The organism is Pelagimonas sp. KU-00592-HH (assembly GCF_040369695.1).
Lineage (GTDB): Bacteria > Pseudomonadota > Alphaproteobacteria > Rhodobacterales > Rhodobacteraceae > Shimia.
Genome location: NZ_BAABWM010000001.1, coordinates 723,485 through 780,597, shown reverse-complemented (window position 1 = coordinate 780,597; position 57,113 = coordinate 723,485). Strand labels below are relative to the sequence as shown.

Sequence of the window (57,113 nt, the reverse complement as noted above, 5' to 3'; positions counted from 1 at the left end):
CGACGCTTTGGGTGCTGGCGATTGGCGCGCTTATGGCCATCGGTCTGGAAGGGGTTCTCAAGCTGGCGCGGGCCAAGATGAGCGATACCGCCGGACGCCGGATGGAGCTTTCCATCCAACACCGCCTGATGCAGCGCCTTTTGGGGATGCGGTCGGACAAACGCCCCCTGCCGCCCTCGGGCCTTTTTGCCGCCATGCGGGATTTTGGGGCGGTGCGCGATTTCTTTACCTCCTCCACGATTTCGGTTCTCGCCGATATTCCCTTCATCGCGATCTTCCTGCTTCTGGTCGCCACCATTGCGGGCAACGTGGTCTGGGTGCTGGTCTTGGGCGGGCTGTTGATGATCCTGCCCGCCTATGCGCTGCAAAAGCGGATGATCGCCCTGACGCGCAGCACGCAAGGGGCCTCGGCCAAGGCCGGCCGTCTCTTGCAGGAGGTGATCAGCGAGATCGACACCGTAAAAACCCAGCGCGGGGAAGAACGGGTCATGCGCCTTTGGGACGAGCTGAACCTGCTGTCCTCGCAAAGTTCGGCCGAGCAGCGCAAGCTCAGCAGTATGCTGACCTTCTGGTCGCAGGGGGTGCAGCAGGCGACTTATGTGGCGACCGTGGTGATCGGGGCTTACCTCGTGTTCCGGGGGGACTTTACTGTCGGTACAATCATCGCCACCGGCATCCTGACCTCTCGTACCCTTGCTCCGCTGACCCAGTTCGCGGGCATTCTGGCGCGTTGGAGCAATGTGAAGGGCGCGTTGGAAAGCCTCGACACCATCGCCACCGCGCCGCAGGAAAAGGAGGCCGGTCGCTCGTACCTGCGTCGACACTCCCTGCAAGGGCAGTTCGAACTGCGCGAGATGACCTTTGCCTATGATCCCGAAGCCGCGCCCACGCTGGATGTGCCGGGGGTGATTATCAAGCCGGGGCAACGGATCACCATCCTTGGCGCGAACGGATCGGGCAAATCGACCCTACTGAAGCTGCTGGCCGGTCTCTACAGCCCCGACAAGGGGCGCATCCTGTTGGATGGCACCGACATGTCGCAGATCGATCCCCGCGATCTGAGGCGTGCAATCGGTTACCTTGGACAGGACGTGCGCCTGTTTGCGGGAACCCTGCGGGATAACCTGAACCTGACCCAGCTTGAGCGCGATGACGACCGCCTGATGGAGGCGCTGGATTTCGCGGGGTTGGGGCCGTTCCTGCGCAACCACCCAAAAGGCCTTGATCTGGAAGTGCGCGATGGGGGTGAAGGTCTGTCCATTGGTCAGCGTCAGTCGATTGGCTGGGCGCGGCTTTGGCTGCAAGACCCCTCGATCGTGCTGCTGGACGAACCCACCGCCGCGCTGGACCAGACGCTTGAGCGCACGTTGGTGAGCCGCCTTGGCACCTGGCTTAACGGGCGTACCACCCTTATCGCGACGCACCGCACGCCGATCCTTGCGCTCAGCAACCGCACCCTCATTCTTCAATCGGGGCGTCTTGTGGTGGATGGTCCGCGCGAACAGGTTCTGGCCCACCTTGCCGCCGGAGAGCGCGGATGAGCGAGATGACCCACCCTTCCGCCGACCTGTTTGACGACCAGATGCGCGCGTCCCGCCTGACCATTCGAATTGTCGCGGTGGCGGTTGTACTTTTCCTGTTGTGGTCGGCCTTTGCCTGGATCGACGAGATCGTGCGCTCCGACGGGCAGGTTGTGTCCTCGTCGCGGTCTCAAAGCGTGCAGAACCTTGAAGGCGGCATCCTTGCGGAACTCTCTGTGCAGCAGGGCGATGTTGTCGAGGCAGGGCAGGTTCTGGCCACGCTACAGGACACCCGCTTTCGCACCACCTTTGACGACCTTCAGGACCAGCTTGACGGCCTTGAAATCCGCCGCCTGCGCCTTGAGGCCGAGAGGGCGGGGCGGTTTACGTTCGAGGTTCCGGACGACCTTGCGAAACGCTCGCCGAATATTTTGTCGTCAGAACGTGCCCTTCTCGAGGCCCGCCAGACCGATCTCGACAGCCGCCGTGAAGGGGCCTTTGTTCAACTGGAACAAGCCAAGGAAGAGCTTTCCAACATGGAGCGCCTTTATCGTAAGGAATTTGTTGCCCTTCTCGAGGTCAACAAGGCGCGCGACAAGATGTCGGAAACCGAGGTGCGCTACATGGATATCCTGACGCAGGCCGAGCTCAGGCTGGCCGAGGAGTATTCCGAAACCACGAAAGAGATCACCTCGCTGCGCCAGGAGATGCGCATCGCGCAGGATCAGCTTGACCGAACGGTGATCACGGCCCCGATGCGTGGCATCGTCAACAGCCTTGCGGTGACAACGATTGGCGGCGTGATCCGTCCGGGCGAGGAAATCGTCGAGATCATTCCGATGGGCGAGGACCTGTTCATCGAAGCGCGAGTGCGCCCGGAAAACATCGCCAGCGTGCAGCCGGGACAGGATGCGACGATCAAGCTGACGGCCTATGACTACACGATCTATGGAACGCTCAAGGGGAAGGTCGATTTCATCTCGGCGGATACTTTTGAGGACGAGCGTGATCCGCGTGCGCCGCCTTTTTACCGGGTGAGCGTGACCATCGACACCAAGGACATGACCGAGCGGCAGAAGGCCATCGAAATCCGTCCGGGGATGCGGGCACAGGTCGAATTGCACACAGGCTCAAAAACCGTTCTGCAATACCTGCTCAAGCCGCTTTACAAGTCGCGTGAAGCCCTGCGCGAACCCTGAGGCGGCTTATCCGCCCGGCATCAGGTCTTTTAGGATGCTCGCGCTGAGCGTGGTGCTGATCGACACCGGTTTGCCTCCCATGTCGGCGCGGGACGAGACCACCGAGACCACCGTGGGGCGGTTGTCCTTGTTGAGGGCCAGAACCGGCGCGCCGGAGGCCCCGAAATCAACCTCGCAGGACATCACCAGCGTCTCGCCGCGACGGGCCAGAACCTGGCAGGGGAACTCCATCGCCGGCTCACCCGCGTTGGAAATCGCGTAGGAGAGCACGCCGAGACGGTCGCCGCGTTTCAGGCCGGTCTGGTAGCGCAACGGCAGTACCGCATCCGAAGCGATCGGGCGTTCGAGGCGCAGCAGCGCGAGATCATAGCCCACCTTGCGGTTGGCGGCCGTGGTGCCATGACGATAGCGGGGGTGTTGCTTGGTATGCGACACCTGCCGCACGGCCTTGGCCTTGCCGCCCCGCAGGCCGGCCTGGTACTGGATCTTGTTCGGTGTGATTTTCTTGCCCGTATAGGGATCGTAAAGGCAGTGCGCGGCCGTCAGGACAAGGTCCGACGAGACAAGCGCCCCGGTACACATGGCCACCCCAGACACAAGCAGGCGCCCGACGGCCGCTTCTTTTACATTGGCGCTATAGGCACCAGTGGCCGTTTCGGCAGACATCTGGCCCGGAAGCAGCAACATTGCCGCGGTAAGTAAAGCAGACACTCGCATACAGGGTTCCTCTTACAGTCTCGAGAAGAAGACCTGCCATGTGGGGCGAATTTGGGGCGAAAGCTGTTCGTTTTGAGGCTCACGCCCCAAAGTCGGGAAACGCTTCGTTGCCGGTTTGGAACCAATGCGGCAAGATTGGCCTAGCCAGTGGCCTTGAACAGCTCGCGACCAATCAGGATCCTCCGGATTTCAGAAGTTCCGCCCCCGATCTCGAACAGCTTGGCATCCCGCAGCAGCCGTCCGGTCGGATAGTCGTTGATATAGCCGTTCCCGCCGAGCAGCTGAATCGCGTCGAGAGCAACGCGCGTGGCGGCTTCCGAGGCAAAGAGGGCGCATGCTGCCGCATCCTGACGGGTGATTTCTCCGCGGTCCGCAGCCATCGCCAGCATGTACGCATAAGAGCGTGACGCGTTCATGCTGGCATACATGTCGGCAATCTTGGCCTGCACCAGTTGGAATTCGCCGATGGGCTGTCCGAACTGTTCGCGCTGGTGCACATAGTCCAGCGCGATGTCCAGAGCGGCGCGCATGATGCCGATCGGGCCTGCGGTCAGGATGGTGCGTTCATAATCCAGACCGCTCATCAGGACTTTGACACCTTCGTTCTCTACGCCTAGAATGTTTTCTTCGGGCACTTCGCAGTCTTCGAAGATCAGCTCCCCGGTGTCCGACCCCCGCATACCCAGCTTGTCGAGCTTGGGCGCGACCGAAAATCCCTTGAAACCCTTCTCGACGATAAAGGCGGTGATGCCGTGCGGACCTGCCTCGGGGCGGGTTTTGGCATAGACAACCAGGGTGTCGGCCACCGGGCCATTGGTGATCCACATCTTGGTGCCGTTCAGAATGAACCGATCCCCGCGCCTTTCGGCGTGTAGTTTCATGGCAACCACGTCTGATCCTGCGCCGCTTTCGGACATCGCGAGGGCGCCGATATGTTCGCCGGAACATAGTTTCGGCAGGAACCGCGCCTTCACGTCCTGCGATCCGTTCAGCGTGATCTGGTTCACACAGAGGTTCGAATGCGCCCCGTAGGACAGGCCGACCGAGGCCGAACCGCGAGAGATTTCCTCGGACACGAGGACCTGCGCCATGTAGCCCTGACCCGATCCACCGAATTCCTCGGGTGCGGTGATCCCAAGAAGGCCCATTTGCCCCAGCTCTGGCCAAAGATCGGCGGGAAAGTCGTTGCTGCGGTCGATCTCCTCGGCTCGGGGGACGATCTTGTCATCGACCCAGCGGCCAACGGTGTCGCGGATTTCCTCAAGTTCCGGTGTCAGGCCGAACGACATGTCGGCGGGGGAATTGCGCAGCATGGGGGGCTCCTCAATAGGTCGGTTTTGTTTTCTCAAGGGGCTGTAAAACGCGTGCCCTTGGCGGGCGGTGTTTCAGGCGGGCCGGCAAAGCACTGGGCGATCTGCATCCATCCGCTTGCGATCTCGCCGGTGACCGTCAGGCTGGTGTCCGCGATGTTGCGGGTCTGGGTGACGACCTGCGCGAATTCGATAGCATCGCCGGTGATCGCATTGTCCTGCCCGTCGTCGCCAAACTGCCAGATCGCTCCGGAGGGGGCGGTTAACGAGATTGCAGGCAACTGATCGGGCACGTTCTGGCCATGCACCTTGTGTGACCATCCGAAGGTGTTGACGCCCAGAACAACGATGTTGCGGATGCGGTCGCTTTGCGGCTGCTGCGCGCCAAGCAGGTCGAAAATCTCCTGGCCATGCGCCCATGTCTCCATCTGTCGTGCCGTCATCATGGAGCGCGCGGACATTTCCGGACCCGCCCATTGCAAACGGGCCTTCGGGTCAAGTGCCTGCCACCTTGGAGGCATGTCGCGGTAAAGCACTTGCCACGCGTGGAAAAGATCCGGACCACGTTCCGCAATCTCGTCATTCTCGATGGCACGCATGCCGCGCGTCGGAATCTCGCGCATGAGAGACGTCACGTAGGCCCTGAACTCCTTTGGCGACCTCAGGGAAAGGTCGGCGGCCTTGTTCCAGAAATGCAGGTGCGTGATGACGTCATTGATCGTCCAGCCCTTGAACTGGGTGGTCTGATCCCATTGACCCGCGGGCAGGGCCTCCAGAAGCTTGGCGAGCGCCTCGCTTTCGTCATGGAAGTCTGTTGCCTGCTGGAGCGTGATTGCGTCGGTGCTCATGTCTCGGCCTCGATTTCTATAATGATCTGCCCGTTGCCAAGTTGCTGTCCTTCGGCAACATGAACTGCGGACACACGGCCCGCGATGTCTGCCATGATCTGGTGCTGCATCTTCATGGCCTCCAGAACCGCCAGCGTCTCTCCCTTGGCCACCTGCGCGCCCTCCTGAACCGTGAGGGACTGGACAAGCCCGGGGATCGGGGCGGTGATTTGCCCGTTGGCTGCGCGATCCTCGGGCCTTTGGCCGGGGCGTTGGCGGTCAACCGTGATCTGACGCCCGTCACGCCAGAGCGCCAGCTGGTCGCCTTTGAGGACATAGCGGGCGCAAAGGATCTGGCTCGCGATCTTGGCGTGCACGTTGGTAGAGGTGAGCTCTTCCATCGCAACGGTTATCTCGTCCTCATCCGCGTGGACGCGCCATCCGTTTGAACAAGCGGAGATTTCCAGCTGCATCCGGGTCTCGCCCGATGAAAGCAGCATATCTGCGGCAACGAGTGGCGCGCTGGACCAGTGCAGCTGGTCTGTCGTGACGTGACCGACCTTTTCAAGCGCCGCCTGTTTGTCTGCTTCCGACATCAGGGCCGCCGCCAAGGCGAAATCCTGTGTCTGAGTTCCTGCGTCCGACACGCCGTCGGGATAGGCAGTTTCCAGCAAGGCGGTGGTGGCCTGCCCGGCGACGAACTCGGGTGTTTTCAGAACGTCGATCAGGAAGGCGGCGTTTGTGGTGGTCCCGAGCAGCGCCGTCTCCTCAACCGCCCTGATCAACCGCTGCCGAGCCACCTCGCGGTTGGGGCCAAAGGCGATGATCTTGGCCAGCATCGGATCGTAGAAGGGCGAGACCTCCTGACCTTCGCGAATGCCTGCATCAATGCGCACCCCGTCGCCTGTTGCCGGTTGCCAAAGGTCGATCGGTCCGATCGTGGGCAGGAAATCATTGGCGGGGTCTTCGGCATAGAGGCGCACTTCGATGGCGTGGCCCTGCAAGATCACGTCGTCCTGCGAGAAGGGCAGGGGCGCGCCCTGCGCAACGGCGATCTGCAGGGCAACGAGATCCTGTCCCGTCACCAGTTCCGTCACCGGATGTTCGACCTGAAGACGGGTGTTCATCTCGAGGAAATAGAACTCTCCGGCGTCATCGAGCAGAAACTCAACGGTTCCGGCGCCGTAATAATCGACGGCCTTTGCCGCATTGACCGCCGCAGCGCCCATCCTGTCCCGCAGGTCCGGTGTCATGATCGGGCAGGGGGCTTCTTCGACAACTTTCTGATGGCGGCGCTGCACCGAGCAGTCGCGCTCTCCAAGGTGCAGGCAGGTGCCGTGCTGATCGGCAAAGACCTGAACCTCGACGTGACGCGGGGCGATGATGGCTTTCTCGAGGATCAACTCACCCGACCCAAAGGCGTTCTGGGCTTCCGACCGTGCAAGGGCAAGCGCATCTGGCAACTGGCCGGGTTCGGTTACAAGGCGCATACCGCGCCCGCCGCCTCCGGCAGAGGCCTTGACCATGATCGGAAAACCGATGTCCTGCGCGGCGGTGATCAGGGCCGCGTCTGACTGATCCGCACCCTCGTAGCCCGGAACACAAGGCACCCCCGCCGCGATCATCAGGCGCTTGGCCTCGGCCTTGTTGCCCATCGCGCGGATCGCAGTGGGCGAGGGGCCGATAAAGACCAGCCCGGCATCCGAAACAGCCTCGGCGAAGGCGGCATTTTCGGAAAGAAACCCGTATCCGGGATGGATCGCACCGGCACCGGTTTGTCTTGCTGCGGCTAGGATTTTATCCGCATCAAGATAGCTGTCCCCAACCGGACCATCGCCGATCAGAACGGCGTCGTCGGCAAGGGCGACATGGGGGGAAAGGGCATCGGCGGTGGTGTAAACGGCCACCGCTTTCAGGCCAAGATCCCGCGCCGTGCGGATCACGCGCACGGCAATCTCGCCGCGGTTGGCAATCAGGATCCTGTCAAAAGAGGTCTGTGCGTTTGTCATGATCAGAACCTCGCCACGCCATAGGAATTCGGTTTCAGGCTGCGCTGTCGCGCCTCGCGGCAGGTCGCAAGGCAGAAGCCCAGAATGCGCCGGGTGTCGCGCGGGTCGATCACGCCGTGATCAAGGCATTGCCCAGAGGTATAGAAGGCGTCCGACTGCCCGTCGAAATGGGCCTTGATGGCGTCGAACTGGGCCTTGAGACGGGTCTCGTCCACCTCGACCCCCTTGCGCCTTGCGCCCGCACGCGCCACCACGTCCATTGTCCGCGCCGCCTGTTCGCCGCCCATGACGCCGGTCAGGGCATTGGGCCATGAAAACAGGAAGTCCGGCTCGTAGGCATAGCCCGACATGCCATAGTTGCCTGCCCCGAAACTCGCACCGATGTAGAGCGCGATCTTGGGCACCTCGACGTTGGTCACTGCCTGGATCATCTTGGAGCCGTGCTTGATCATGCCGGCCTGTTCATACTGGGTGCCGACCATGAATCCGGTCGTATTGTTCAGGAATATCAACGGGGTATCGGACTGGTCGCACAGTTGGATGAACTGCGCCGCCTTGTTGGCACCTGCCGGATCAATCGGGCCGTTGTTGCCGATCAGGCCAACCGCCATGCCGTGAATGGCGGCCTGCATACAGACCGTTGCCGCGCCGAAATCCGGTTTGAAATCAAGGAAGTCAGAGCCATCGACGATACGGGCCACGACCTCGCGCACGTCATAGGGGATGCGATAGTCGGCCGGAACCACTCCGGCCAGTTCCTCGGGCGCATAAAGCGGGGCTTGGGCGTCAGCTGGCATCGGTTTGCTGTCGCGGTTCCAGTGCAACTGGCCGACAATGGCGCGGACCTGTTCAATCCCATGCGCATCATCCTCTGCCAGGTATTCGACAAGCCCCGAGGTGGCCGCGTGCATTTCCGAACCGCCAAGGTCGCGGTCATTTGCTGTCTCGCCCGTCGCCGCATTGACCAGCGCCGCGCCCGCCAGCGCCGCCATGCCGTTTTTCTTTACGCCCACCACATAGTCGGCAAGGCCCGGCATGTAGGCCCCACCCGCCGTGGACGGGCCATGCAACAGGGCGATGTTGGGGATGCCTGCCGCGCTCAGGCGCGCAAGGTTGCGGAACATTGCCCCCCCATGCGCCCAGAGCGAGACCTGATATTCCATCAGGTTGGCGCCTGCGCTTTCCACGAGGTGAATGAACGGCAGTTTCTGCTTGAGCGCCATCTCCTGAACGCTCAGCACCACATCGACGGTCTTCCGCCCCATCGCACCGGCCTTAATGCCCGAGTCATCGACAAGGATCATGCAACGGGTGCCGGAGACAAAGCCTATTCCGGCAATGAGCGACGAGCCGGGAACACTTTTTTCCTCGGTCTCTCCATCAGCCATGTATCCCGCAAGGCTGTGCAGCTGGACGAACGGCAGGCCGGGATCAAGCAAGGCAGACAGGCGCTTGCGCGGTGTCATCTGGCCGCGCTCTTTCATGCGCGCACGACGCTGTTCCGACAGCTGTGGGGCCCGCGCTTCAAGCGCGCGCAACCTGTCAATCAGCGCCAGCATCTCCTGTTTGCGGGTTTCAAAGTCGGGAGAGCCGACAATCACCTTGGTCTCAAAGCGCATCGGGCGCTCCTTTCATGTCATGCGTCAACCGGTCGCTCGGGATCGGGACCGACGTGTTCAACAGAACCTGTGCAAAGCTCTTGGCTTGCGGGTCATTGCGCAGGCTGGCAACGCCCCCTCCGCCAAGCGCCGCGTGCAGCAGGAGGTTCATCGAATGTGTTCCGGGTAGATAGAAGCGCTCAACCGGCCCTTGAATCAAGTTTCCGAACACGTCGGCAACCCTTTCCGGGGTCAGCGCCTGCCAGATCCACGGCATGAATTCCGGATCGCGGGCGATGACGCCGATGTTGGCCTTGTCCCCCTTGTCGCCCGACCGCGCCCAGGCCAGACGCTCAAGGGGGACTGCGGTGAGAGGGGCAGTGGTTGTCACGATTTCGGGTTCCGGCGCAGGTGGGGTGTGTGACTGCGAGGGGAGGGGTGTTGGCGCTTCGAAAGGTACGGCCACGTCCTCTAGCGTGACGGAGAGTTGCACGTCTTCGGCGGGCACCAGAAAGGAAAACAGTTCGACAACGGGCGAGGGGCGGGGCCGTCCGCCGCCGGTGAACATGTGCATCCCCGGCGGTGTCGCCAGCGCCGCGCCCATGGTCTCCTTGAGGAACAGGCCGACGGCGCGGGCATCCTCGTGACGTACCGCAGTCTTGAGGGTGATTTCCTCGTATCCATCCGGTCCGGCCACGCCGCCAAAGGTCTCGACACAGACGTCCGAGAACTCCGGCACCCCCAATTGCGCCATCTTTGCCCGCGCCCGTGCCAGCCCCATGTTGGCATAACTCTCGGCCTTGCGGCGCGCGTCACGCCCGTTGAAGAAAAACACGTGCCCGGCGCGGTAGCCGTTCATATGGGTGAGGGATACCTTCAACTGGCCTGTCGGGGATTGCCCCTTCGCGCCGGTGATGCGTACGCGGGTTGCGTCCTCTTGTTCCAACTTTACTTCCGAGAAATCACAGGTGACGTCTGGCAGAACATATGCCCGCGGGTCGCCGATTTCATAAAGCATCTGTTCCGCGACGCTGGCCGGAGTCACGCAACCGCCGGTTCCGGCCGGTTTGGTCATCGTGATCGCGCCGTCATCTTCGATTTCGATCACCGGATAGCCAATCGTGGCCAGATCACCGGACTCTTGCCAGTCGGTAAAGTTGCCACCCGTCGCTTGTGGTCCGCATTCCAGCAGGTGGCCCGCAAGCGACCCCGCTGCCAGCCTGTCAAAGTCGTCCATGCCCCAGCCGAAGTGATGCGCCGCCGCCGCAAGCGTGAGCGCACTGTCCACGCAGCGTCCGGTGATCACGATATCAGCCCCCGCATCCAGCGCGGCGATGATCGGGCCTGCACCGAAATAGGCATTCATCGAGGTGATCTTGTCGGCATCGGGAAAGGCGCTGCCGGAAAACATCTCGCGCCTGTCCGTGTACCGGTCGCGCCGTGGCATGAGGTCATCACCCTCGACCGTCGCCACCTTGAGATCCAGACCAAGGCGCGTGATTTCGGTTTGCAACGCCCTGGCGCAGGCCGCAGGATTGAGACCACCGGCATTCGAAAGCACCTTGATGTTCCGCTTGGCGATGTCGCACAGGTTGGGGGCCATGACATCGGCCACGAAGTCGCGCGCATAGCCGGCGGTTTCGTCCTTTGCCTTGGCGCGGGCGAGGATCGACATGGTGATTTCGGCCAGATAGTCGAAGACAAGCACATCCAGACTTTCATGCAAAAGCAATTGGGGCACCGACTGGGCCGTTTCCCCCCAGAAGCCCGAGGCACCGCCAATCGTCAGTTTTCCTGCCACGTCGATCTCCTCCATATCGGCGTATTCAGACTTTTTGTCCTGTAACAGAACGTACGTTCGGTTTGTTGCACGTTGAAACCAGACCTGTCAACGGCTAGACCAAGGAAAAGGATCGGAGGAACGTGGTGTCACGACCGACGCAGGAACAGGCGGAAACCCTTCAGGAGCGCCGCTCGCGTGAAACGCAGGTCATGGTGATCAAGGCAACGGTGAAGTGCCTTGATGAATTCGGCTATGCCGAAACCACGATTTCGAAAGTGCAGGACAGTGCCGGGGTGTCGCGCGGGGCGCTGACCCACCATTTCCCCAACAAGCAATCGCTGATTGTCGCGACAAGTGTCTGGCTTCTTGAAAACGCAACGCGGCCCCTGACCGAGTTGCAATCAGGTGGCGGCCCGATGCCCGACATCGAAGACCTTGTCTTTGAAATGTGGAGCAGGGTGGCGGACAACCAGGGTGGCCGCGCCTTCCTTGAGATCCTGCTTGCCTGTCGCACCGATACCGAGTTGCAGGAGATGCTTTCACCCATGCTGCAGGCGTGGGACCGTGACGTTGGTCTGGCCTTTCGCGACGTCCTGCGCGCCCACGGACGCAAGACCGATCAGGCCGAGATGCTCTGGGCACTGGTGCGCACCTTCTGCCGGGGGCTGATCCTGCATCAGAACTTCGTCGACTCGACCGACTATACCCGCGAAATGATTGCGCAGTTCGCCCGGATGCTCGAGACCGAGCTGGGAGCGTGATCTTATCGCGAGGCGGCGCTGACCCGTGGATTGGCTGTTTCGGCACCGAAGAAACGGGCCTTGCGCATGCGTGTCGGGGAGATGCCAAAGGCTTTCTTGAAGTTTTCGACAAAGGTCGCGTAGTTCTGGAAACCTGACGCAACCGCCACGTCCAAGACGGCCATGTCCGAGCGTGACAGCAGGTTTTGGGCGTATTGCAGGCGAATATCGCGGTACACGGCCTGAGGCGAGAGGTCGGTCTTGGCCTTGAACCGGCGTTGGACCTGACGCACCGAGGTGCCGACACGGCGGGCGATCTCGTCTATCGGAAGCGGGTCTTCGATATGCGAGTTCATCGCCTTGAGCGCGTTGCAGACAATCCGGTCGCCGTTCGAGCGCTGCACGTATTTCCACGCGGCGCTGTTTACGGGTTTTGTCGACGCTTCCTCTAGGCCGAGATGCACGCCAACGGCGCGGGCGGTGTGTTCGCCCTGATCCTTGCGCAGCAAGTCCATGAACAGTGACTGGGCCGCAAGCCCACTGATCGCGCTACAGATCCGCCCCTGAACCGAGGTCGGGGCCGACGCAACCTGCTGGTCCGGAAACTCTTCTGACATCGGCGCAAGAAAGTTCGGATGGATGGCAAGGCAGCTTCGGTCGTGCATTCCGACTTCGCGCAGGAGGTAGGCGGCGCTGCCCACCAGAACAATACGGTCCGCCCCGATGAAGATCTTGCGCAGCGTTTCGCGATTGTTGGCGTCCAGCCGCCAGCGGCTGTCGACGCCGCCAAGAAAGACAACTGTCTGGAACTTGCGAAAATCCGGTGTTGGCCGGGTGAACCTGTCGTGCAGTTCCACGTCGTAGAGCGGGGTTTCCGCGATCTGGTTCGCTGCGCGCAGGATCGAGGCCAGGAGATGTGCACTTGCCGTTTCGAGACTGCCTTGGGAATAAATGTGAAAGTGGCGCGTCTGCTTTGGCACGAGGGTGTCCCCGTCGGCACGGCCGATCTGCGTTACCTGGGATTGCTGGGTCATTAAGGCGCCTCCTTGGGTCTGATAAGACAAGGGAAGCTTCCGGCGACGGGTGCCGCCGGAAGCCAGTTTGGTTATGCGTCCTCTTCGTAGTCCGACATCGGCGGGCAGGTGCAGATCAGGTTGCGGTCGCCATAGGCGTTGTCCACGCGGTTGACCGGAGACCAGTACTTGTCCACGCCAAGGTTGCCCGGAGGGAAGCAGGCCTGTTCGCGCGAGTAGGGACGATCCCATTCCCCGACGAGGTCACGTACCGTGTGCGGCGCGTTCTTCAGCGGGTTGTTCTCGGCGTCGATCTTGCCGTCGATGATGTCCTGCGCTTCCTTGCGGATCGAGATCATCGCCTCGCAGAAACGGTCGATCTCTTCCTTGGGCTCGGATTCCGTCGGCTCGACCATCAGCGTGCCAGCCACGGGCCAGGACATGGTCGGCGCGTGGAAGCCCGAGTCGACAAGGCGCTTGGCCACGTCATCCACGGTCACACCGCCTTCGTCGTTGAGCGGACGGGTGTCGAGAATGCACTCGTGCGCCACGCGACCGGTGGTCGAGGTGTAGAGCACCGGGTAGTGATCCTTCAGGCGCGCCGCAATGTAGTTGGCGTTCAGGATCGCCACCTTGGTCGCCTGCGTCAGGCCAGCACCGCCCATCAGCAGGAGGTAAGCCCAGCTGACCGGCAGGATCGACGGCGAGCCGAAGGGTGCCGCCGAGACCGGGCCAACGGCGGTGCCGTACTCCGGGTGACCGGGAAGGTGCTCTTCCAGATGTGCCTTGACGCCGATCGGTCCCATGCCGGGGCCGCCACCGCCATGCGGAATGCAGAAGGTCTTGTGCAGGTTCAGGTGCGAAACGTCGCCGCCGATCTTGCCCGGCTGAGACAGACCCACCATCGCGTTCATGTTGGCGCCGTCGATATAGACCTGGCCGCCATGTTCGTGGGTGATGTCGCAGACCTCCTGAACGGTTTCTTCGAACACGCCATGGGTCGACGGGTAGGTGATCATGCAGGCAGCAAGATTGTCACCGTGCTGGATCGCCTTGGCGCGGAAGTCCGCGACGTCGATGTTGCCATCGTCGTCCGCCTTCACGGGAACCACTTTCCAGCCAACCATCTGTGCCGAGGCCGGGTTGGTGCCATGCGCCGAGGTCGGGATCAGGCAGACGTTGCGGTGCCCCTGACCATTGGCCATGTGGTAGTTGCGGATGGTCAGAAGACCCGCGTATTCACCTTGCGCACCCGAGTTCGGCTGCTGGCTGATCGCGTCATAGCCGGTGACCTGACACAGTTTCTCGTTCAGGTCGCGGATCATCTCGTGATAACCGGCGGCCTGATCTTCCGGGCAGAAGGGGTGCAGGTTGCCGAATTCCGGCCAGGTGACCGGGATCATCTCGATGGTCGCGTTCAGCTTCATGGTGCACGAGCCAAGCGGGATCATCGCACGGTCCAGCGCGAGGTCACGATCCGCCAGGCGACGCATGTAGCGGGTCATCTCTGCCTCGGCCCGGTTCTTGTGGAAGATCGGGTGGGTCAGATATTCGCTGTGACGCAGGTTTTCCTCGGGCAGGCGGTAGAAGCGGTTGGCTTCGCTGTCGTCCGTCTTCTGGATGCCAAAGGCCCCCCAGACCGCTTCGATGGTTTCCGAACGGGTCTGTTCGTCGAGCGAGATGCCGACCTTGGTCTCACCTACCTTGCGCAGGTTGATGCCACGGGCGACAGCCGCTTCCATCACGGTGTTCTGCAACGCGCCCACTTCGACGGTGATCGTGTCAAAGAACACGTCCGGTTCGATTGCGAAACCAGCCTCTTCGAGACCAGCGGCAAGGCGCGCGGTCTTGCGGTGCACGGATTGTGCAATCGCCTTGATGCCGTCGGGACCGTGATAGACCGCATACATCGACGCGATCACTGCCAGAAGCGCCTGGGCGGTACAGACGTTCGAGTTCGCCTTTTCGCGGCGGATGTGCTGTTCGCGGGTTTGCAAGGCCAGACGGTAGGCCTTGTTGCCACGGGCGTCGATCGACACACCGATGATACGGCCGGGCATGGCCCGCTTCAGCTTGTCCGTGGTCGCCATGTAAGCGGCGTGCGGGCCACCATAGCCCATCGGGACGCCAAAACGCTGGGTCGAGCCGATGGCAATGTCCGCGCCCATTTCACCGGGCGACTTCAGCAGCGCCAGCGCAAGGATATCGGCGGCGACAACAGCGATGCCCTTGTGCTCGTGAATGGCCGCGATTTCCTTGGAAAAATCACGTACGTGGCCGTGGGTCCCGGGATACTGGAAGATCGCGCCAAACACCGCGCCCGCGTCCAACTCGTCCGGATCGGCCACATGCACGTCGATGCCCAGAGGCTCGGCGCGGGTCTTGATCACGGCCACCGTTTGCGGGTGGCAGTTCTTGTCGACGAAGAAGGCCGCGTTGTTGGCCTTGGACCGCGAGCTGCGGTGTGCCATGGCCATGGCTTCGGCCGCGGCGGTGGCTTCGTCCAGAAGCGAGGCGTTCGCGATATCAAGGCCGGTCAGGTCGCTGACCATGGTCTGGAAGTTCAACAACGCCTCGAGACGACCCTGCGAGATTTCCGGCTGGTAGGGGGTATAGGCCGTGTACCAGGCGGGGTTCTCGAGGATGTTGCGCAGGATCGGGGCCGGCGTGGTGGTGCCATAGTAACCCTGGCCGATCAGCGAGGTCAGAACCTTGTTCTTGCTCGCGATCTCTTTCATGTGGAACAGCGCGTCGCGCTCCGACATCGCGTCCCCCCACTCCAGCGGTTCCTGCTGGCGGATGGCGGGGGGCACGGTCGCATCAATCAGTGCGTCCAGCGTGTCAAAACCGATCACCTTCAGCATCTCGTCCATTTCGCTGGGCGAGGGGCCGATGTGGCGACGGTTGGCAAAGTCATAGGCTTGGTAGGTCGTCAGTTCGAATGCCATTGTCCGATCCTTTGAAAACGAAAGAGGGCCCCGCGACCTGCGCCGCGAGGCTGTCAGATCAACCAATCAGGGCTTTGTAGCCGTCCAGATCCATCAGATCGTCGAGCTGTGCGGCGTCCGCCAGCTTGATCTTGTAGATCCAGGCATCGCCTTCCGGGGCGTCGTTCAGGGCGCCGGGATTGTCAGCCAGGGCTTCGTTGGCTTCGACAACTTCGCCGTCCACCGGCGCATAGATTTCCGAAGCCGCCTTGACGGATTCGATCACGCCGATCTCGTCGCCTTTTTCAAAGTCGTCACCGGCTTCTTTCTGTTCGACGAAAACGATCTCGCCCAGTTGGTCGGCGGCGTGTTGGGTGATGCCGACGGTGGCGATGTCGCCTTCAACGGTGACCCATTCATGTTCTTCCGAGTAATAGGTGGTCATGGATATTCTCCTGATGCCTTAGCGTTTGTAGTTTTGGGTAACAAAGGGCAGGGCGACGATTTCCGCCGTTTGTGCCTTGCCGCGAATGATGAGGTTCACTTTCTCGCCGGGCTCACCATGGCCTGCCGAAACATAGCCCATGGCGACAGGGGCGCCGACGGTCGGGCCAAAGCCGCCCGAGGTGATCGCGCCGATGGTGTTGCCCTCAAGGCATTGCACCTCGACACCCTGACGGGCCGGTGCGCGGCCTTCCGGCTTGATGCCAACCAGTTTCTTGGCAGCGCCTTCAGCCAGTTCTTTCTGAACCCGCGCTGCGCCCGGGAAACCGCCTTCTTCCTTGCGGCGTTTCTGGATCGCCCAGCCCAGCGAGGCTTCGATCGGCGAGGTCGACTGGTCGATATCGTTGCCATAAAGGCAGAGACCGGCTTCGAGGCGCAGGCTGTCGCGCGCACCAAGGCCTGCGGGTTCACAGTCGTCGTGGGCGAGGAAGGCGCGCGAGACTTCGATGGCCCTGTCTTCCGGGATCGAGATTTCGTAGCCGTCTTCGCCGGTATAGCCGAGACGCGAAATCCGGCACTCGACGCCGAGGATGTCTGCGACAGTGGTTTCCATGAACTTCAGCTCACGCGCTGCCGGGCAGAGGTCGCCCACCACGTCTTCGGCTTTCGGGCCTTGCACGGCCACCAGGGCACGGTCGAAGATCTCGGTGACCTCGACGCCGTCCAGGTTGGCCTGCATATGCGGAATGTCTTGATGGCGCAGGGCGGCGTTGACCACGACGAAGTAGTGATCGCCGGCGTTCGAGACGATCAGGTCATCCATGATGCCGCCGTCTTCGTTGGTGAAGAAACCGTAGCGCGCCTTGCCTTCCTTGAGGGTGGCATAGGCCTGCGGGCAAAGGGTTTCCAGCTTTTCGCCGACGTTCTCGCCGCGCAGGATCACCTGGCCCATATGGCTCACGTCAAACAGCGCGGCCTTTTCACGGCATTGCTTGTGTTCGCCCATGATGCCCATGGGATATTGGACCGGCATTTCCCAGCCGGCAAAGTCGACCATCTTGCCGCCGAGTTCGACGTGCAGGTCATAAAGCGGGGTGCGTTTGGGCGCGTCTGTCATGACGAGGCCTTTCCTGAGTTGGAGTATGAACGATCAGTCACGGACAACGGTGACCGTGCAGTGGGCATTGCGCACCACGCGGGCAAGGTTCGGGCCGATCTCGTAGTTCGGGAAATCACCTTTGGCCGAGGCCATGATGATCAGGTCATAGCCGTCCTTGTGGGCCAGCTTGAGGATTTCGCGGTACACGCTGCCTTCCTGAATATGCACGGGCACATGGGCCGCATCGTTGGCCGCGAGGATCGCTTCGATCTTGCCTCGCACGAAATCCTTGGCGCCCGCGCCATAACCTTCGGGCAGGTTCGGCAGCTGGATGATCTCGGGAATGACTTCTACCGCGTGCAGTTCGGCGCCGTAGAATTTGGCCTGCTCGAGGGCAAGCGGCAGTGCTTTTTTCCACGAACGGTCATCGGTGTGGTCAAGCGGAAGCAGGATTTTAGTCGCCATCTGTTGTCTCCTCGAAAGGGAATGTCTTTTGGATAGCGGGGGCCGCACGGGCGGCCCCCAGCGAAGATTATTTGGCCGCGGTCTCACCGCTTTCCGAAGCGCCGTTCGATGCGAAGAACGCCTTGGTCAGCTTGAAGACAACCGGGCTCAGAAGCGCGAGGGCGATCAGGTTCGGGATGGCCATCATGGCGTTCAGCGTATCTGCCAGCAGCCAGATAAAGCCGAGGTCCGCAGTTGCGCCGAAGTAGATCATCACGATCCATGCGATGCGGTAGACCATCAGGATCTTGTGCCCCATCAGAAAGCCCACGCATTTCTCGCCGTAGAACGACCAGCCGAGGATGGTGGTGAAGGCAAAGATCGACAGTGCGATGGCGATCAAGTAACCGCCGATGCCGGGCAGGGTGGTCTCGAATGCCAGCGAGGTCAGAGCCGCGCCGCTTTCACCCGAAGTCCAAGCGCCCGAGGCGATGATCGCCAGACCGGTGATCGAGCAGACGATGATGGTGTCGATGAAGGTGCCCAGCATCGCGATCAGGCCCTGGTTGACCGGACCTTTGGTCGAGGCTGCCGCGTGTGCGATCGGGGCCGAGCCCAGACCGGCTTCGTTCGAGAAGACACCGCGTGCCACACCAAAGCGGATCGCCATCCAGACCGCCGCACCGGCAAAGCCGCCTTCGGCAGCCGAAGGGGTGAAGGCGTGGGTGAACACGAGGTTCAGCGCGTAACCGATGTTGCCGATGTTGATCAGCAGAACCAGCAGGCCGGCGATGATGTAGGCAACGGCCATGAACGGCACGAGCTTACCTGCAACCGCACCGATGCGGGTGATGCCGCCAAGGATCACGGCTGCGGTCAGGATCATCAGGACAACGCCGGTGACCGAGGTGTTGAGGCCGAAGTTGGCTTCGAGAACCTGCGCCACACCGTTGGCCTGAACGCCATTGCCGATGCCGAAGGCCGCGATTGCGCCGAACAGGGCAAAAGCAACACCCAGCCAGGCCCACTTGGCGCCAAGACCGTTCTTGATGTAGTACATCGGGCCACCGACGTAGTTGCCCAACTCGTCCTGCTCGCGGTATTTCACGGCGAGAACGGCTTCGGCGTACTTGGTTGCCATGCCTACCAAGGCGGTCATCCACATCCAGAACAGGGCGCCTGGACCGCCCAAGAAGACAGCGGTGGCAACACCGGCAATGTTGCCGGTCCCGATGGTGGCCGAGAGCGAGGTCATCAGCGCGTTGAATGGGCTGATCTGCCCTTCGCCCTGACCTTCACGGCCCTTGAAAAGCAAGCTGAAGCCAGTGCCCAGCTTGAGGATTGGCATGAACTTCAGGCCGACTTGCAGAAAGAAGCCGACGCCGAGGATGAGAACCAGCATCAGCGGCCCCCATACGACGCCATTGATGGCCCCTACGATTGAATTCAACGCTTCCATGGATATTCCTCCCAATTGCGTCTTGGTTATGCCCCTTTGGCCAATGCCAGCTGGCGGGCCTGTTTGAGGGCGGCAAAATCTTCATCCGCGTGGAACGACGAGCGCGTCATCGGCGTGGCCGAGACGTGCAGAAAGCCCTTGGCGCGGGCCAGTTGTTCCAGTCGGGCAAAGTCCTCCGGTGTCCAGAAACGGTCGACCGGGTGGTGTTTCGGGGTGGGTTGCAGGTATTGTCCCACGGTCAGGAAATCGACGTTCGCCGCACGTAGGTCGTCCATCACCTGACGCACTTCCTCCATCGTTTCCCCAAGGCCGACCATCAGGCCGGACTTGGTGAACAGCTCGGGGTTGGCGCGTTTGGCATCGTCCAGCAGGCGCAACGATTGATAATAGCGCGCGCCGGGACGTACCGTCGGATAGAGGCGCGGTACGGTTTCAAGGTTGTGGTTGAACACGTCAGGCGCGGCCTCGAATACAACGTCTGCCGATGCGCCCTTGCCAAGAAAGTCCGGCGTCAGAACCTCGATCGTTGTGCCCGGGTTCTGGTGGCGCACGGCGCGGATGGTCTGGGCCATGTGATCGGCGCCACCGTCCGCCAGATCATCGCGGTCCACGCTGGTGATGACCACGTGGCGCAGGCCAAGCTTTTTGACGGCAGCAGCAACACGACCCGGTTCGAAAACGTCAAGCGCGTCCGGCCGGCCGGTGGCCACATTGCAGAACGAACATCCACGGGTGCAGATTTCGCCCATGATCATCATCGTGGCGTGGCGCTTGGACCAGCACTCGCCAATGTTGGGGCAGGCCGCCTCTTCGCAGACCGTCGCCAGCTCGTGATCCCGCATCAGGCGACGGGTTTCATAGTATTCGGCGCTCTCGATCTTTTTCTTGCGAATCCAGCGCGGTTTGCGGGCGATTGCCGTGTCGGCCTTGTGGGCTTTCTCGGGGTGGCGCAGACGAGGGACGTTCATCGCTTTGTCTCCCTTAGGCGTGGATCGCGCGGCCAAGCGCATCAAGGCAGGCTTCCTTGACGGCTTCGGCCATCGACGGGTGGGCATGGCAGCTGTGGATGACGTCGGTCAGGGTCGCCCCCTTGGTCATTGCGAGAACCAGTTCCGCAATCAGGTCTCCGCCATGCGCACCGCAGATATGGGCGCCAAGGATCGTGCCTTCGGGCGTCGCCAGAACCTTGACCGCGCCATCAGTTTCCCCGCTGGACCGCGCTCGCGAGTTGGCCATGAAAGCGAACTTGCCGCTGATGTAGTCGGTGCCGGCCTCTTTCAGGGCCTCTTCCGTCAGTCCAACCGAAGCCACTTCGGGATCGGTGTAGACCACGCCCGGAACCTTGCCGTAATCCACGTGGGCCGCGTGACCGGCCAGCATTTCGACGCAGGCAACGCCGTCTTCCTCGGCCTTGTGCGCGAGCATGGGGCCCGGAACACAATCGCCAATCGCATAGATGCCGGGAATGCTGGTCTGGAAGGTTTCGTCCACTTCGACAAACCCCCGGCCATTCACCGCGACACCAAGGTCTTCCAGCCCTAGGCCCCGTGTCACAGGGCGTCGGCCGATTGCGACCAGAACTTTGTCGGCCTCCAGCGTTTCCTGCGTGTCCTTGCCAACCCGATCCATGGTCAGGGTCAGGCCGCTGTCACCGGTTTCTACCGATGTCACCGCGCGTCCCAGTTGGAACTTCAGCCCACGTTTGGACAGGGCGCGCTGAGCCAGTTTGGCGATCTCACCGTCGATGCCCGGCAGGATGCGGTCGAGATACTCGACGACGGTGACCTTGGCGCCCAGACGCGCCCAGACCTGGCCCAGTTCGAGGCCGATCACACCGGCACCGATGACCACCAGACGCTCGGGCACCTCTTGCAATGCCAATGCACCGGTGCTGCTCAGGATGCTGTCTTCGTCAATCTCGATACCGGGCAGGGGGGTCGGCTCTGATCCGGTGGCGACAAGGATGTTCCTGGTCGCAAGGACTTCGCTGCCAACCTTGACCTTGCCTGCTTCCGGGATCGAGGCCCAGCCTTCGATGAGGTCGACATTGTTCTTCTGGAACAGGAAGGCGATGCCCTTGGTCAGGTCACCAACGATCTTGTCCTTGCGTGCCATCATGCCGGGGACGTCCAGGGACGCGCCTTCAACTGAAATGCCGTGACCTGCAAGGTGGCTCAGTTCTGCATATTTTCCGGATGAGGTCAGCAGCGCTTTCGAAGGGATGCAGCCGACGTTCAGGCAGGTGCCGCCGAGTGCACCGCGGCCTTCTACACAGGCCACTTTCATTCCCAGTTGCGCTGCGCGGATCGCTGCAACGTAACCGCCCGGTCCACCACCGATCACGACCAGATCATATTCGCCCATGATTTTCCCCTCCTGGGCATCCGTATTCCGTATTGGGAATGTATGCCCTTGTATGCATCTCAATTCCCCTTTAGGAAACTTTTCCACTAATGGCAACAAAAATGGCCTCTGGTGAATTTTGACGGAGCGCGGGAAAGGAGATAAGTCTTGGTGGCGAATGGAGAATCCGAGTTCATGGAACCTGTCAGCTTTGAAGACGAAGGCCCTGCAATGGATGCCGCGGAGGCACCCGACGGTACTGTTTTGGGCAAAATGATTCGTGAGGCCCGTAAGGAAAAGGGCCTCACGCTCGAAGAAGCTGCCAAGGCCGCGGGTATTGGCCGGTCGACGCTTTCCAAGATCGAGAACAACCAGACCAAGCCCAGTTTCGAGATCATCCGCCGCCTGATGCAGACCCTTGAGTTGCAGACCCCGCAACTGTTTGTGCAGTCCGGTCAGAGCGATATTTCTGGCCGCCGTGACTATACGCGTTCAGGCCTGGGTGAGCCGCAGGAAACGCCGACCTATTCTCACGAACTGCTGTGCACCGAACTCACAAGCAAAAGCATGCTACCCTACATCAGCACGATCAAAGCGCGTGATGTTTCCGAGTTCGAAAACTGGGTGCGCCACCAGGGCGAAGAGTTCATGTTCGTGCTCAGCGGCGAACTCACCCTCTACACCGAACACTATCGCCCCCTGCACATGAAAGCAGGGGACTCGGTCTACTATGACAGCGGCATGGGCCACGGCTGTGTGTCCACCAGCGAAGAAGATGCCCGCGTCTTGTGGGTCTCTCTGGAACGGTAAGGCCGTAACCAGTCTCAGAACAGTTGATTGATTTCTTCCAGCTCCGCGCAGAGCTGTCCTGCGAACTCGGTGGCCAGCACCGAGGGCGGGCGGTGCGCGGGCTGTAGCACCGAAACTTCCAGTACCACGCGCGGGCGAAACGGGCGAAAGACAATCGGGTGAGGTGTCGGGCTGGTCTTGAGATACCCGGCTGCCGTAATCGGGTCACACACGCAATAGCACAGTTCCTGCTCGACCAGCGTCAGGGCCGGATGAAACGTTCTCAACTCAAACCGATGCTCGAACGTGGCTTTCTGGGAGGCAAAGGCAGCCTTCGTGGCGATCAGGTTCGGGTGCCCTTCCTGAAGGGCGGCCATCGGCCTGCCGGAAAGGTGCCTCGGCTCGATTGCCTCCAAGTCGGCCAGCGCGTCGCCCTGGGGAACGGCACACACGCAATCCAGTTCAAAGTTGTCTGCCTTCAGAGCCGAAGAGGGCGAAGGCGTTTCGGCAAGACCAATGTCATATTGCTGCGACAGGACCCATTCCTCGATCACCGGTGAGGCCCGCATCATGAGAGAGGCCTTCACATCCGGTTTGTCTTTCAGGAACTCGCCCAGCAACCTTGGCATCATCATGGTGGCTGCCGCGGGCATGCAGGCGACGTTCAGCCGCCCCTTTTCCAGCGCGCCGATTTCTTTCATTGTCCGGGTCGACAGCGACAGCCGGTCAAGGATCGCTTCCGCCTCTTCCACGAAGAACTTTGCCTCGGGCGTTGGTTCCAACTTGCCGCGCTGCCGTCGGAACAGCGGCAGTTCCAATTCCGCTTCGAGGTTCGCAATCAGCGCGCTGACAGCAGGCTGAGTGCGCCCGAGGATTCGTGCCGCATCCGAGACGGAACCCGCCCGCATAACCTCTCGAAAGGCCTGAAGCTGTCGAATGCTGACGTTTTGAACCATTGGAAACACTCACGTTTTTTCACATCTATAAAGCAACTCTATTCAAGTATCAATTTAATCGTTTTGACTTAATGAGGTGCGTTTGCATGCTTTTCCGAAAGCTTTTGGCACCGGCATGGGCCGGTCCACGGAGGAGAAAATGGAACGCTTTGCCAGCATCACGCTGACCATTCTGATCTGCCTGGTTGCGCTGGGTCAGTTCGTGCAGGTGATCACCCGCTACGTGCTGGAAATCCCGGTCATGGGCCTGGAAGAAAGCCTGCTCTACCCAACCATGTGGCTCTACATGCTTGGGGCGGTGAATGCCTCGCGGGAAAACACCCACATCCGCGCCAATGTACTCGAGATCTTTCTCAGCACCGAGCGGCAACATCAGGTCCTTGCCATCATCGGTGAAGTGATCAGCCTTGCCGTCGGTATCTGGCTCACGACCTGGGCGTGGGACTTTACCCAGTACTCACTGCGTGTGTGGCGTGAAAGCCCGACCCTCTACCTCCCCACCTTCTATCTCGATGTGGCCCTGACCGTTGGGCTGGTCCTGATGATGATCTTTACCGCGTGGCACCTTCTCGGGCACCTGCGCGCCGTTTTTGCCAAGGAGTCCTGAGATGGTTGAGATTGCGCTTCTCGCGGTACTGGTTCTTGTCGTCCTGCTGACGCTTGGTGTGCCATTGCCCTACTGTTTCGGGGCCGGTCTGATGGTGATGTATTTCATCGGCGACGTGGTCATGAAGGGCAACATGCTCTGGGGCTTTCAGCAACTTGGCAACCCGGTGCTGCTCGCTATCCCGCTCTTCGTTCTGGCGGGGACCATCATGTCGGTCTCGGGCATTGCGGCTTCGCTGTTGAACTTCGTCAATATCTTCATTGGCCACCTGCGCGGCGGATTGGGTGTGGTGGCGACCGTATCCTGCGCGCTGATCGGTGCGATTTCGGGCTCGGGCCTGACCGGTGTGGCCGCCATCGGCCCGCTGTTGATCCCCGAGATGGAGAAACAGGGCTACCCGCGTGAATACGCAACGGCGCTGATTGCCAATGCCTCCCTGCTCGGCCTGTTGATCCCGCCGTCGGTCACCATGATCGTCTACGGGTGGGTCACCGATACCTCCATTCTTGCCTGCTTCCTCGCGACGCTTGGTCCCGGCCTCCTGATCATGACCAGCTTTTCGGTTGTGAACATCCGCATGGCGCGCAAGTTCCCGCTGCAACTGAACGAACCCCTCAAGGGGCGGGCGTTTGTGGCCGAAGCAACCGGTCGCGGCCTCAAGGCAACCCCGGCGCTGCTGATGCCGGTGATCATCCTCGGCGGCATCTACGGTGGGATCATGACCCCAACCGAGGCAGCGGCCGTTGCTGTTATCTATGCTGTGCCGGTGGGTTTCCTGATCTACCGCGGCCTGTCACTCAAGACGTTCCTCGGGGCAGGGCGCGAGGCAGCAACATCTGTTGGCGCGATCATGCTGATGATCCTGTTCTCGATGATCCTGAGCCAGATGTTCGTTCTTGAAAGCGTGCCGCAAGCCCTGGTCCAGGCGATCTTCTCGATCACCGAGAACAAGACGATCCTGCTGATCCTGATCAACATCCTGCTGTTCCTTGTGGGCATGGTGGTCAACGACGTGACGGCCATCATCCTGATTGCCCCGCTGCTGTTGCCGCTGATGCAGGCGATCGGCGTGAGTCCAATCCAGTTCGCCGCGATCATGGGCGTCAACACCGCGATGGGCGGCGTAACACCGCCCTATGCCTCGATCCTTTACCTCGGTGCGCGGATCGGACGTGTGCCTGTGACCAAGGTGATCCGTCCCGCAATGACACTGATCCTTCTGGGCTACCTGCCGGTGGTGTTCCTCACCAGCTTCTGGCCCGACCTCTCGCTCTGGCTGCCGCGTGTCTTCGGCTACTGAGCATACTTTCCCAAGACTTCATCACTCACGGAGGAGACCTACCATGATGAACTTCCTTAAATCGACCTGCCTTGCAGCGGCTGTTCTGGCGACGGCTGGTGTGGCAGCGGCGGATACGCTGAAACTCAGCCACATCCGACCGCAGGGCGCGACCATCGACAACGAACTGCGCGCCTTTGCAGAGGGTCTGTCGGCATCAACCAACGGGTCGCTTGAACTCAACCTGTTCCCGGCCTCTGCCCTAGGCGACTACACCTCGGTTCAGGAGCGTATCTCGGTTGGCGCCATCGACATGGCGGTTCAACCGGCAGCAACCGCCGTTGACCGCCGCATGCAGATTTCGGCCTTCCCCTATGTCGCGTCGAACTGGGCCGAAGCCAAAAAGATCTACGGCCCCGGTGGTGCGATCTACGAAGCAATGAAAGGTCTGTATGCCAAGCAGGATATCACCATGCTGGCCGCGTATCCGGTGTATTTCGGCGGCATCGCGCTGAACACCGACGCCGTGAACCCCGGTGATCCGACCGCTGCGAAGGGCATCAAGGTCCGCGTGCCGGGTATTAAGAGCTTCCAGCTGACCGCTGATGCTCTGGGGTACATTTCCTCGCCCATCCCCTTCTCGGAAGCCTTCACCGCGGTTCAGACCGGTGTTGTTGACGGTGTTGTCGGCTCGGGTGCCGAAGGCTACTACGCTTCGTTCCGCGATGTGACCACCACCTATGTGCCCGTGAACACCCACTTCGAAGTTTGGTACATGATCATCAACTCCGGTGCCCTTGCAGACCTGTCCGACGCCGACCGCGCTGCGCTTGAGCAGGCCGCTGTCGATTTCGAAGCCAAGCGTTGGGAAACCGCCGAGGCAGACCAGGGCGCCTTCGAACAGAAACTCGTCGACAATGGTGCCTCGATTGTATCGCTGAGCGACGCGGAACTGGCCAAGACCGCCGAGCATGTACGTGCGCAGGTATGGCCGCAGGTTCTGGCTGACGTTGGTCAGGACTGGGGCCAGTCGATCCTCGACAAGATCGCCGAGTAAGCGCCAGACGCGAAAGGGGGCCTTCCTCCCCGGTCCCCTTTCGCCTTGCAGGAGTTGGGTCATGTTCAGGTCACTTCGAACCGACAATCCGGAATTGGTCCGCGTGAGCGTCAATGGTCACGCCGTCGAGATTGCCAGCGGTCAATCCGTCTGGTCTGCGCTGGCCCTCTCCGGGCAGACCACGACCCGAAAGGCCGCCCTGTCCGGTGAGGACCGGAGCGCCTATTGCGCGATGGGCGTCTGCTTTGAATGCATGGTCGAAATCGACGGTATCCCGAACCAGCAGGCCTGTCTGCGCCGCGTTGCAGACGGCATGACCATCGCAACCCAGACTATTACTGAGACCTCGGTGGCCAAATAACATGGCATTTGATTGCGTCATTATCGGTGCAGGGCCTGCAGGCATGTCCGCGGCTCTTACCCTGTCGGAACACGGTCGTTCGGCGCTTGTGCTGGATCGGGGTGTTGCCCCCGGCGGGCAGATCTTCCGCTCTGTCAGCACATCGCCGCTTCCGGATTGCACGGTCCTTGGGCCGGACTATGCAGCCGGTGCCGAACTGGTGTCTGCCTACACCAACAGCCGTGCCAAGCACGTCGCCGGCGCCGATGTATGGCATATCGGCGAAGATGGGCGCATCCTCTATTCACACGAGGGCACGACGAAACAGGCTGAGGCGCGCGAGATCCTCATCTGTCCCGGAGCGATCGAGCGCCCGATGCCGATCAGGGGCTGGACCTTGCCCGGCGTCATGACCGCGGGGGCCGCGCAGGTCATGCTCAAATCCGATGCGATGGTTGCCGAAAATGCGGTTTTCGCCGGATCCGGCCCGCTTCTCTATCTGATCGCTGCCCAGTACCTGCGCCTCGGCGTGAAGGTTGCGGGGCTGGTCGATACGACACCCGCTGAAAACTACCTGAAGGCCGCGCCGTTGCTGCCGGCAGCTTTGGGCGGCTTTGGTCTTCTGCGCAAGGGTCTCGCCCTGCTGTCCGAAATCCGCCGTGCGGGCGTGCCTGTGTATCGCAATGCTACCGATCTTGCGATTTTGGGCGACCAGCGCGCCGAAGGATTGGTTTTCACCTCCGATGGGCGACAGGAAATCAAGGCTGACACTGTGTTCCTGCACCACGGTGTGCTGCCCAACCCGAACGTGACCCGCGCCTTGGGGCTGGCGCATCATTGGAACGAAAATCAGCTGGCCTGGCATGTCACGAAAGACGCTTTTGGCCAAAGCTCGCTGCCGCATGTCTCGGTCGCAGGCGACGGGGGCGGGATTGTTGGGGCCGACGGTGCCCGACACGAAGGGACGCTTGCCGCGATGAATGTCCTCACACGCCTCGGACACCTTGCTTCGGATCAACGCGACCGCCTTGCCAAACCGCACCTTGCGCAGCTGCGCAGGTTGGCACGCTTTCGCCGGTTCATCGACCGCCTTTACCAACCGCGCCCCGCGCTGCGGTTGCCGCAGGACAGTGAAACGGTGGTGTGTCGCTGTGAAGAACAACGCGTGTCCGACCTTCGGCAGGGCTTCGAAGAAGGCGCACGTGATCCCAATGCCCTCAAGTCCCGCACGCGATGTGGAATGGGGCCGTGCCAGGGCCGGCAATGTGGTCCTATCGTCAGTGGCCTTCTCGCCAAATGGCAGGACCTCCCGGTTCAGGACGTGGGCTACTACCGCCTGCGCAGCCCGCAGAAACTCTTGAGCCTTGAGGAATTCAGTCAGTTTCAAACTGTCGTTCCTGATGAGGGAGGCACGAAATGAACGCGGATGTCCTTATTGTTGGCGGTGGTATTCAGGGCTGCGCGACGGCCTATCAGCTCGCACGCCAGGGCGTCTCGGTCCTGGTCGTGGAAAAAGACTATATTGCCCGCCATGCCTCGGGTGTGAACGCCGGAGGTGTGCGCCTTATCGGGCGTGACTTGGCCGAGGTGCCGCTGTCGCGACAGTCCATGCGGATGTGGCATACTCTCGACGAAGAGCTTGAGGCCGATACAGGGTTCCGTGCAAAGGGCCTTATCAATATCGCCGCCGATGACGCCGATATTGCGGCCCTGAATGACAGGCAGCAAAAGATGCAGGCGCTTGGCTATGACCACGAGCGTATTATTTCGCGGGATGAACTTCGCGAGAAGCTCCCATTCGTTGATCCGACCTGCGTGGGCGGCGCAATGTCAGAGCTGGATGGCTATGCCATTCCCTACAAGGCGACAAATGCCTTTCGTCTCGCGGCGGAGCGCCACGGCGTAACCTTTCTGGAAGGCACCGAACTCGCAGGGCTGCGCAGAATTGGCGAGGCATGGCTGGCGGCCACCTCACGCGGAGATATCTCGGCAGGCACCATCGTGAATTGCGCCGGGGCCTGGGCCGATCGCGTGGCCGCGATGATCGGTGACAACGTCCCCCTCAGCCACGCAGCACCCATGCTGATGATCACCGCTCGTATGCCGCACTTTGCGTCCCCCGTCGTCGGTGCCGTCAGCCGCCAGCTGAGTTTCAAGCAGTTCGAAAACGGCACCGTTCTGATTGGCGGAGGGGCCAAGGGGTTTGCCGACCGCGCGGCCAATCGCACCCGGCTCGACTATGCCAAACTGGCTCAGGCGTCACGTACCGCGATCGAGTTTTTCCCGATCATGGCCAAGGCATCCATCAACAGGATGTGGGCCGGGCTGGAGGCTTATATGCCCGACAACCTTCCGGTGATCGGACCAGCCGTCAATGCAGACCGTGCTTTCCACGCCTTCGGCTTTTCCGCGCATGGCTTCCAGATGGGGCCGGTCGTGGGAAAAGTCATGGCGGACCTCGTTCTGACCGGCGCAAGCGATTTTGACCTTTCCGCGTTCCGCATCGACCGCTATGACCGCAAAGTTCTTTGACAGGAGACAACCATGACCATCACCCGTATCGAAACCGGCCAACGCATGAGCAAGATCGTCAAGCACAATGGCGTTGCCTATCTCTGTGGCCAGGTTTCCGATGCCGCCACCGTGGCAGACCAGACCCGCGAAATCCTTGAGAAAGTCGAAGACCTTCTTGCCAAGGCCGGATCCGACAAGACCCGTATCCTGCAATGCGTGATCTGGGTTGCCGATATGGCCGATTTCGCCGAGATGAACGCTGTTTGGGATGCCTGGGTGCCCGAAGGCCACGCGCCGGCTCGCGCCTGTGGCGAAGCCAAGCTGGCCCGTGACGTTCTCAAGGTGGAAATGATCGTCACCGCCGCCTGCGACGACTAAGCTGGGGGCGATGGAATCGCTTTCGCATATCTTTGTGCCACTGTCTCTGGTGGCAACCGCCGTGATGGCAGCGTCTGCTGCCATCCAGGCGCGCCGTTTCAGCCTTGATCTGTTCGGCGCGACCGTCCTTGGCATCGTAACAGCCGTCGGGGGGGGCACCCTGCGTGATCTTCTGCTGGGGCTGACCCCGGTCTTCTGGATCACCGACCTGCGATTTCTGCTCGTTGCCGTGCCGTCCGCGATGCTGAGTTTCTACATTGCGGCCCGGATGCCCACCGGCAATGGTCGCCGCCTTGCCTTGCTGATGTACCTTGATGCAATCGGCCTTGCGCTTTTCACGCTGACAGGGGTTCAGGTGGCTCTGGGGGCCGGGGTTTCCCCGGTTCTTGCCATCGTGATCGGATGCGTCACCGGAACCGCTGGCGGCATGATCCGGGATCTCTTGTGCAACATCACCCCCAGCGTGTTGCGCGAAGACCTTTATGCCACGATCTCGCTTGCCGGCGGCGCGGCATATCTTGGCCTCAGGCAGGTGCTGGGCGAGCCGACAGCCACCCTTGCAGCCTTTCTTCTCATCCTGCTGGTCAGGGTTGTGCTGCTTTGGCGCAATCCGCCCCGCCCGGATGACGCGGTCTGACTACCAGCGCGGTGGCTGAAGGCCCGACTGGAACCACGTGACAAGGCTGAGGATCGAATAGGTGGGCAGGCCAGTCGCCGCCGAGATATCCGCCGCATAGGGGCACATGTTCGTGCATTCCAGAACGATGGCTCCAAGATCAGGGTTCTCGGCCTGCAGGGCCAGCGCTGCCTGAACGTTGTCCTCCCGCGCAAGTGCCACGTTCAGCTCCATCTCGTTGTCCAGAATGGCGCGGGTGAACTCCTTGCCGCCTTCGGTTGACCCGATCGGTGTGCCTGCAGGGACATTGGCCGCATCCAGATGCGCCTGCGTTAATGTCGAAGCAGAGATCGTCAACACCCCGGCGCGTTTGCCCTTGGGCAGCATCCGGTTCACGAAATCGACCTGCATAAGGGACGAGGTGACGACAGGCACCGGCACAGCGGCGGCAATCTCCTCTTGAAACAGGGCGAGGAACCCGCAGTTTGTGGTGATCCCGTCCACGCCATCCTGAACCAAGGCGCGGGCGGCGTCGATGAATAGGTCCAGCGTGCCTTCTCCACCCTTGCGCACCACGATGTCGGGCGAGGCATTGCGCACGATCCTGTAGTGCACCGGGAAAGGCCAGCTCTGGGCATTGCCCATGTCGCCGGGAATCCGGGGAAAACGGGCATCGAGCATAAGAATGCCAACAGACGCCCCATAGATCGACTTGCCGCCACGGGCGATACCTCCGGTCATCATGCCTCTTCCTCCAGAAGAACCTGCGTCGACAGCTCATCGACCGTATTCATGTAGATGTTGGAAATGCCCTGCCGCACGACCTCTGTCACCTGGTCGAGACGCTTGGCAATGTGCCGGCCCAGCACCTCTGATGCCCTGTCCGCGTCCCGCGCCAGAAGCGCTTCCATGACGGCGACGTGTTCGCTTTTTGACTTGCGCAGCTTGCCCATCGACATGCTGACCCAGCGAACATATCGAATCCGCTCGTTGATCCGCTCCAGTTGCGCGGTCAAAACCGCGTTGCCGGACAGGCGTGCAATCGCGACGTGAAAGGCCTCGTCGCGATCACAGGCTTCGGCAACGGTTAGCCCCGTCACGTCGATCCCGGTCGAATAGAGTTCGTCTTGCAACGCTTTCAGGTCATCGTCGCTGGCCCGTTCGCAGGCCAGACGTACTGCCGTGCATTCCAGCGTTTCCCGCAATTCGTACAGATCAAAGACGGTTTTTGCGTCCAGTTCCCGACAGAAAAAGCCGGCGCCCGGCTGAAAGTCGAACATCTTTTCGGCGACAAGGCGGTTCAGGGCTTCGCGCAGCGGTGTGCGGCTGACACCAAGTTCCCGCGACAGGGCCACTTCGTTCAACCGGTCGCCCGGACGCAGGCGGAATGTCACCGCCATCTGCTTGAGCCGGTCATAAATATCTTCGACGCGCCCTTCGGCCATAGCTGTCTCCTTCGTCTTGAAACGGGTGTGCCACAGAGGGGATTTGATTTCAATATACAAACCTGTATACAGGTCTGAATGCTGCATACAGCTCTGAACACATCTGATTCCAGAGAGGGAGTGATTTCGGATGGCAAAGGACCTTGCAAACCAGTTGAATGGTGCCGAAGCGATGGTGCGTATGCTCGAAGCCCAGGGTGTGACCCATATCTTCGGCCTGTGCGGTGACACGACGTTGCCGTTTTACGATGCCATGCTGCGCCTTGATCACAACATCACCCATGTGCTGACGCGCGATGAACGCTGCGCGGCCTATATGGCCGACGGGTTTTCCCGCGTGACCGGACGGGTGGGGGTCTGCGAAGGGCCTTCCGGCGGGGGCGCGACCTATATTCTTCCCGGCCTCATCGAAGCCAATGAAAGCTCCTACGCGGTTCTGGCCATCACAACGGACATCTCTGTATCCTCTTATGGCAAGTACCCCCTGACCGAGGTGGATCAGGACGCGTTGATGCGCCCGTTGACCAAGTTCAACACCGTCATCAAGAAGTCCGAGCATATTCCGCGCATGGTTCGTCAGGCGTTCCGCGCCATGACAACAGGGCGGTCGGGTTCGGCGCATCTCGGGTTGCCTTATGACATTCAGTACGAACACGTGGACGCTCAGGACATTTGGGCCGATCCAAAGCACAATGCCTATCCGGCCTATCCCGTCGCGCCGGAACCCGGATCGGTGGCAGCCGCGGTCGAGGCCATCCTTTCGGCGGAAAAACCGCTTATCGTCTGTGGAGGCGGTGTGGTCATCTCGGGCGCCATGGACGCGCTCGACCGGTTTGCCAGCCGTCTCGACATCGCTGTGGCAACATCCATCTCGGGTAAGGGCGCGCTTGCAGACGACAACCCGCAATCGCTGGGCGTCGTGGGGTCGAATGGTGGCACGGATGAAACCTGGGAGATGATGGAGGCGGCCGATCTCGTGATCTTCATGGGCTGTCGCGCCGGATCAACAACCACATCCCGCTGGAGCGCCCCCAGGCCCGGGGCCCGTATCGTGCATTTCGACAGTGATCCCATGACCATCGGGGCGAACTATCCCACCGAGGCAGGCGTGGTTGGTGACCTGCGCCTCGCGCTTGATCAGGCCAACGCGGTTCTGGACGGCCTCGACGAGGTCAAGACCTTTGGAGGCGCGGCCACCGTCGCGGACATCAAATCCCGCAAGTTTGCTAAGTTTGCCGCCCTTGCCGCGTCGACAGATACGCCGATCCGACCGGAACGCATCATCGACACGCTGAACCGCCACCTGCCTGACGACGCCATTGTCGTAAGCGATCCGGGCACAAGCTGTCCCTACTACAACGCATATTCGCAACAGAAGTCTTCGGGTCGCCAATACATAACCAACCGCGCACATGGCGCATTGGGCTATTCGCTTGGGGCGGCCCTGGGGGCCTGGTACGGGCGGCCCGACAGCAAGGTTGTCGCCATGATGGGCGACGGGTCTTTCGCCTTTTCCTGTGGCGAGTTGGAAACTGTTGTTCGATCCAACGCCCCGATCACCTACATCGTGTTCAACAACAGTAACTTCGGGTGGATCAAAGCCAGCCAGTATGCCGACAAGGAGGCGCGCTACTACAACGTCGATTTTGCGCGGACGGACAACGCCAAGGTGGCCGAAGGATTTGGTGTGAAGTCCTGGCGTGTGGAAGATCCGGGGGATCTGGATGCGGTAATCGCAGAAGCCATGGCCCACGCGGGGCCAACCCTGATCGACATCGTGACCCAGCCGCTTGAGGAAAGCGCGGCGCCTGTCATGCGCTGGATGGGTTAGGCCGGAGTGACCCCGTCAACCGCATAAGGCTCCAATTCGCGCAGCAGCAATTCCAGAAACTCTTGCCCGACCGTAGACAGCGGTCGGGTTTTTGATGTGATCACCGCCATCTCCATCGTGATCCGGGGGCGGAAGCGCCGCGTCACCACGCCGCCGCCCCGGTCAAACTCAAGCGCGAAGGGATCGAGGATCGACACCCCCATGCCCTCGCGTACGAAACTCAGCATGTTCTTGAACAGGTGCGAGTGCACCCGCGTTTTCCACGTCGCACCTGCCGTGTGAAATGCCTCTCTGGTTCGACGATGGGTCATGTGATCCGGTCCCATGACGATGAAGGGTTCGTTTTCCAGTAGGGCAGGGGTCAGTTCCTCGTGCGTCGACAAGGGATGCCCCTCTGGCATCGCCAAGAACGTCTCGACCTGGAAGTGATGGACGTTCATCGCGTCATAGAGCAACGGTAATTCGCAAACCCCGATCTCGAAAAGACCCGACATCACCCATTCCTGGATCTTCGACGAATACTGCGACTGAAAGCTGATCGACATCTCCGGCCGATCCTTGGCAAACCGGGCAATAAGCTGGGGCATGAAGCCAAAGGACATCGAGTGTTGAGAGGCTACCTGCAACTGGCCCATCTGCTTGTTCTGGAGGTCGGTCACGGCCTGCGCCACGTGATCCAGCCCGCGCACCACCGTGTCCACCTCCTGATACAGCACCGCCGCCTCGGGGGTGGCAACCAATCGCCCCTTGTTCCGTTCGAACAGCTGGAACCGGGTTTCCCGCTCAAGCTGGGCAAGAAGGTTCGAGATGCCGGGTTGCGAAATGCCAAGCAATTCTGCGGCCGCCGTCACCGTGCCGGTTTCAACGATCGCATGGAACGCCTGAAGTTGTCGAAAGCGTAGCGCCATAGATGCCTCATCATTTTTTATGATGATATACATAGAAATCCGTATTTGAAATGATGAAGGCCCCGTGGGAGCCTGAAAAAAACTCGGGGACCCAATGTCAGACTTGAAACAGAAAATCACGGCGATGGACGTGTGGCACCTTGCATTGCCCGTGGTGTCGCGCCGTGATCACGGTATCGGCTCGGTCGAGGGCAGTTGCGAAATCGTCGTGCTGCGCCTGCGTGCCGAAGGGGGAGCAGAAGGCTTTGGCGAGGCGTCGCCGTGGTCGGTGTTTACCGGCACACCCGAGGCCACCTATGCGGCGCTGAACCGTTACCTGCGCCCTCTTGTCGTGGGGCGTCGGGTTGCCGACCGTGCGGCGATCATGGCGGATGCGGCCTATGCCGTGGCCCATTGTACCGAAGCCAAGGCCGCGCTCGAGACGGCACTTGTCGATCTCGCCGGGCATATCACGCAGCAACCGGTCTGGGCGCTGCTTGGCGGCAAATGCCGCGATACAATTCCGCTCAGCTGCTCGATCGCGAACCCCGATTTCTCACAGGATATCGACCTGTTGCACCGCCTGCGGGCCGACGGCGTGGGCCTGATCAAGCTCAAGACCGGGTTCAAGGATCACGCCTTTGACGTGATGCGCCTCGAACGGATTGCCGCTGATTTCCCCGATTTCCGTGTACGGGTCGACTACAATCAGGGGCTCAGCATCGACGATGCCCCGGCGCAGGTGCGGGATGTCGCGACCTTCAAGCCGGACTTTATCGAACAGCCCGTCCGTGCCCATCATTTTGCCATGATGGCCCGCTTGCGGAACATGGTGGATGTTCCCCTGCTGGCGGACGAGAGTGTGTTTGGCCCCGAGGACATGACCCGTGCCGCCCGCGAAGGCATCTGTGATGGCGTCTCGATCAAGATCATGAAGTCCGGTGGCCTGACCCGGGCGCAAAGCGTGGCCCGGATCGCCGCGGCCAATGGTCTGATGGCCTATGGCGGTGACATGTTCGAGGCCGGGCTGGCGCATCTGGCGGGTACACATATGATTGCCGCGACACCCGAAATCACGCTTGGGTGCGAGTTCTACCAGGCGTCCTATTTCCTCAAGGAAGACATTCTCGAAGCGCCCTTTGTGGTCGAGAACGGCCAGGTTGTCGTGCCGGATGGCCCGGGATTGGGCTGCCGCCCCGATATTGGCAAACTGGATCACTACTCCCAGTCACGCGCGGTGGCGGCATGACCGGGCCTTCGAAAACCATTGCCGTGATTGGTGCTGGTATTGTCGGGGTGTCCACCGCGATCTGGCTGCAACGCGACGGCCATTCGGTCACCCTGATCGACAAGGGTGCTCCGGGGGACGCGGCCAGCCATGGCAACGGTGGCGTGCTGGCCTCCTGTTCGGTGGTGCCGGTGACGGGGCCGGGCTTGATCTGGAAAGCCCCGCGCATGTTGCTTGATCCGTCCCAGCCCCTGTTCATGAAATGGGGCTATGTCCCCAAGCTGATCCCTTGGCTTTGGAAATACATGCGGCATGCAAACGCCAATGACACGCGCCGTATCTCTCGGGCAATTGCCGGCGTCACAAGCGATAGCCTGTCCGACCACCTGGCCCTTGCGGAAGGAACCGGTGCCGAGAAGTGGATACACCCGTCGGACTATCTCTACATCTACAACGATCGCAAGCATTTCGAGGGCGACGCCTTCGGGTGGGGGCTGCGCCGTGAAAGCGGCTTTACCTGGGAAGAGCTCGAAGGGCAGACCTTTCGCGACTACGACGGGGTCTTCGGACCAGAACTGGGCTTTGCCGCGAAACTTTCGGACCACGGGCGCATTTCGGATCCCGGCCTGTATGTGAAGGACTTGGCCCGTCACTTCGAGGCACAGGGCGGCAAGGTGATCCGCGCAGAATTCGAAGATGTCGCGCGGGAGAATGGAAAAGTCACCGGAGTGCGGGCAGGGGGAACCCTTTTGCCATGTGACAGCGTGGTGATTGCCTCCGGCGTCTGGTCGAAACCCATGGCCGAAAAACTGGGCGTCTCGGTACCACTGGAAGCCGAGCGCGGCTACCATCTTGAACTGGTTGAGCCGTCAATCATGCCGCGTGCGCCGGTGATGATCGCCTCGGGAAAATTCGTGGCCACACCCATGGACGGACGGTTGCGTCTTGCGGGTATCGTGGAATTCGGAGGCATTGACGCACCGCCCTCGCGCGCGCCTTTTGCGCTTTTGAAAAAGAATATCCGCGCGGCCATTCCGGGGATAACCTGGAAGGACGAGGTCGAATGGATGGGGCACCGTCCCGCCCCGGCAGATTCCATTCCGGTGATCGGAGAAGTGCCGGGTGTTGCGGGGGCCTACTTGGGCTTTGGCCATCACCATATTGGTCTGACAGGCGGACCAAGAACCGGGCGCCTTTTGGCGCAAATGATTTCGGGCAGGCAACCGAATGTGGACATGAGTGTTTATGCTCCGTCCCGCTACACAACATAAAAAGCCTAACAACCAACAGAGACCCTCAGGGAGAATACAATGAAAAAGATGACGAAACTGCTTGCTGCAACGGCGCTGACCGCCGCAGCCGCCACCACGGCCTCGGCTGAAAAATGGGACATGCCGCTGGCGTATTCCGGCTCGAACTTCCACTCGGTGACAGCCGCAGAATTCGGCAAATGCGTGACCACCGGTACCGGTGGCGAGATCGAGATCGTAACCCACCCGTCGGGGTCGCTGTTCAAGGGCGCTGACATCAAGCGCGCCGTCCAGACCGGTCAGGCCCCAATTGGCGAGCGCCTGCTTTCGGGCCACCAGAACGAAAACGCGCTGTTCGGATTTGACTCGGTGCCGTTCCTTGCAACCTCTTTCGATGACAGTGACAAGCTGTGGAAGGCTGCCAAGGCCCCGCTGACCGAACTTCTTGCGGAACAGAACCTGACGCTGCTCTATTCCGTGCCGTGGCCGCCGCAGGGCCTCTACTTCAAGAACGAGGTGACCTCGGTCGCAGACATGAAGGGCATCAAGTTCCGTTCCTACAACAATGCTACATCGCGCCTGGCTGAGCTGACCGGAATGCTGCCCGTCACCATTGAAGCTGCCGAGATCAGCCAGGCCTTCGCCACCGGTGTCGCCGACTCCATGGTGTCCTCCGGCTCCACCGGCTATGACCGCAAGGTCTGGGAAAGCCTGAACTACTTCTACGAGGTAGATGCCTGGCTGCCGCGCAACTATGTCTTCGTGAACTCCGGTGTCTGGTCGGGCGTGTCCGATCAAAACAAGAACGTGGTGCGCGCTTGTGCGGAACTGGCCGAATATGCGGGCAACTGGCGCTCCAAGGAATACACCGGCTTTACCCTTCAGGGCCTGCGCGATGGCGGCATGACGGTTGGTCCGGCGTCTGACCAGATGGTTGGGGAACTGAAAGACATCGGTGTCACCATGACCAACGAATGGCTTGAAGCCTCGGGCGATCAGGGCAAAGCTATCGTCGACGCCTTCAACGGCATGCAATAATCCTTTGGGCTCGGGCGGTGGTAATCCTCCGCCCGCAGTCTGTTCAGGAACAAGAGGAGAGGGGCTATGGCGGTTCTCAGGGGGCTGCGACGCGGTCTTGATTTTCTGTATCTTTCAGCCGGGGTTCTGGCGGCGCTCAGCCTGATCACGATCCTTGGTTTGATCGTGGTTCAGATGCTGGCCCGTTGGACGGGCGAGGTTTTTCCGGGGGCACCCGACTATGCGGGGTATGCCATGGCGGCGGCCTCGTTCCTTGCCTTTGCCAATGCTCTCAACCGGGGCAGCCATATCCGGGTCTCGATCTTGCTTAACGCCGTCCCTGACGGCCTGCGCCGCTGGCTTGAAATCTGGTGTTTCGGGGTCGGAACCGCGGTGATGTGGTACTTCGTCTGGTACGCACAACGATTTGTCTACTGGAGCTGGAAGTTCAACGACGTGAGCCAGGGACAGGATCGAACGCCACTCTGGATTCCCCAATCCGTCATGCTTCTGGGGGCAGTTATCCTTGCCATCGCCCTGACCGACCACCTTTTGCACGTGATCTTCAAGGGCAATCACCGCATTGAACGGGACCTGGCTGATCAGAGCCACGGAGAGTGACCATGACCAGACTATTGCACGCCGTCACCCTCGTTCTGGCGCTGGGTGCCGCGACAACGCCGCTTGCCGCGCAAGAAGTCACCCGAACTGAAATCCGCCGCGTGGATGCGCCCGGCTCAACCACGCACGAAGTTATCGTGTCGCGGCTCGAAGTGGCACCGGGCGCGACCATTCCCCGCCACACCCATCCCGGCGACGAGCATATGGTTGTGCTGGAAGGCGGCGAGATGAAGGCGCCCAACGGCAAGATCATCCCCTTCGCACTTGGCGACACCGCGCTGTTCCCCGCCGGGCAGGTGCATGGTGGTCTGACCAATGCCGGAACCACCCCTCTCGTGGCACTGACCACCCATATCGTCGAGAAGGGACAGCCCTTCATGACGCTCGCGGAGTAGGCCAATGGAAAACTTTTCGATCATCATTCTCTTCCTGTTCGTCCTGTTCACTCTGCTCGGGTCAGGCGTCTGGGTTGGCCTTGCCCTGATGGGCGTGGCCTGGGTTGGCATGGAACTGTTTACGACACGCCCCGTGGGCGACGTGATGCTGACCACGATCTGGTCGGCGTCCTCGTCATGGACCCTGACAGCCCTTCCGATGTTCATCTGGATGGGCGAAATCCTCTATCGAACGCGATTGTCCGAAGACATGTTCAAGGGCCTGTCGCCCTGGATGGCCCCGCTTCCGGGCGGGCTGGTGCACACCAATATCGTGGGCTGTACCGTTTTCGCTGCGGTTTCCGGGTCGTCGGCTGCGACGCTGACCACCGTGGGCAAGATGTCGATCCCGGAACTGCGCAAAAGGAACTATCCCGAGCGCATGATCATCGGCACCCTGACGGGAGCAGCAACCCTTGGCCTGATGATCCCGCCGTCGCTGACGCTGATCGTCTACGGTGTCACCATCAATGAATCGATCACCAAGCTGTTCTTCGCCGGCATCCTGCCGGGCTTGGTGCTGGCGGCAATGTTCATGGGCTATGTCGCGATCTATTCCAAGGTCGGCAAAGACTGGAAACCCGATGTCGAAGCCAAGCTGAGCTTTGCCCAGAAGATCCGCAATTCGCGGTTCCTCGCCCCAGTGATCCTTCTGATCCTCGTGGTGATCGGTTCCATGTACCTTGGGTATGCCACGGCAACCGAAGCCGCCGCCTTTGGCGTGATCGGCTCGCTCTTGCTGGCGCTGTCGCAGGGCTCGCTCAACTGGCAGACCTTCTCGGCAAGCCTTATGGGGGCGACCCGTACCAGCGCCATGATCGCGCTGATCCTTGCCGGGGCTTCCTTCCTGTCCCTGTCGATGGGGTTCACCGGCTTGCCACGTGGCCTTGCCGATCTGATCGCGCAATGGGAACTTACGCGCTTTGAACTGCTCATGGTGCTCTTGGTGTTCTACATCATCCTTGGCTGTTTCCTGGATGGCATTTCCTCGGTCGTCCTGACGATGGCCGTGGTCGAGCCGATGATCCGTCAAGCGGGCATTGACCTAATTTGGTTTGGTATCTTCATCGTGGTGGTGGTCGAGATGGCGCAAATCACGCCTCCCATCGGCTTCAACCTGTTCGTGATGCAGGGCATGACCCATCACGAAATGGGCTACATTGCCCGCGCCGCGATCCCGATGTTCCTGATCATGGTGCTGATGGTCTTTGTCCTGATCGCCTTCCCGGAGCTGGCCACATGGCTTCCCGATAACCTGAGACAGGGACCAAGGTAGCCCTTGTGAACCCGCTTCTTCTTGCGGCCCGTCACGGCCCTCTGGTTCTTGCCGGAGGTCTCGTGGCGGGCCTCCTTTTTCCCCGAACGGGCAGCCATCTGACACCGCATATCCCGGTGCTTGTCGTGCTCTTGCTGTTCCTGTCTGTTCTGAGGATGGATCCCAAGGCCCTGCTTGGCTCGTTTCGGGATGTGCCGCGCATGGCGGGAGTGGTTCTTATGCTACAGCTGGCTCTGCCCCTGTCCGTGCTGGGCGTCGCTGCGCTTGGCGGCTGGCAAGGTACTCCCGTCGTGCAGGCGCTCACCCTGATGACCGCGGCTGCCCCAATCGTCGGCAGCTCCAACATCTGCCTCATGATGGGTGTCGCACCCGGCCATGCGTTGCGCCTGATGGTGATCGGGACGGCGCTTCTGCCGCTGACGGTTCTGCCGGTGCTTTGGCTGTCTCCGCACTTTGGGGGAGCGGCCACCGTGATCTCTGCCGCCCTGCGCCTGCTGGTCACTGTCGGGCTGACCACTTGTGTCGCCTTGTTGGTGCGCCGCTACCTGGTGCCCGCACCTTCGACGATGTTGGTTCAATCTCTTGATGGGGCTTCTGCCATCGCTCTGGCTGTGTTTGTCTTGGCTCTCATGCCTTCTGTCAGCCGCGTCGCCGCCGATGCGCCCGGTCTGGTTGGCCTGTGGCTCATGATCGCAATGGTTGCCAACCTCGGATTGCAGTGGCTGGGCTTCCGCATTGGCAATAGGGCAGGGCGTGATCGCGCTGTTTCTCTTGGTGTGTCCGCAGGCAACCGGAACATCGCCCTGTTCCTCGTGTCCCTGCCAGCCGAGGTCACTGCGCCACTTCTGGTTTTCATTGGCTGCTATCAGATTCCGATGTTCCTCACCCCGCTCTTGATGCGGCGGGTCTATCGGTCCGCCTAGCGTCAGGCCACCGCAAAGGATGACAGGCGGATGTGGCTTTGGGTTTCAGCAACTTCCGGCAGGGCACGGATTGCGTCGAGTATCTTGTCCAGCCGCTTGAGCGAGGATGTGCGCACCTCGACCACGATGTCGAAATTGCCGCTCAGGGTGTGCATGTCTGTGATCGCATCAATCCGGCGCAGGGCCGCAAGCGTACTGCGCCCGTCGTCTGCCTTGAGCCGGATCAGGGTAAAGGCGCTGATCTGGTGATCTTCTTCCGATGTCCCCAATTCCACGGTGAACCGGTTGATCACCTTGAGGTGGAGCAACTTGTCGATCCTGTTCTGCACCGTGCCACGCGACACGCCCAGTTTGGTCGCCAGATCAGTCACCGAGGCCCGCGCATCCTTGGTCAGCAGGTGCAGCAACTGATGATCGAGATCGTCCATGGGAAGCCCTCCAAATGTCTGTTGGCAATTTGGTAGAAAATTTTCGAATTGCAAGAATTTTTGCCATTCTGAATGCCGCTGATTTCCGGCCTGATGGTCTGTGACAGGACATCTGATCCAGACAGGGAAAACAGACATGATTCAAAGCAAGGTAGAAATCTCGCATTCCGACATCCTCAAGGCCAGCGGCTTTACCAAGGCCGAACTAGGCGCTGGGCCGCTTGACGTATTCACCCCGGTCGACGGCAGCAAGATTGCCAGCCTCGCAATGCACAGCCTGGCCGATTCAAAGGCGCAGATTGCCGATGCCAAGGCCGCCTTCAAGGCATGGCGCCTTGTGCCCGCGCCCCGTCGCGGCGAATTGGTGCGCCTGCTGGGCGAGGAACTGCGCAAGGAGAAAGAGGCGCTTGGGCGTCTGGTCACGCTGGAATGCGGCAAGATCTATCAGGAGGGCCTTGGCGAGGTTCAGGAGATGATCGACATCTGCGATTTCGCCGTTGGCCTCTCGCGTCAGCTTTATGGTCTGACCATTGCCTCGGAACGTCCCGGCCACGCGATGCGCGAAACCTGGCACCCGATGGGCACCTGCGGCGTGATCACCGCCTTCAACTTCCCGGTTGCGCCCTGGTGCTGGAACGCGGCCCTTGCGCTTGTCTGTGGCGATCCGGTGATCTGGAAACCCTCCGAGAAAACCCCGCTGACGGCGCTCGCGGTCCAGAAGATCTGCGACCGCGTCACGGCCCAATTCGGCGAGGAGGCCCCCAAGGGCCTGATCCAGACCCTGATCGGCGAGCGTGACCTTGGCGAGGCGCTGACCGCCTCCAAGGACATCGCCATCATCTCGGCCACAGGATCGGTGCCGATGGGCAAGGCGGTTGCTGCTGACATGTCCAAGCGCCTTGGCAAGACCATCCTTGAACTCGGTGGCAACAACGCCATGATCGTTGCCCCGTCAGCTGACCTTGAGATGGCCCTGCGCGCCATCGTCTTCTCGGCCGTCGGCACCGCCGGTCAGCGGTGCACCACCCTGCGCCGCCTGATCGTGCACGAAGATGTCTATGACGCGCTGATCCCGCGCCTGATCAAGGCCTACAGCGGCCTTCCCATTGGCGATCCGCTGGCCGAAGGCACCCTTGTCGGACCGCTGATCGATACCGGTGCATCAGACGCCATGGACCGCGCGCTGGAACAGGCCAAATCGGAAGGCGGCACCGTTCACGGCGGTGGCAAGGCCCTGAGCGACCAGTTCCCCGATGCCGCCTATGTGCAGCCCGCCATCGTCGAAATGCCCGCGCAAAGCGCCATCATGCACCACGAAACCTTTGCCCCGATCCTGTACGTCGTGAAATACACCGACCTTGATCAGGCCATCGAGATGCAGAATGACGTGCCGCAGGGTCTCAGCTCCTGCATCTTCTCGACCGACGTGCGCGAAACCGAATACTTCCTCTCGGCCGCGGGCAGCGACTGTGGCATTGCCAACGTCAACATCGGCCCGTCCGGTGCGGAAATCGGTGGCGCCTTTGGGGGCGAAAAGGAAACCGGCGGGGGCCGCGAAAGCGGGTCCGATGCCTGGAAAGGCTACATGCGCCGCCAGACCAACACCGTGAACTATTCCCGCGACCTGCCCCTGGCGCAGGGCATCAAGTTCGACATCTGAGGACACCCCATGAAACACATCGCTGTACTTGGCCTCGGCAAGGTGGGAACCCTTGCCGCAGAGCTCCTGCATGCCTCCGGTTTCTCGGTGACGGGCATTGATCTGGCCACCCCCAAGGCGGAACTGCCCTTCACGGTCAAACCGCTGGACCTCGCCGATGCCGCCGCCATGGCCAAAGAGTTCGAGGCGCAGGATGCCGTCCTGTCCTGCCTGCCCTATCACCTCAACACCAAGGTGGCCGAAACCGCCCATGCGGCGGGCATCCATTATTTCGACCTGACCGAAGATGTTCCAACCACCAACCGGATCATCGAACTCAGCAAGACCTCCAAGGGTCTGATGGCGCCGCAATGCGGCCTTGCGCCGGGCTTTATCGGCATTGTCGGGGCCTCGCTGATCGAAAGGTTCGACGACTGCCGCAGCTGCAAGATGCGGGTCGGGGCGCTGCCGCAGCATCCGACCGGCCTGATGGGCTATTCCTTCAACTGGTCACCCGAAGGCGTGGTGAACGAATACCTCAACGATTGCGAGGTGATCGAAGAGGGCGCGCGCAAGATGGTCTCGGCGATGGAGTGGTTCGAGGACATTTATATCGACGGCATCAAGCTCGAGGCCTTCACCACCTCCGGTGGCCTTGGCACCATGTGCGAAACCTATCTGGGGCGCGTGGCGAACATGGATTATAAGACCATGCGCTATCCCGGTCACGGCAAGCTGATGAATTTTTTCTTCCACGAACTCCTGATGCGCGAACGTCGCCAGGAGGCGGGGGAAATCCTCGTCAACGCCAAGCCGCCAGTGAATGACGACATCGTCTATGTCCACGCCGCCGCCGAAGGCATGGTCGATGGCCACCTGCGCCGCGAGGAGTTCGTGCGGGGCTACAAACCCATCGACCTTGCCGGCAAATCCCGCACCGCCATCGCCTGGACAACAGCAGGGTCCGTCGTCGCGGTGATAGAAATGGTCCGTGACGGCAAACTGCCCGCCAAAGGGTTCCTCAAACAGGAAGACATCCCGCTGGAGGCCTTCCTGTCGACGCCCACGGGATCGCTCTACAACGGGTGAGGGGAAGCTCTAGAAATCAAGCACAGTGTTGGAATGGGTAGGGCGGTACGTGGAGGGCTGCCCTATGATTCCGTCGCGGCTATTGAGGAACAAAATCCAGCCAACCCGCTGCGCCGGCACCAATCATATATCCGACCAAAAGTGCCCATGCGATAACCCAATGAATGAAAGCCTTAGTCCGCTTTCCCTCCTTGGGGAACCATCTGAACTTGCGCAGCCAACCCACAACCAAATCCATTATCATGAGTACGAACATGAAGTGGCGGAAAAACACGTAGAAGAACAATACCGTAAGGATGATGCCGGCGATTGCGTTGCTCGGTTCAATTTGCCAACTGCTTCCATTGGTCGAAGCGGTCATCGTACTTTCCATTTTTCAATTCCTTTTGGGATAAAATAAACTGTTGAATGTCGTCTAGTTGCAGTCAGTTACGCCGTCAACACTGTGAAGACTTTCGTTGGACTCCGATCGAGGCAAAAGCGGTTTTGTCTGCTTTCGAAAACTGTACGACCATGAGAAAAGGCTCCCGGAATTTCTTCCGGGAGCCTTTGTTTTCCAACACGCAGGCCCTTGGACCCGAAAACCGCCTAGTCCCGCGTACCTGCGAAGCGGTCCTGCCATTCTTCGCGTTCGGCGTCGGTGATCTTGCGGAAGGTCACGTCGGGCACGGTGAAGGCGTGGCCGGCCTGGAGGGTGTCCAGCGCCGCGGTAACGTCGGTGGGCCAGCTGTCATCCTCGGTCTGCATCGCCGCCATCAGGGCGTCGCGTGCGTCGGGGATGAAGGGCGCGGACAGCACCGCGTAAAGGCGGATCAGGTTCAGCGCGAGGCGGATCTGCATCGCGGCGGTTTCCGGATCTTCCTTGAAGGTCGACCACGGGGCCGCGCTTTGCAGGTATTCGTTGCCTGCAACCCAGATCGCGCGCAGTTCCTGCGCCGACTTGCGCACTTCCATCGCTTCCATGTGCCCCTCATAGGCGCGGATGCGGTTGGTTAGCTCTTCGATCAGCGCCTTTTCCTGCGCGCCATAGGCACCGCCCGCAGGCACCTCTTCGCCGAATTTCGAACGGCAGAACTTGGTCACGCGGCTCACGAAGTTGCCCAGAACGTCGGCGAGGTCCTTGTTCACCGACTGCTGGAAGTTCTCCCAGGTGAACTCGCTGTCGCTGCTTTCCGGTGCATGGCTCAGCAGCCACCAGCGCCAGTAATCGGCCGGCAGAATGTCCAGCGCCTGATCCATGAAGACACCGCGCCCGCGCGATGTCGAGAACTGTCCGCCGTCATAGTTCAGGTAGTTGAAGCTCTTGAGGTGATCCACCATCTTCCACGGCTCGTCCGAGCCAAGGATCGTGGCCGGGAACGACAGGGTGTGGAAGGGCACGTTGTCCTTGCCCATGAACTGGGTATAGCGCACGTCGTCGGCGCCCTTGTCGGTGCGCCACCAGCGTTCCCAGTCGCTGCCCTTGCCGGCATCCACCCATTCCTGCGCGCAGGCGATGTATTCGATCGGGGCGTCGAACCAGACGTAGAACACCTTGCCTTCCATGCCCGGCCAGTCTTCACCGCCTTTCTTGACCGGAATACCCCAGTCCAGATCGCGGGTGATGCCACGGTCCTGCAGGCCGTCGCCGTCGTTCAGCCACTTGTTGGCGATCGAGGTAGTCAGCACCGGCCAGTCGGTCTTGCTGTCGATCCAGGCCTGAAGTTTTTCGCGCATCTGCGACTGGCACAGGTACAGGTGCTTGGTCTCGCGCTCTTCCAGATCGGTTGATCCCGAGATCGTGGAGTGCGGGTTGATCAGGTCGGTCGGATCAAGCTGTTTGGTGCAGTTGTCACACTGGTCGCCACGCGCGCTTTCGAAACCGCAGTTGGGGCAGGTGCCCTCGATATAGCGGTCGGGCAGGAAACGGCCATCGGCGTGCGAATACATCTGCTTTTCCGTCACTTCCCGGATCAGGCCCTGATCTGCCAGTCGGCCCGCGAAATGCTGGGTCAGCTTGTGGTTCTGCGCGCTGGAAGAGCGCCCGAAATGGTCAAACGACAGGCGGAAGCCATCCGCGATCTTGGCCTGAACCTCGTGCATCTCGGCGCAATAGTCCGCCACCGGCTTGCCCGCCTTGGCCGCGGCCAGCTCGGCCGGGGTGCCATGTTCATCAGTGGCGCAAAGGAACAGAACCTCGTTGCCCCGGCAGCGCTGGTAACGCGCAAAAAGATCGGCCGGAAGCTGCGAGCCGACAAGGTTGCCAAGGTGCTTGATGCCATTGATATAGGGAATGGCCGAAGTGATCAGGTGGCGCGCCATCGCTTAGGTTCCTCTGGTCTTGTGTCGCGCTTCGTCTAGACCATCCCGCCGCTTGGTTCCAGCACAGTTTGCACTTCGCGCCTTACGTTAGGTCATTCGAAAATATGTTGCCACACGCGCGTTCCTTTGAAATTTTGACCACCAATTCAAATTACGTATTCAACAAAAGGGAATTTCCAATGGCATTGAATGTCGTCAGCACTCTTGAAACCACAAGTCAATTCGTAAACATCAACGATCCGCTGGTTGTCGCGCGTGATGGGGCCGTGATCACACAGGGGACATCCATATCCGGTGTAAACGATGACGCCCTCCATGTTTCTATTTCCGGGCAGGTGACCTCCATTTCTGGGAACGGCCTACAACTGGGCAGCCTTGTCTCCGACACATCCAGCCTGCGCGTTTCGATTGCAGAAACGGGCCTCGTCGAAACCCTGGGGAATCTATCTGGCGTCGCGATCGAGCGTGACCGCGCCGATATCGTCAACCACGGAACCATTTCAGCGACCCACAGCACCGCCCTGTTTTTCACGAATGGCGTTGAAGACGGCGAGGTTTTGAATACCGGCACCATCAGTGGCGGCTCAAGCGGGTACGGGATTTTGCTATTCGGTGACAGTTCAGGCACCAATACCGGTTTGCTAGAGGTCGACAATTCCGGCACGATCACCTCTGGATTCAGGGCCGTGTACGTACGCTATGAAAGCCTCGCCATGGTGAACTCTGGTAGCATCTCCTCGACCGATGACGCGGTATATGTATCGGGTACTGACGCCAGCCTCCATCTCATGAACTCAGGATCGATCACGAGTGAAAGTGGCGGATACGCTATCGTTGGTGGTGATGGGGGCAACTTTGTCATGAACTCCGGGGACATTCTGGGACGGACATACCTCAGGAACGGCAATGATCAAATTGTCAATCAGGGAACCATGACAGGCCAGATCACTACCTACAGTGGCACAGATTTCATCCAGAATTCGGGGGTGATTTCAGGTGATATCTATATGTATGATGACCGGGATACAGTTGAGAATTCAGGGAAAATTCACGGCTCAGTCGACTTGGGTGATGGGGATGACGAGTACGAAAGCATCGGAGGTATTGTTACCGGTGAGGTTCGCCTCGGCGATGGTTCCGACACGGCCATCGTTGACCAGGACGGGATGAGTGTTGATGGCGGCAACGGCTACGACGTTGTCCACTCTCGTGCAGACGTTTCGGTTGAGGATGTCGAGGAGCTCCATCTTCTCGGAAACAACGATATCTCGGCCACGGTAAACGGCGTTTTCACAACAGTTTTCGGCAACTCCGGAGACAACACTGTGACGTCATGGGGGGTGACGGCGTTCAATGCCAAGGAAGGCGATGACGTCGCCTATGGCTCTCTCTATGATGACTTCTTCAACGGAAACTCCGGGAATGACACGCTGCTGGGTGCCGGCGGCGATGATACGATCTGGGGCGGGCGTGGCGATGACGCGCTGGAAGGCGGCACTGGTGCAGACCACCTGAGCGGCGACCGTGGCAAGGACTATCTCAATGGAGATGACGGTGACGACTCGCTCTATGGTCGTGAAGGGAGCGATACGCTTGACGGCGAGGAGGGCAATGACCTGCTGTGGGGCGGTGCCGGGGCAGACGAGATCAATGGCTCTCTTGGCAACGATACGCTGGTTGGTCACAAGGGCGATGACACGCTGAGCGGTGGTGCCGGGGTGGATGTTCTGACCGGTGGCATTGGCGCGGACGTCTTTGTCTGGAGTGATGGTGCCGAGTCCGGGCTTGGTTCTGACAGCGATACCGTCACGGACTTCACACGCGGGCAGGATCTTCTGGATCTTTCTGACATTGGTGTTGGCGCATTTTCTTTCCTTGGAAGGGGCAACCCTTTCACGGCGTCGGGCGACATGGAGGCGCGCATTGTCAGGAATGGATCCGACTTGCGCCTGTTGCTTGATGTCGATGGCGACGGCGGGACGGATGCGCGGATTATTCTTACGGATGTCTCAAATCTGACGGCGTCAGACTTCATTCTCTAAATCAACCCGTGGGCCGCACTGGTTACTTTTGTTCCGGTGCGGTGCCTTCTGCGTCGGGATCTTCGTTTTGCCGTTCACGCTGGCGGCCCATCAGCTTGCCGATGGTAAAGGATGTGCGCGGGGCATAGACATACCGGGTGCGGTTGCCACCAGACGAACGTACGCGCATCCGCGACAGGCCAAAGATAATCAGGACGGCGTGCCCCACAGCGATCATGGTGAACAGGGCGCCGGGTCCGTACCACTCGATCAGGTTCGAGGCAAACAGCGGCGCCGCGATAGCCCCGATCGCGAAATAGAACATCAATGCGGCCGAAAGTTCGACACGTTCTTCCGAGGTGGCAAAGTCGTTGGCGTGGGCCGAGGCGACCGAGAAGATCGGGAAGGACGTGAGCCCGAATATCCCGGCATTCAGCATCACGATGGCCGTGCTGCCGCCACCTGCAAGCACTGTGGCGCCACAGGACAGGATGGCCGCTCCCGAGAGCCAGATCAGCACCCAGCGCCGGTCGAACTTGTCGGCAAGCCAGCCCACCGGATACTGCGCGATCGCGCCCCCCAGGACGAAGGCCGCCAGGAACCACGCGATTTGATCGGTCACAAGCCCCACTTCCTTGCCATAGACGGGGCCAACCATCCGGAACGAGGCCGAACTCAGCGCCGCCACGATCACACCGGCGGCAGCCAGCGGTGAGCGCCGCACCGCCAGCATCGGGCGCAGGCGGGGGGTGTCGGGGGTCTCGGGCTGCTGCGATTTGGTGAGGGTCAGCGGCAGGATGGCTGCACAGCAGACAATAGCCAGCAGGTTGTAGGAGATATAGGACGCGGGCTCGAGAACGCTGATCACCAACTGCGCCGCCAGTGACGCCCCCATGTCCACAACCCTGTAGATGCCCATTGCCCGCCCGCGGGTTTCGTTGGTCAGCTTGGCGTGCAACCATGCTTCGATCACGGTGTAGCAGCCGGCCACGCACATGCCGGATGCCACCCGCATGATCGCCCATGCCTTGGGGTCGATGATCAGGAAGTGCGCCATCAGGCCAATCGCGCCGGTTGCCGTGAAGGCTGCAAATGCTCTTGAGTGGCCAACGCTGCCCATCAGGCGCGGGGCCCACCAGCAGCCGATAAAGAACCCAAGAAAGTGCGCCGAGCCCAACATACCGATCTGCGCCGTCGAAAAGTCGAGCGCGATCCCCGACAGCGCGTCAAGCGGACCAACCCCTCCCGAACTCAGTTGTAGCAGGATGACGGAAAGAAACAGGGCGGAGAACGAAATCATGAGGCGCATGCCCCCAACATGACCTCGCGGCCTTCTTTATCTTGCAGTTATTCGACTCATGAGAGTCGTTTTCTGCCAATTGTTGCAAAGAGCGTTACGCGCTGTGCGCCACCTCCGCGCCTGCCGGGACAAGGGCAGGGGTGCCGGGCAGCCCCTGTACCATCCACCCCGCCGGCGGGGCCGTGCGCGCCCGCAACCGTTCCAGCCGCCAGGATTTTTCCGGTGCCTGCGCCATGTGCCAGCGGGTTTCGACCCCCTGCGCCCCGCCATGCCCGGGGGTCAGCAACAGCCCCACCGACCTGCCGCCCCCCGCTTCCGCCGCGAGATGCAGCCGGCGCACGGGCGTCAGGGCGGGCAGGGTTTCGAGATCCGCCACCACCATCCCCGTGCACCCCGCGCGCAGCCCTTCCTCCATGCACCACAACACATCTTCGACCTTGTCAGGGGTGACAAAGGCAAATCGTCCCGGGTGAGCAAAAGGCGCAATGCCGGCGGCGTTCAGCTGTGTCCGCCGATGCGGTTGCACGATCCAGAGCACCGGCCCCCGCAGTTTCGAGGCCAGCCACATCGCAAAGGTATGCCGCGCCGGACCACAGGCCTCGTGCACGCGCCCGTCCGGCAGGCACAGCCCGTCGCCAAGCTCCAATCCCTTTGCCGCCTTCTGCGACCTGCGCGCAAGCAAGTGAGTCGTCATGCCCCAAGATACAATGTTCTCTATTTGTCCTCAACATCATTTCCCCTTGCCGCGCCCGTCAATTCCGAACAAGGTGGCGGGAAATACAACAGGGAAGGAAACACTCATGGCAGATCACGGCTATGAAGGTGGAAGGCTCGACCTGCCATTCGTTGGCATCTCGACCTTCGGGAAACGCGAATACGTCACCGACTGGGACGCCATCGAGGCCGACGTGGCCATCATGGGCGCGCCCTTCGATTTCGGCACCCAATGGCGCAGCGGTGCCCGCTTTGGCCCGCGCGGCGTGCGCGAGGCCTCGACCCTGTTCAGCTTTGGCCACGCCGGGGCCTATGATCACGAGGACGATGCCACCTATCTGCCGTCCTCGGTCAGGATCGTCGACATCGGGGATGCCGATATCGTGCACACCGACACGATGAAGAGCCACGCCAATATCGAGGCCGGCGTGCGCGCCATCCTCAAGGCCGGGGCCCTGCCCGTTGTGATCGGCGGCGATCACTCGATCAATATCCCCTGCATCAACGCCTTTGACGATCAGGAAGATATCCACATCCTGCAAATCGATGCGCACCTTGATTTCGTGGATGTGCGTCACGGCGTGCGCTATGGCCACGGAAACCCGATGCGCCGGGCCGCCGAAAAGCCCTATGTCACCGGCCTGACGCAGGTCGGTATCCGCAACGTGTCGTCCACCGCGAAAGAAGGCTACGAGGACGCACGCTCCATGGGGTCCGACATCCTCTCGGTGCGTCAGGCGCGCAAACTTGGGCCGCAGGGCGTGATCGACCGCATTCCCGAAGGTGCCCGCGTCTATGTCACGATCGACATCGACGGCTTTTGCCCTTCGATCGCACCGGGCACAGGCACGCCATCGCATGGCGGCTTCCTCTACTACGATGTTCTGGAAATGATGCAGGCGCTGGCCAAGCGCCACGATGTGGTGGGGATCGACCTTGTCGAAGTCGCCCCCGACTATGACCCCACGGGCGGCACCTCGATCCTAGCCGCCCAAATTCTGCTCAACATGCTGGGTTTCATCTTCCACGAACGCGAAAACCGCTGAAATTTCGCGGAAACTGACCAGACACTCTTGTGAACAGCCCCCGGCCGCATAGGTCGGGGGCACATTTGACAGGGAACACGCTTATGAAAATGAACCCGCTTGGCCGGACCGATATCCAGGTCTCGGAACTTTGCCTAGGCACCATGACCTTCGGCACGCAGACCGAAGAGACCGAGGCACATGCGCAGATCGACATGGCTCTGGCCGGGGGGATCAATTTTGTCGATGCCGCCGAAATGTACCCTGTGAACCCGATCAGCGCGGAAACCGTGGGCCTCACCGAGACCATCATCGGCAACTGGTTTGCCAAGACCGGGCGCCGCTCGGACGTGGTGCTGGCGACCAAACACTCCGGTTCCGGGTTCAAACACGCCCGCGATGGCGCGCCGATTTCCTCCCAGACCATCCCCGAAGCGGTTGAGGGATCGTTGCGCCGCCTGCAAACTGATCACATCGACCTTTATCAGTTCCACTGGCCCAATCGTGGCTCTTACATGTTCCGCCAGAACTGGCGCTACGATCCGTCCAAGCAAAGCCATGCTGAGACCATGGCCCACATGGAGGACGCCCTCGAAGCCCTGCAAAGGCAGGTCGACAAGGGCAATATCCGTGCGTTCGGCCTCTCCAACGAAAGCGCATGGGGCACCTCGCAATGGCTGCGGATCGCCGAGGAAAAGGGCTGGCCGCGCGTTGCGTCCGTTCAGAACGAATACTCGATGCTCTGCCGCCTCTATGACACCGACATGGCCGAGATGAGCGTAAACGAGGATGTTGGCCTTCTTGCCTTTTCGCCGTTGGGCGCGGGGTTCCTGACTGGAAAATACCAGCACGGATCGGTGCCACAGGGATCGCGGATGGATCTCGTGCCGGAAATGGGGGGGCGCAAGTCGGCGCGTGTTTTCGATGCGGTTGATGCTTACCTTGCCATTGCGCAACGGCACGGGGTTGATCCTGTCCACATGGCGCTGGCATTCACGCTTCAGCGCCCCTTCATGTGCTCTTCAATCTTTGGTGCGACCCATCTCGACCAGTTGGAACACATCCTGAAGACACCCGAAGTGACGCTGTCGGAGGAAATTCTCGCGGAAATTGATGATGCGCATCGGGCCCACCCGATGCCATACTGACGGATGTGGAAAACACCGAAGAAAGGCCTGAATCTCGCATTTGTGTAAAATTTTCGGAATCTTATCCACATTTGCCCTGTGGATTGGTTCTGAATCTGACACCTCCGCAATACCGACGTAATACCGACGCAATACCGACAGGCCTTTCTTGAAGCTCTTGGCGCTTCACGGTAGGGCAGGGAAAACGAAAGGAAGATTTGCATGTCCGAAGAAGTGCTGGCCACGGTTCGTGCCTCCGCCCCCCGTCGATGGATTGGCGTCGGGATGCTGGCGCTTTTGGGGGGGATGCTGGTCTATCTCGCCCTGGCAACGCCCCCGCAAACCATTTTTTGGCAGATTTTTCTGTTGGTTATGGGGGGTGGGTCTCTGGTGCTGGCCGATGCCACCCGACGCGCCACCGAACGCGCCATCGAACTCACCGCTCAGGGCCTGCGCGACACCAGCGGCGAGGTTCTGGCCGCAATTGATGACATCGAACGGGTCAATCGCGGCACCTTCGCGATGAAACCTTCAAACGGTTTTGTTGTTATTTTACAATCTTCTGGAACCCGTTCCTGGCACCCCGGCCTTTGGTGGCGCCTTGGCAAACGCGTGGGAATCGGCGGCGTGACACCCGCCGCCCAAACCAAGTTCATGGCGCAAACTTTGGAAGCCCTGATGGCCGAACGCGGTTAAACCTGCCAGACCAGCTGCGGCGCAAAGCGCGGGCGGGTGAAGATAAAGGTCTCGATATCCAGATCCCCCAGACCGACGTTCAGCGGCGGGTTGTAGACGGATTTGGTCTCAACAAGGATCAGGGTTTCACCGTCCGCCATCTTGGGCAACCGGGCCACGACACCGTTCAAGTCTGCCTGGCTATACGCGCTCAGCAAGCCGCGGGTTTGCGACCATTGCATGGTGTAGGTCTTGGTCGTGTCACTATAGCTTACAACGGTCACACGAAGACCTGTCGCCGACTGTGATTTCGCAAGGATATCAAAGAGATTGTGGGCGCTTGTAAGGTAGTTTAGGTCGATGGCCGTGACCTCCCGGGACAGCATGTCCGAGATGGTGAACGCCGCTTTCTCGCTCATTGAACGCGACTTGTAGGCGTCGAAGAACACGATCATCGCGACATAGGCCCAGAACAACACCGGCAGGATGATCGCCGCCTCGACCGAGACCGATCCGCGTGCTTCTTCAGCAAACTCTTTCAGGAAGAAACGAAGTCTTTTGATCATTGCTGTTACCTCGGTTCCTGAACAAAGGCGGCCAGGGCCGTGATGGCGATTTCGCCTGCTTCGTCGCGTGTGACGTACTGGCTGATGCCGACGCTTGTGAACATGGTTTTCAGCTTGACACAGACCCGTAGCACCATGAGTTCGTTGTCCAAACCATTCTGAAAGGTGGTCACCGGCTGGATCTCTTCCGCCTTGTTCGTACAAACCACCGTATCACTGAGCGGTGTATGCCACGCCCGCGGATCAACCTGCTGCATCTCGATCTTGAGGCTGTTCAGGCAATCGGGGATCACGCCGATGTTGTCGCAGATGTCTTCGCGAAGGTCATTGTGGCTGATGATGGCACCGGTCGACAGGCGGATGTCGCGCACGGTGATGTCGACCCCTCGTTCCAGCATCGCGGAACGGTAGGTGATCATGCCCACATCAATGGCCGAGACCAGAATTCCGAAGAAAATCGGGAAGATGAGAACGAATTCGATCGACGCACTTCCGCTCTCGTGGCGGAGAAAGTTCCTGAGTTTCTGGATCATTGGGTCAGCCTCAGTTGCGCGATGGAAGAGGCAATGGCTGCAAATGCATCTGAGATTTCGAGGCCATCTACATCAAAGTAGTGTGCGTCCGAACTGGCACAATCCTTTAGAACCGCCGTGCCACCGGACGGCGCTTCGAACCCGATGGTGAACACCACGATGTTCTTGGCCTTGGCAGCCTCGCAGATTGCTCGGGTGCGCGCATCCTTGGTTGTACGGCCAACATACTTGCGTACGTCATAGTACCAATCGTCCCAGGCTTCGCTGTCGTACATCCAGGGTTCGTAGTTGTCTTCGACATTCGACTCCAGGGACGTGTATGCCCAAAGATCCGGATAAGTAACAACTTCCGCACTGCCGGGTTCGTTCACGACAACGGTCGAAGTTCTCTTGACCTTGCGATAGCGTTTGCATGAGCCGTTCCGGCGATAGGATTTACAGACCCACTCGGTGGTAGTTGTCGTCTCTTCATACTCGCCCTCGCCATAGGCATGGTCTTTCCATTGGTTGGAATGAGGCCAATAGAACATGGGTTCGGTTGTGTTGCCGTCGTTGTCGTAATCGCCTTCGTCTTCACCGACGTACACCGAGTATTTTTCTTCCTGGTCGTTCCACCAGATGTTGGACTCGCCGTTGCGATACCCATCTTCCACATAGTATTGGCTGGTGTTCTGACCGTCAGTCATCAACACGATGACCTTCAGGGAACGTGCTTCCGAATAGCCATAAGGACGACCGTCAAAGTCTGACGACACGACGTTGGTGTCGATCAGGTGATCCACAACGGGCTGCATTGCGGGATCAAGTAGGGCGGTTCCCCATTTCATCCCGACATCGAGAGACGTGTTACCCTTGGCATAGAAGCTATCGATGAAGTTCTTCAGCTTGGTCTTGTCTTTTTGCAACGCCATCACGTGACGTGAGCTGTCCTTGTAGTCGGGGCAAACAGGGCTTGAAACGAGCTTTTTGGGATCATCGTCGCGTCCGTCAAAGTCGGACCAAGGGCTGAAATGCACCGCTTGCTTTAGGCGTTCGTCCGGCGTCACGCTCGTTGTATTGAAGTCGTCGCCTTCAAAATGGATGCAGTGTGAATAGTCGTGTGCGTTCGCGCCAGTCACGGCATCGCCATCCGGATCCACGAAGGCGTCATGCGCAATTGGGGTATCGCCCAGCGAGGGCGAACCAGATGCCACATCTGTCCGGTCAACATCACCCGAGCCATTCAGCGAGGCGTTCAGACGGTTGAAGATATTGCGGGGCAGGGCGACCTGCGTGGCATAGGGCACGATCGATACCGAAAGCTTTCCGTCTTCGGTATTTTCGTCCAGCGTATCAATGAAATCCTTGGCGGCGTTTTTCAGGTTATAGAGGCGGCTGTTGCTGCCCATCGAACCGGAGACGTCCAGCACCATCGAGATTTCAACGCCGCCGATGCGTTCTTCGGCGCGGCCCGAGGCCGGTACGTTCAGCGTGTCAACGCCGTTCAGCTTCATGAAATGCGTGTTGATCGAAGTTTTGGCCGATGCTTCGACCGTCCGGTAGTTGAGACCCTGGTCCACAACCACAGAGGTGAGGTAGTCGCTCATGCCGGCCTTGGCAAAGTACTCTTCCACCACGACCTTGGGGTCGAGATCCTGCTGCATGTCGGCAGCTGCAAGGATTGCACGGTCCAGCGTATGCTGCATCTTCGTGCGCGCCATTTCCGAGCGGATCAGGTCAATGCCCACCCCGCCGATCATCAGAATGATCAGAAATAGAAAGAGCGCGAAGCCCACCAGGACACCGCTTTCATCTTTCGAAAACTGCTGCAACCAGCCTGCGGAGCGCTTCTGCACATTCGCGACTGACCGACTTTTTTTACTCGATCTGTTTCCAGGCATTTCTACCACCTAACTTTCGGCGCGATTACTCCCGTTGACATCCCCAACACCTTTTGCGCCGCATGATGTTGTGCTCCTGAAATGGGGCAAAACTGGGGCAATAGGCGTTCGAAAGTGGGGAATTGATGTTGGAAAACCCCTTGTTTTATTGAGGATTGAGACAGTTTCGGCCCTCTGCCCCCAACTGTTTCCAAATGTGAAACCAAGCGTCCTTGAGGATGGCACAGAAGAATTTTCTGGCCCGAAGTTAGGATTTGCTCTCAATATGCGCCTATGAATAAGGCTGCGGCAACGAGTCGCGATTGTGGTTTCGGGAGGTAGAAAATGAGTATCCAGAAAGAGCCGAGTTTCCGTGAAAGTGTTGACCTTATGTTCAACAGAGCGGTGGCGATGATGGATTTACCCCCGGGACTGGAGGAGAAAATCCGCGTCTGCAACGCGACCTATACGGTGCGTTTTGGCGTGCGTCTCAGAGGGCAAATCCAGACCTTTACAGGGTATCGCTCTGTGCACTCGGAACACAAAGAACCGGTGAAGGGGGGAATACGTTACGCCATCGGCGTCAACCAGGATGAAGTCGAGGCGCTTGCTGCGCTGATGACTTACAAGTGTGCCCTGGTCGAAGCCCCGTTTGGAGGTTCGAAGGGCGGGCTGCGCATCGATCCACGTCAATATGATGAGCATGAACTGGAGTTGATCACGCGCCGGTTCGCATATGAACTCGCCAAGCGCGACCTCATCCACCCGTCTCAGAACGTGCCTGCGCCAGATATGGGCACAGGTGAGCGCGAGATGGCCTGGATAGCAGACCAATATGCGCGGATGAACACGACCGACATTAACGCGGTGGCCTGTGTTACGGGCAAGCCGCTGAATGCGGGCGGTATTTCCGGCCGGGTCGAGGCGACAGGACGCGGTGTTCAATACGCATTGCG

Annotated in this window: 53 protein-coding genes (2 of these 53 running past the window's edge); 27 read left to right on the top strand and 26 right to left on the bottom strand. The window is 60.4% G+C overall.

The features are described from left to right. Both ABWV42_RS03910 and ABWV42_RS03905 read left to right on the top strand, forming a co-directional pair. A protein-coding gene (locus tag ABWV42_RS03910) for an ATP-binding cassette domain-containing protein (protein WP_502930947.1) crosses the window boundary here: on the top strand, positions 1-1,541 show its 3' portion. 604 nt of this gene lie to the left of the window's left edge; only the last 1,541 of its 2,145 coding nucleotides appear in the window; its start codon lies beyond the left edge, outside the window; the stop codon is at positions 1,539-1,541. Continuing rightward, a complete protein-coding gene (locus tag ABWV42_RS03905) occupies positions 1,538-2,719 on the top strand; it encodes an HlyD family type I secretion periplasmic adaptor subunit (protein ID WP_502930935.1) in 1,182 nt (393 codons plus the stop codon). Before ABWV42_RS03910 ends, ABWV42_RS03905 begins: the two co-directional genes overlap by 4 nt. A gap of 6 nt (positions 2,720-2,725) precedes the next feature. Here the strand turns inward: ABWV42_RS03905 and ABWV42_RS03900 are convergent, their stop codons facing one another. The 6 genes from ABWV42_RS03900 to ABWV42_RS03875 form a co-directional block, all read right to left on the bottom strand. After that, positions 2,726-3,385 carry a trypsin-like serine peptidase gene (locus ABWV42_RS03900; protein ID WP_353338960.1) on the bottom strand — a complete coding sequence of 220 codons (660 nt, stop codon included), beginning with the start codon at positions 3,383-3,385 and terminating at the stop codon, positions 2,726-2,728. A 191-nt stretch (positions 3,386-3,576) separates the two neighbouring features. Next, entirely contained in the window at positions 3,577-4,749 is a 1,173-nt protein-coding gene (locus tag ABWV42_RS03895; protein ID WP_353338959.1) for an isovaleryl-CoA dehydrogenase, read from the bottom strand. A 32-nt stretch (positions 4,750-4,781) separates the two neighbouring features. After that, a complete protein-coding gene (locus ABWV42_RS03890; RefSeq protein WP_353338958.1) occupies positions 4,782-5,594 on the bottom strand; it encodes a TIGR03084 family metal-binding protein in 813 nt (270 codons plus the stop codon). Continuing rightward, complete coding sequence (locus tag ABWV42_RS03885; protein ID WP_353338957.1) at positions 5,591-7,582, bottom strand: acetyl/propionyl/methylcrotonyl-CoA carboxylase subunit alpha; 1,992 nt, start codon at positions 7,580-7,582, stop codon at positions 5,591-5,593. Before ABWV42_RS03885 ends, ABWV42_RS03890 begins: the two co-directional genes overlap by 4 nt. A 2-nt stretch (positions 7,583-7,584) precedes the next feature. Further along, on the bottom strand, positions 7,585-9,201 hold the full coding sequence (locus tag ABWV42_RS03880) for an acyl-CoA carboxylase subunit beta (protein WP_353338956.1): 1,617 nt from the start codon (positions 9,199-9,201) through the stop codon (positions 7,585-7,587). Beyond that, complete coding sequence (locus ABWV42_RS03875) at positions 9,191-10,981, bottom strand: acyclic terpene utilization AtuA family protein (protein WP_353338955.1); 1,791 nt, start codon at positions 10,979-10,981, stop codon at positions 9,191-9,193. Before ABWV42_RS03875 ends, ABWV42_RS03880 begins: the two co-directional genes overlap by 11 nt. A gap of 125 nt (positions 10,982-11,106) precedes the next feature. Between ABWV42_RS03875 and ABWV42_RS03870 the strand changes: the two genes are divergently transcribed. Beyond that, the gene (locus ABWV42_RS03870) at positions 11,107-11,724 is read left to right on the top strand and encodes a TetR/AcrR family transcriptional regulator (RefSeq protein ID WP_255104707.1); all 618 of its coding nucleotides are present in this window, start codon (positions 11,107-11,109) and stop codon (positions 11,722-11,724) included. A gap of 2 nt (positions 11,725-11,726) precedes the next feature. Here ABWV42_RS03870 and ABWV42_RS03865 read toward each other — a convergent pair whose 3' ends face one another. From ABWV42_RS03865 to lpdA, 8 genes are all read right to left on the bottom strand, one after another. Then, on the bottom strand, positions 11,727-12,737 hold the full coding sequence (locus ABWV42_RS03865; RefSeq protein ID WP_353338954.1) for a helix-turn-helix domain-containing protein: 1,011 nt from the start codon (positions 12,735-12,737) through the stop codon (positions 11,727-11,729). 71 nt (positions 12,738-12,808) lie between these two features. Next, on the bottom strand, positions 12,809-15,664 hold the full coding sequence (gcvP, locus tag ABWV42_RS03860) for an aminomethyl-transferring glycine dehydrogenase (protein ID WP_353338953.1): 2,856 nt from the start codon (positions 15,662-15,664) through the stop codon (positions 12,809-12,811). A gap of 58 nt (positions 15,665-15,722) precedes the next feature. Further along, the gene (gcvH, locus tag ABWV42_RS03855) at positions 15,723-16,088 is read right to left on the bottom strand and encodes a glycine cleavage system protein GcvH (protein ID WP_255104714.1); all 366 of its coding nucleotides are present in this window, start codon (positions 16,086-16,088) and stop codon (positions 15,723-15,725) included. An 18-nt stretch (positions 16,089-16,106) separates the two neighbouring features. After that, positions 16,107-17,204, bottom strand: coding sequence for a glycine cleavage system aminomethyltransferase GcvT (gene gcvT / locus ABWV42_RS03850; protein ID WP_353338952.1), 1,098 nt, complete (start codon positions 17,202-17,204; stop codon positions 16,107-16,109). A gap of 33 nt (positions 17,205-17,237) precedes the next feature. Further along, positions 17,238-17,651 carry a universal stress protein gene (locus ABWV42_RS03845; protein WP_255104718.1) on the bottom strand — a complete coding sequence of 138 codons (414 nt, stop codon included), beginning with the start codon at positions 17,649-17,651 and terminating at the stop codon, positions 17,238-17,240. Between the two features lie 67 nt (positions 17,652-17,718). Further along, positions 17,719-19,089, bottom strand: a complete 1,371-nt coding sequence (locus tag ABWV42_RS03840; protein WP_353338951.1) for an alanine/glycine:cation symporter family protein — start codon at positions 19,087-19,089, stop codon at positions 17,719-17,721. Between the two features lie 26 nt (positions 19,090-19,115). Continuing rightward, on the bottom strand, positions 19,116-20,057 hold the full coding sequence (gene lipA, locus ABWV42_RS03835) for a lipoyl synthase (RefSeq protein ID WP_353338950.1): 942 nt from the start codon (positions 20,055-20,057) through the stop codon (positions 19,116-19,118). 13 nt (positions 20,058-20,070) lie between these two features. Then, positions 20,071-21,453 carry a dihydrolipoyl dehydrogenase gene (lpdA, locus tag ABWV42_RS03830; RefSeq protein WP_353338949.1) on the bottom strand — a complete coding sequence of 461 codons (1,383 nt, stop codon included), beginning with the start codon at positions 21,451-21,453 and terminating at the stop codon, positions 20,071-20,073. Between the two features lie 174 nt (positions 21,454-21,627). Between lpdA and ABWV42_RS03825 the strand changes: the two genes are divergently transcribed. After that, the gene (locus ABWV42_RS03825; RefSeq protein WP_255105589.1) at positions 21,628-22,242 is read left to right on the top strand and encodes a helix-turn-helix domain-containing protein; all 615 of its coding nucleotides are present in this window, start codon (positions 21,628-21,630) and stop codon (positions 22,240-22,242) included. Positions 22,243-22,256: 14 nt separating this feature from the next. On the opposite strand, the gene ABWV42_RS03820 is transcribed toward ABWV42_RS03825, so the two are convergent. Continuing rightward, positions 22,257-23,177, bottom strand: a complete 921-nt coding sequence (locus tag ABWV42_RS03820) for a LysR substrate-binding domain-containing protein (RefSeq protein ID WP_255104726.1) — start codon at positions 23,175-23,177, stop codon at positions 22,257-22,259. 139 nt (positions 23,178-23,316) lie between these two features. On the opposite strand from ABWV42_RS03820, the gene ABWV42_RS03815 reads away from it, so the two are divergent. From ABWV42_RS03815 to ABWV42_RS03780, 8 genes are all read left to right on the top strand, one after another. Further along, positions 23,317-23,784, top strand: coding sequence for a TRAP transporter small permease (locus tag ABWV42_RS03815; RefSeq protein WP_255104728.1), 468 nt, complete (start codon positions 23,317-23,319; stop codon positions 23,782-23,784). Between the two features lies 1 nt (position 23,785). Then, on the top strand, positions 23,786-25,084 hold the full coding sequence (locus tag ABWV42_RS03810; protein ID WP_255104730.1) for a TRAP transporter large permease: 1,299 nt from the start codon (positions 23,786-23,788) through the stop codon (positions 25,082-25,084). Positions 25,085-25,127: 43 nt separating this feature from the next. Beyond that, positions 25,128-26,120, top strand: a complete 993-nt coding sequence (gene dctP, locus ABWV42_RS03805; RefSeq protein ID WP_255104732.1) for a TRAP transporter substrate-binding protein DctP — start codon at positions 25,128-25,130, stop codon at positions 26,118-26,120. Positions 26,121-26,181: 61 nt separating this feature from the next. After that, on the top strand, positions 26,182-26,481 hold the full coding sequence (locus ABWV42_RS03800; protein ID WP_255104734.1) for a (2Fe-2S)-binding protein: 300 nt from the start codon (positions 26,182-26,184) through the stop codon (positions 26,479-26,481). 1 nt (position 26,482) lies between these two features. Next, positions 26,483-27,880 carry an FAD/NAD(P)-dependent oxidoreductase gene (locus ABWV42_RS03795; protein WP_353338948.1) on the top strand — a complete coding sequence of 466 codons (1,398 nt, stop codon included), beginning with the start codon at positions 26,483-26,485 and terminating at the stop codon, positions 27,878-27,880. Then, positions 27,877-28,992: an NAD(P)/FAD-dependent oxidoreductase gene (locus ABWV42_RS03790; protein ID WP_353338947.1), complete on the top strand. Its 1,116-nt coding sequence runs from the start codon at positions 27,877-27,879 to the stop codon at positions 28,990-28,992. Before ABWV42_RS03795 ends, ABWV42_RS03790 begins: the two co-directional genes overlap by 4 nt. Positions 28,993-29,004: 12 nt before the next feature. Further along, a complete protein-coding gene (locus tag ABWV42_RS03785) occupies positions 29,005-29,352 on the top strand; it encodes a RidA family protein (protein ID WP_255104739.1) in 348 nt (115 codons plus the stop codon). Between the two features lie 10 nt (positions 29,353-29,362). Then, complete coding sequence (locus ABWV42_RS03780) at positions 29,363-29,989, top strand: trimeric intracellular cation channel family protein (protein ID WP_353338946.1); 627 nt, start codon at positions 29,363-29,365, stop codon at positions 29,987-29,989. On the opposite strand, the gene ABWV42_RS03775 is transcribed toward ABWV42_RS03780, so the two are convergent. Both ABWV42_RS03775 and ABWV42_RS03770 read right to left on the bottom strand, forming a co-directional pair. Beyond that, positions 29,990-30,709: an aspartate/glutamate racemase family protein gene (locus tag ABWV42_RS03775; protein ID WP_353338945.1), complete on the bottom strand. Its 720-nt coding sequence runs from the start codon at positions 30,707-30,709 to the stop codon at positions 29,990-29,992. It abuts the gene before it with no gap. Then, positions 30,709-31,413: a GntR family transcriptional regulator gene (locus ABWV42_RS03770; protein ID WP_255104744.1), complete on the bottom strand. Its 705-nt coding sequence runs from the start codon at positions 31,411-31,413 to the stop codon at positions 30,709-30,711. The genes ABWV42_RS03775 and ABWV42_RS03770 overlap by 1 nt, the downstream gene beginning before the upstream one ends. A 130-nt stretch (positions 31,414-31,543) precedes the next feature. On the opposite strand from ABWV42_RS03770, the gene ABWV42_RS03765 reads away from it, so the two are divergent. Further along, a complete protein-coding gene (locus tag ABWV42_RS03765; RefSeq protein ID WP_353338944.1) occupies positions 31,544-33,244 on the top strand; it encodes a thiamine pyrophosphate-binding protein in 1,701 nt (566 codons plus the stop codon). Here the strand turns inward: ABWV42_RS03765 and ABWV42_RS03760 are convergent. Next, positions 33,241-34,152: a LysR family transcriptional regulator gene (locus ABWV42_RS03760; protein ID WP_255104748.1), complete on the bottom strand. Its 912-nt coding sequence runs from the start codon at positions 34,150-34,152 to the stop codon at positions 33,241-33,243. The genes ABWV42_RS03765 and ABWV42_RS03760 overlap by 4 nt on opposite strands. A 94-nt stretch (positions 34,153-34,246) precedes the next feature. Here ABWV42_RS03760 and ABWV42_RS03755 point away from each other — a divergent pair, with 94 nt between their 5' ends. The 7 genes from ABWV42_RS03755 to ABWV42_RS03725 all read left to right on the top strand — a co-directional run bounded on the left by ABWV42_RS03755 (position 34,247) and on the right by ABWV42_RS03725 (position 40,880). After that, complete coding sequence (locus ABWV42_RS03755; protein WP_353338943.1) at positions 34,247-35,380, top strand: enolase C-terminal domain-like protein; 1,134 nt, start codon at positions 34,247-34,249, stop codon at positions 35,378-35,380. Next, a complete protein-coding gene (locus tag ABWV42_RS03750) occupies positions 35,377-36,630 on the top strand; it encodes an NAD(P)/FAD-dependent oxidoreductase (protein ID WP_353338942.1) in 1,254 nt (417 codons plus the stop codon). The genes ABWV42_RS03755 and ABWV42_RS03750 overlap by 4 nt, the downstream gene beginning before the upstream one ends. 39 nt (positions 36,631-36,669) lie before the next feature. Beyond that, entirely contained in the window at positions 36,670-37,647 is a 978-nt protein-coding gene (locus tag ABWV42_RS03745; RefSeq protein WP_255104753.1) for a TRAP transporter substrate-binding protein, read from the top strand. 66 nt (positions 37,648-37,713) lie between these two features. After that, positions 37,714-38,247, top strand: coding sequence for a TRAP transporter small permease (locus ABWV42_RS03740; protein ID WP_353338941.1), 534 nt, complete (start codon positions 37,714-37,716; stop codon positions 38,245-38,247). A gap of 2 nt (positions 38,248-38,249) precedes the next feature. After that, positions 38,250-38,642 carry a cupin domain-containing protein gene (locus tag ABWV42_RS03735; RefSeq protein ID WP_353338939.1) on the top strand — a complete coding sequence of 131 codons (393 nt, stop codon included), beginning with the start codon at positions 38,250-38,252 and terminating at the stop codon, positions 38,640-38,642. Positions 38,643-38,646: 4 nt separating this feature from the next. Then, positions 38,647-39,957: a TRAP transporter large permease gene (locus tag ABWV42_RS03730; protein WP_255104756.1), complete on the top strand. Its 1,311-nt coding sequence runs from the start codon at positions 38,647-38,649 to the stop codon at positions 39,955-39,957. Positions 39,958-39,962: 5 nt separating this feature from the next. After that, entirely contained in the window at positions 39,963-40,880 is a 918-nt protein-coding gene (locus ABWV42_RS03725; protein WP_353338938.1) for a hypothetical protein, read from the top strand. Positions 40,881-40,882: 2 nt separating this feature from the next. On the opposite strand, the gene ABWV42_RS03720 is transcribed toward ABWV42_RS03725, so the two are convergent. Continuing rightward, a complete protein-coding gene (locus ABWV42_RS03720) occupies positions 40,883-41,308 on the bottom strand; it encodes an Lrp/AsnC family transcriptional regulator (protein ID WP_353338937.1) in 426 nt (141 codons plus the stop codon). Positions 41,309-41,465: 157 nt separating this feature from the next. On the opposite strand from ABWV42_RS03720, the gene amaB reads away from it, so the two are divergent. Together amaB and ABWV42_RS03710 are read left to right on the top strand one after the other, a co-directional pair. Next, on the top strand, positions 41,466-42,968 hold the full coding sequence (gene amaB, locus ABWV42_RS03715; protein WP_353339510.1) for an L-piperidine-6-carboxylate dehydrogenase: 1,503 nt from the start codon (positions 41,466-41,468) through the stop codon (positions 42,966-42,968). Between the two features lie 9 nt (positions 42,969-42,977). After that, a complete protein-coding gene (locus tag ABWV42_RS03710) occupies positions 42,978-44,036 on the top strand; it encodes a saccharopine dehydrogenase family protein (protein ID WP_353338936.1) in 1,059 nt (352 codons plus the stop codon). A 79-nt stretch (positions 44,037-44,115) separates the two neighbouring features. Here the strand turns inward: ABWV42_RS03710 and ABWV42_RS03705 are convergent, their stop codons facing one another. Together ABWV42_RS03705 and metG are read right to left on the bottom strand one after the other, a co-directional pair. Continuing rightward, a complete protein-coding gene (locus ABWV42_RS03705; protein ID WP_353338935.1) occupies positions 44,116-44,409 on the bottom strand; it encodes a hypothetical protein in 294 nt (97 codons plus the stop codon). 215 nt (positions 44,410-44,624) lie between these two features. Further along, complete coding sequence (gene metG / locus ABWV42_RS03700; protein WP_353338934.1) at positions 44,625-46,337, bottom strand: methionine--tRNA ligase; 1,713 nt, start codon at positions 46,335-46,337, stop codon at positions 44,625-44,627. Positions 46,338-46,516: 179 nt separating this feature from the next. Between metG and ABWV42_RS03695 the strand changes: the two genes are divergently transcribed. Further along, on the top strand, positions 46,517-48,379 hold the full coding sequence (locus ABWV42_RS03695; RefSeq protein WP_353338933.1) for a calcium-binding protein: 1,863 nt from the start codon (positions 46,517-46,519) through the stop codon (positions 48,377-48,379). Between the two features lie 22 nt (positions 48,380-48,401). Here ABWV42_RS03695 and ABWV42_RS03690 read toward each other — a convergent pair whose 3' ends face one another. Together ABWV42_RS03690 and ABWV42_RS03685 are read right to left on the bottom strand one after the other, a co-directional pair. Next, positions 48,402-49,667 carry an MFS transporter gene (locus ABWV42_RS03690; RefSeq protein ID WP_255104764.1) on the bottom strand — a complete coding sequence of 422 codons (1,266 nt, stop codon included), beginning with the start codon at positions 49,665-49,667 and terminating at the stop codon, positions 48,402-48,404. An 85-nt stretch (positions 49,668-49,752) separates the two neighbouring features. Further along, a complete protein-coding gene (locus tag ABWV42_RS03685; protein WP_353338932.1) occupies positions 49,753-50,352 on the bottom strand; it encodes an ImuA family protein in 600 nt (199 codons plus the stop codon). Between the two features lie 106 nt (positions 50,353-50,458). Here ABWV42_RS03685 and speB point away from each other — a divergent pair, with 106 nt between their 5' ends. The 3 genes from speB to ABWV42_RS03670 all read left to right on the top strand — a co-directional run bounded on the left by speB (position 50,459) and on the right by ABWV42_RS03670 (position 53,220). Further along, on the top strand, positions 50,459-51,418 hold the full coding sequence (gene speB / locus ABWV42_RS03680; protein ID WP_353338931.1) for an agmatinase: 960 nt from the start codon (positions 50,459-50,461) through the stop codon (positions 51,416-51,418). An 83-nt stretch (positions 51,419-51,501) separates the two neighbouring features. Beyond that, a complete protein-coding gene (locus ABWV42_RS03675; RefSeq protein WP_353338930.1) occupies positions 51,502-52,545 on the top strand; it encodes an aldo/keto reductase in 1,044 nt (347 codons plus the stop codon). A gap of 201 nt (positions 52,546-52,746) precedes the next feature. Next, a complete protein-coding gene (locus ABWV42_RS03670) occupies positions 52,747-53,220 on the top strand; it encodes a hypothetical protein (RefSeq protein WP_353338929.1) in 474 nt (157 codons plus the stop codon). On the opposite strand, the gene ABWV42_RS03665 is transcribed toward ABWV42_RS03670, so the two are convergent. The 3 genes from ABWV42_RS03665 to ABWV42_RS03655 are packed head-to-tail and all read right to left on the bottom strand — an operon-like array spanning position 53,217 to position 56,073. Next, on the bottom strand, positions 53,217-53,765 hold the full coding sequence (locus ABWV42_RS03665) for a TadE/TadG family type IV pilus assembly protein (protein ID WP_255104774.1): 549 nt from the start codon (positions 53,763-53,765) through the stop codon (positions 53,217-53,219). The two genes, ABWV42_RS03670 and ABWV42_RS03665, sit on opposite strands and share 4 nt — an antisense overlap. A 5-nt stretch (positions 53,766-53,770) precedes the next feature. Further along, positions 53,771-54,298, bottom strand: a complete 528-nt coding sequence (locus tag ABWV42_RS03660; protein ID WP_255104775.1) for a TadE/TadG family type IV pilus assembly protein — start codon at positions 54,296-54,298, stop codon at positions 53,771-53,773. Then, positions 54,295-56,073 (bottom strand): pilus assembly protein TadG-related protein, encoded by a 1,779-nt coding sequence (locus ABWV42_RS03655; protein ID WP_353338928.1) that lies wholly within the window; start codon positions 56,071-56,073, stop codon positions 54,295-54,297. The genes ABWV42_RS03660 and ABWV42_RS03655 overlap by 4 nt, the downstream gene beginning before the upstream one ends. A gap of 429 nt (positions 56,074-56,502) precedes the next feature. Between ABWV42_RS03655 and ABWV42_RS03650 the strand changes: the two genes are divergently transcribed. Further along, positions 56,503-57,113: the 5' portion of a Glu/Leu/Phe/Val family dehydrogenase gene (locus ABWV42_RS03650; protein ID WP_255104779.1), read on the top strand. It continues 820 nt past the right edge of the window; the window shows 611 of its 1,431 coding nt (coding positions 1-611); it begins with the start codon at positions 56,503-56,505; its stop codon lies off the right edge, out of view.

Bases quoted from the DNA above. Each gene is read 5' to 3' on its own strand.
- ABWV42_RS03670 (WP_353338929.1), top strand. From the start codon at position 52,747: ATGTCCGAAGAAGTGCTGGCCACGGTTCGTGCCTCCGCCCCCCGTCGA.
- ABWV42_RS03810 (WP_255104730.1), top strand. From the start codon at position 23,786: ATGGTTGAGATTGCGCTTCTCGCGGTACTGGTTCTTGTCGTCCTGCTG.
- ABWV42_RS03880 (WP_353338956.1), bottom strand. From the start codon at position 9,201: ATGCGCTTTGAGACCAAGGTGATTGTCGGCTCTCCCGACTTTGAAACC.
- ABWV42_RS03795 (WP_353338948.1), top strand. From the start codon at position 26,483: ATGGCATTTGATTGCGTCATTATCGGTGCAGGGCCTGCAGGCATGTCC.
- ABWV42_RS03800 (WP_255104734.1), top strand. From the start codon at position 26,182: ATGTTCAGGTCACTTCGAACCGACAATCCGGAATTGGTCCGCGTGAGC.
- ABWV42_RS03780 (WP_353338946.1), top strand. From the start codon at position 29,363: ATGGAATCGCTTTCGCATATCTTTGTGCCACTGTCTCTGGTGGCAACC.
- ABWV42_RS03705 (WP_353338935.1), bottom strand. From the start codon at position 44,409: ATGGAAAGTACGATGACCGCTTCGACCAATGGAAGCAGTTGGCAAATT.
- ABWV42_RS03755 (WP_353338943.1), top strand. From the start codon at position 34,247: ATGTCAGACTTGAAACAGAAAATCACGGCGATGGACGTGTGGCACCTT.
- lipA (WP_353338950.1), bottom strand. From the start codon at position 20,057: ATGAACGTCCCTCGTCTGCGCCACCCCGAGAAAGCCCACAAGGCCGAC.
- ABWV42_RS03790 (WP_353338947.1), top strand. From the start codon at position 27,877: ATGAACGCGGATGTCCTTATTGTTGGCGGTGGTATTCAGGGCTGCGCG.
- gcvT (WP_353338952.1), bottom strand. From the start codon at position 17,204: ATGACAGACGCGCCCAAACGCACCCCGCTTTATGACCTGCACGTCGAA.
- ABWV42_RS03840 (WP_353338951.1), bottom strand. From the start codon at position 19,089: ATGGAAGCGTTGAATTCAATCGTAGGGGCCATCAATGGCGTCGTATGG.
- gcvH (WP_255104714.1), bottom strand. From the start codon at position 16,088: ATGACCACCTATTACTCGGAAGAACATGAATGGGTCACCGTTGAAGGC.
- dctP (WP_255104732.1), top strand. From the start codon at position 25,128: ATGATGAACTTCCTTAAATCGACCTGCCTTGCAGCGGCTGTTCTGGCG.
- ABWV42_RS03900 (WP_353338960.1), bottom strand. From the start codon at position 3,385: ATGTCTGCCGAAACGGCCACTGGTGCCTATAGCGCCAATGTAAAAGAA.
- speB (WP_353338931.1), top strand. From the start codon at position 50,459: ATGGCAGATCACGGCTATGAAGGTGGAAGGCTCGACCTGCCATTCGTT.
- ABWV42_RS03890 (WP_353338958.1), bottom strand. From the start codon at position 5,594: ATGAGCACCGACGCAATCACGCTCCAGCAGGCAACAGACTTCCATGAC.
- ABWV42_RS03665 (WP_255104774.1), bottom strand. From the start codon at position 53,765: ATGATCAAAAGACTTCGTTTCTTCCTGAAAGAGTTTGCTGAAGAAGCA.
- ABWV42_RS03770 (WP_255104744.1), bottom strand. From the start codon at position 31,413: ATGGCCGAAGGGCGCGTCGAAGATATTTATGACCGGCTCAAGCAGATG.
- gcvP (WP_353338953.1), bottom strand. From the start codon at position 15,664: ATGGCATTCGAACTGACGACCTACCAAGCCTATGACTTTGCCAACCGT.
- ABWV42_RS03905 (WP_502930935.1), top strand. From the start codon at position 1,538: ATGAGCGAGATGACCCACCCTTCCGCCGACCTGTTTGACGACCAGATG.
- ABWV42_RS03695 (WP_353338933.1), top strand. From the start codon at position 46,517: ATGGCATTGAATGTCGTCAGCACTCTTGAAACCACAAGTCAATTCGTA.
- ABWV42_RS03675 (WP_353338930.1), top strand. From the start codon at position 51,502: ATGAAAATGAACCCGCTTGGCCGGACCGATATCCAGGTCTCGGAACTT.
- ABWV42_RS03885 (WP_353338957.1), bottom strand. From the start codon at position 7,582: ATGACAAACGCACAGACCTCTTTTGACAGGATCCTGATTGCCAACCGC.
- ABWV42_RS03710 (WP_353338936.1), top strand. From the start codon at position 42,978: ATGAAACACATCGCTGTACTTGGCCTCGGCAAGGTGGGAACCCTTGCC.
- ABWV42_RS03825 (WP_255105589.1), top strand. From the start codon at position 21,628: ATGGAACCTGTCAGCTTTGAAGACGAAGGCCCTGCAATGGATGCCGCG.
- ABWV42_RS03765 (WP_353338944.1), top strand. From the start codon at position 31,544: ATGGCAAAGGACCTTGCAAACCAGTTGAATGGTGCCGAAGCGATGGTG.
- ABWV42_RS03820 (WP_255104726.1), bottom strand. From the start codon at position 23,177: ATGGTTCAAAACGTCAGCATTCGACAGCTTCAGGCCTTTCGAGAGGTT.
- metG (WP_353338934.1), bottom strand. From the start codon at position 46,337: ATGGCGCGCCACCTGATCACTTCGGCCATTCCCTATATCAATGGCATC.
- ABWV42_RS03775 (WP_353338945.1), bottom strand. From the start codon at position 30,709: ATGACCGGAGGTATCGCCCGTGGCGGCAAGTCGATCTATGGGGCGTCT.
- ABWV42_RS03760 (WP_255104748.1), bottom strand. From the start codon at position 34,152: ATGGCGCTACGCTTTCGACAACTTCAGGCGTTCCATGCGATCGTTGAA.
- ABWV42_RS03690 (WP_255104764.1), bottom strand. From the start codon at position 49,667: ATGCGCCTCATGATTTCGTTCTCCGCCCTGTTTCTTTCCGTCATCCTG.
- ABWV42_RS03740 (WP_353338941.1), top strand. From the start codon at position 37,714: ATGGCGGTTCTCAGGGGGCTGCGACGCGGTCTTGATTTTCTGTATCTT.
- ABWV42_RS03785 (WP_255104739.1), top strand. From the start codon at position 29,005: ATGACCATCACCCGTATCGAAACCGGCCAACGCATGAGCAAGATCGTC.
- lpdA (WP_353338949.1), bottom strand. From the start codon at position 21,453: ATGGGCGAATATGATCTGGTCGTGATCGGTGGTGGACCGGGCGGTTAC.
- ABWV42_RS03735 (WP_353338939.1), top strand. From the start codon at position 38,250: ATGACCAGACTATTGCACGCCGTCACCCTCGTTCTGGCGCTGGGTGCC.
- ABWV42_RS03745 (WP_255104753.1), top strand. From the start codon at position 36,670: ATGAAAAAGATGACGAAACTGCTTGCTGCAACGGCGCTGACCGCCGCA.
- ABWV42_RS03845 (WP_255104718.1), bottom strand. From the start codon at position 17,651: ATGGCGACTAAAATCCTGCTTCCGCTTGACCACACCGATGACCGTTCG.
- ABWV42_RS03685 (WP_353338932.1), bottom strand. From the start codon at position 50,352: ATGACGACTCACTTGCTTGCGCGCAGGTCGCAGAAGGCGGCAAAGGGA.
- ABWV42_RS03750 (WP_353338942.1), top strand. From the start codon at position 35,377: ATGACCGGGCCTTCGAAAACCATTGCCGTGATTGGTGCTGGTATTGTC.
- ABWV42_RS03660 (WP_255104775.1), bottom strand. From the start codon at position 54,298: ATGATCCAGAAACTCAGGAACTTTCTCCGCCACGAGAGCGGAAGTGCG.
- ABWV42_RS03720 (WP_353338937.1), bottom strand. From the start codon at position 41,308: ATGGACGATCTCGATCATCAGTTGCTGCACCTGCTGACCAAGGATGCG.
- ABWV42_RS03815 (WP_255104728.1), top strand. From the start codon at position 23,317: ATGGAACGCTTTGCCAGCATCACGCTGACCATTCTGATCTGCCTGGTT.
- ABWV42_RS03865 (WP_353338954.1), bottom strand. From the start codon at position 12,737: ATGACCCAGCAATCCCAGGTAACGCAGATCGGCCGTGCCGACGGGGAC.
- ABWV42_RS03895 (WP_353338959.1), bottom strand. From the start codon at position 4,749: ATGCTGCGCAATTCCCCCGCCGACATGTCGTTCGGCCTGACACCGGAA.
- ABWV42_RS03730 (WP_255104756.1), top strand. From the start codon at position 38,647: ATGGAAAACTTTTCGATCATCATTCTCTTCCTGTTCGTCCTGTTCACT.